We start from the raw sequence: 57,192 nt of genomic DNA on the forward strand, positions 1-57,192 counted from the left end.
ACCAGCAGATTGCCGGGGTCGACGGGCATGCCGACCTGATCCACCTCACCGCCCGCGCGGCGGATGGCGGCCGGAATGACGTCGTCGGGATCGGCCACAGCCGAGGCGCCGAAGACGATAATCATAGCCGGCTCATTAATTTCCTCCAGCCGAAGCCGCTGAAGAACCTCGGTAAGGCGTTCGGCGGAATGGGGAATGCGGATCTCTTTTATTAGCCGACTACCGGATGGCGCGAGCCTCTGCTCCAGCAGCTTCGCGGTCCGATCCATGACCGACACTTTCAGCGAAGGAAGCTCGGTCGCGACCAGGGTCACCGCGCGGGGACTGAAGGCTTTTACCTCGAAGGCGACCGACTCTGCCAGCAGCGCCACGGCTTCCGTGACTTTCGCACCGCCGACGGCAAGCGGAATGATCTTCACCGTCGCCACCATGTCGCCGGCGCGCACCGCCACATGGTCGGCAAGACAGGCAAGCGTGATCGCCGGATCGATGCGGTTCAGCGCATCGACTATCCTCTTGTCGGCGACAAAAAGCCCATCCACCCTGGCATAGATGTTGACGCGGCCGGTCGTCGCCTCCGAGAAACGCAGATTGTCCGGCGCGATCGCATCGGCGACCGCCTGGGCCGCGTCGTCCTCCAGCATGTCACCGGGATCGAGCCGGACCGCTACGACGGATGCGACGCCTTCTTCCGAAAGTCTGGCGATATCCTCTCGCGAGAGAAGTTGTCCCTTCGACATGCGGCCGGCGGCCAGTCTGATACTGTGCGCCAGCACCACGCCTTCAGCTTCGCCGAGTTCGAACGTCCCGTATCTCATGACGTCACCCCGCGGTGACGAGATCGCGCCGGCGGAACGCCTGGACGATCTGGGCCAGCGTGGCGAGCGCGATCTCGGCAGGGCTCGCGGCCCCGATGTCGAGGCCGATCGGAGCGGCTATACGGCCGATCTCGTTGTCGGTGCGGCCCATTTCCTTCAGCCGCTCCACACGCTTCGCATGGGTTTTCCGGCTGCCGAGCGCGCCGACGTAAAAGCACCCGACCCGCAGCGCTTCCGACAGCGGGAAATCGTCGATCTTCGGATCATGGGTAACGGCCGCCAGTGCCGTATAGGCGTCGAGCGGGCGAGCCTTCAACACGTCTTCCGGCCAGTCGGCGATCAGCTCGACACCCTCGAAACGCTCCTCGGTCGCAAAAGCCGTGCGCGGATCGATGATCGTCAGGTCATATCCGGCGACCGGGGCCAGTCGTGCCAACGCCTGGCTGATATGCACTGCGCCGATCACCACGATGCGCGGCGGCGGCAGATGCACGTTAAGGAACAGCGACCGGCCTTCGACCTCGACAGTCCCCGCCTTGCCGCTGCGAAACGTCTTGGCGATCTCCTCGTCGAGCGGACCGGAGGCGGCCTCGCCCTCAAGGACGACCCGCGTGTCATCGCTGGCAAGATCGGTGACGACCACGGCAGCCCTGCGGGAGCGCCTTGCGGCGTTGAGTTTCGTTAGTACCTCGAGCTGCATCAGCCGAGCCTTTCCACATAGACGCGGATCCGGCCGCCGCAGGACAGGCCGACCCGCCACGCGGTCTCGTCGGCAACGCCGAATTCCAGCATTTTTGGCGCGCCGCTCTCGATGACGTCGATCGCCTCCGTGATGACAGCGCCTTCGACGCAGCCGCCAGACACGGAGCCTTCGAAATTGCCCTCGCCGTCGATGACGAGATGGCTGCCTGTCGGGCGTGGCGCCGAGCCCCAGGTCTCGATCACCGTTGCAATCGCCACGTTGCGGCCGGCCTGCTTCCAGCTCTCGGCGGTCAGCAAGGGGTCCAGAATTTCGGAAACAGTCATGCGACCCTCCTCATGTCCAAATAGCGCCGCGGGTCCGCGGCCTTTGTATGATCATCCGACAATGCAATCGCCAAATCGGCAAGCGAGCGCAGGTTATGGACGGCGCGAAACTCGTCCACATGCGGCAGCATGGCGCGTACGCCGCGCGCCCGGGCCTCGAAACCATCGAAGCGCAACAGCGGGTTCAACCAGATCAGACGGCGGCAGGAACGGTGCAGCCGGTCCATTTCCCGTGCCAGTTCCTCGACGCCTTCCCGCTCCAGGCCGTCGGTGATCAACAGCACGACGGCGCCCTGCCCCAGCACGCGGCGGGACCAGAGCCGGTTGAATTCGGCAAACGTGGCGCCGATCCGCGTTCCGCCGGACCAGTCGCGCACCGCATCCGTGCAGCCCGACAACGCTTCGTCCGGATCTCGGCGGCGCATCTGGCGGGTGACGTTGGTCAGCCGAGTGCCGAACAGGAAGGTATGTACGCGGGTGCGCTTTTCCGTCAGCGCATGCAGGAAATGCAGGAAGATGCGGGTGTACTGGCTCATCGAGCCGGAAATATCGGCGAGCACGACCAGCGGCGGCGGGGCAGTCTTTCGCTCGCGGAACCGCGGCAAAATGAGATCGCCGCCGCTCTTCATTGCCTGGCGCATGGTGGCGCGCGGGTCGATCCTCGGCGGGCGGCTGGACGGCCGGAACCGACGCGTCGCCACCTTGTCCAGGGGCAGAGCGAGCTTGACCATCTGGCGCCGGGCTTCGGCCAGTTCGGCCGCGCTCATCTGGGCGAAATCCATACGCTTGAGGATTTCGCCGGCAGAGGTCGTGAAGCGGGAGTCGACCTCGATCTCCGGCGGTTTCTTGCGGTTAGGGGTCTCCGGCTGGTCGGCGGTCAGCGCCTCGCTGACGCGGGTGGCGCCGGCCTTCTGCTTTTCCCTCTCGCGATTGTCGGCAGCCTTGGGCGACATCATCGCGATCATCTTGCCGACCAGATCGCGCGAACGCCAGAACAGGCGAAAGGCCTCGTCGAAGACCGGCTGGTCCTCGTGGCGCTTGACGAAAACGGCCGACAGCGCCGCGTGGAATTCCTCGCGCGAACCGATGCCGATCGCATCGACTGCGGCAATCGCGTCGCCAGCAGCGGCAGGCCCGGTCTTCAGCCCGGCACGGCGCAATACGCGTGAAAAATAGACGAGATTGTCGGCGAGCCGGCCATCGTCGGCAGACCTCGCCAGACCGAACCCTCCAGCGCCGGCCGGAACCGGGGGCGCAATCATTCCGTCGTCGTTCAAGCCTGCCATGGCCCTACCCTGCTGCCAGAAGTTCGGCCTTCACTTCGGAAAGCACCCGCTCGCCCTCGCCGCCTTTGATGCGGGCGATGTCGTCCTGATATTTCAAGAGCGTTCCGAGCGTATCGGCGATCGTTTCCGGATCGAGCGCGATCCGGTCGAGCTCGGTCAGCGCCGTCGCCCAGTCGATGGTTTCGGCAACGCCGGGGTTCTTGAAGAGATCGACTGTCCGCAGCCTCTGCACATAGGCAACCACCTGCCGCGACAGGGTTTCGGAGCATTGCGGCACCTTACGGCGGATGATCTCCAGTTCCTGTGCCGCATCCGGATAATCGACCCAGTGATACAGGCAGCGCCGCTTCAGCGCGTCGTGGATTTCGCGGGTGCGGTTGGTGGTGATGATGACGATCGGCGGCTCCTCGGCCTTGATCGTCCCAAGTTCCGGGATCGTCACCTGGAAGTCCGAAAGCACTTCCAGCAGGAACGCTTCGAAGGCCTCGTCCGTGCGGTCGAGCTCGTCGATCAGGAAGACCGGCGCCGGACCACCCGGCTGGCCGAGCGCCTGCAGCACCGGCCGGCGGATCAGGTGACGTTCGGAAAACAGATCCGCCTCGATGCGGGTGCGATCCTTGACGCCGGATGCTTCCGAAAGCCGGATGTCCAGCATCTGGGCCGGATAATTCCATTCGTAGACCGCCGAGGAGATATCGAGGCCCTCGTAACACTGCAGCCGGATCAGCGGCCGGTTCAAGGCCTTGGCCAGCGTCTTGGCAATCTCGGTCTTGCCGACGCCCGCTTCGCCCTCGAGGAAGAGCGGGCGCTTCATCTTCAGCGCCAGGAAGATCACCGTGCCGAGCGAACGTCCGGCAAGATAATCCTCGGCGCCCAAAAGCGCGATCGTCTCGTCGATCGAGGTCGGCAGAGCGCTCGTTTTCCCTTCAGGCATAATCACACCCTTTCAAACGGCATCCTATAAGCTACGAAAGCCGCGATCCAGATAGATGAGCGAGGGGTTCGCCTCGCCGAAATGCATGGCCTTCACTTCGCCGAACATGACGAAATGGGTCGAAACCCGTTTCATGTCGGTCAGCCTGCAATCGAAGCTGACGACGGCATCGGCCAGCACCGGAGCACCGGTCACCAGCGTCTTCCAATCTCCGAGTGCGAACCGCTCGTCGGCGGGAACGCCGCTCAGGCCCGCAAACCCCGTCGCCAGCGCCTGATGATGCGCCGCCAGCGAATTCAAAGCAAAGATGCCGCTCCTCTCGAAGATGGCATTGCTCGCGTTGCTGCCGTTCAGGCAGACGAGCACGGTCGGCGGATTGTCCGAGACTGAGCAGGCTGCTGTCACCGTCACGCCGCGCCGCACGCCTTCGAATTCCGTCGTCACAACCTGGACGTGGCCAGCGTATCGTGCCATGCCGTTCCGGTAGTGGACAGGATCGAGGAAAGGCTGGTCCGTCAAAGGCATCTCGTGAAAGGCATCGGGGACTGCTGTCAGTCCCGCATTACTCTTCGAGATATGGTGGCAAAAACCCTTGATGTCCACCGGAGTTACGGCTTTTTACTTCGACAAGCCGATTCTCTTTGACGGCTGCGATCAGAAAGCTAAATGTCGCTTCAAGAAAGAATCCCAGGAAAAACATGACAGCACGACGTTTCATCATCGCCGGACTGCTGGCTTCGTTTCTCGGATGCGGATCGGCACCGGCGGCAGTGATCGGGGTGGTCGCGCCGCGCTCCGGCCCATACGCACCGCTCGGCACTCAGGTCTTTCAGGGCGCACGCGCCGCAGCGGAGGCGGGCGGCGACACCGTCGTCGAGATCGATGAGAGCTGCGATGAAAACGGCGGTGCTGCCGCCGCCAAGGGCCTCGCCAGCGCGAAAGTTTCCGCCGCTGTCGGTTTCCTCTGCGTCGAGACGCTCTCCACCGCATTGCCGCTGCTGAAGGCCGCGCAGATCCCGGCCATTACCGTCTCAGTCCGCTCGAAGATCCTGATGGAAGACACGCTGCGCAATGGCTGGCCGTTCTTCCGCATGGCGCCAGCCGAAGGCGACGAGGCGGAGAAACTGTCCGAAACCATTCTCAGCATCTGGAAGGCGGAGCCGATCGCGCTGGTCGAGGACGGCACGATCTACGGCCGCGAGCTCGCCAGCGCCATCCGTCAGCGCCTCGAACCGATGGGCATCACGCCGATCTTCACCGACACGTTCCGGCCTGGTCAGGAGCAGCAGGTGGCGCTGGTGCGCCGTCTCGCCAAGGCGGGGGCAAGCCATGTGTTCGTCGGCGGCGACCGAAACGACATGGCGATCATCGCCCGCGACGGCGCTTCGGAAAACTTTCCCCTCACCTTGCTCGGCGGCGATAACTTGCGTGCGGCAAACCGTCCGGTGCCCCTGCGCGAGGGCGTCGTGGCCGTCGCCCTCCCGGACTATGCCACCCTGCCCTCCGCGGCAGCGGCCGTCGCAGCCCTGCGCGCGAAAAATATCGACGCGGACGGTTATCTGCTGCCGACCTATGCCGCGACCGAACTTGTTCACCAGGCGGTGACCGCGGCGGCAGGCCAGCCCCTGGCACAGACGATCGGCAGCCGCTCCTTCAACACCGTGATCGGCCCGATCGCCTTCGATCGCGGGCATGAACTGAGGGACAATCCGTTCCGCCTGCTCGAATGGCGTGGATCCACGTTCATCCTCTCGCGTCCGGCGACAGACTGACGATTGTTCCGCCCGCGCCGCAATGTTAGAGGGACCGTCGACAACCGGAGACTTTCGACCCATGACGCTCGCCACCGCCCTGCCGATCCGCATCGCCCCCTCCATTCTCGCGGCCGATTTTTCAAAGCTCGGCCAGGAAGTGCGCGATGCCGTCGAGGCGGGAGCCGAATGGGTCCATCTCGACGTGATGGACGGGCATTTCGTGCCGAACATCTCGTTCGGTCCTGACGTCATCAAGTCGCTGCGACCTTACACTACCGCGTTTTTCGATTGCCACCTGATGATCTCACCCGCCGATCCCTACCTCGAAGCCTTTGCCAAGGCCGGATGCGACGGCATCACTGTCCATGCTGAAGCCGGGCCGCACCTGCACCGCTCGCTTCAGACGATCCGCTCGCTCGGCAAGAAGGTCGGCGTCACGCTCAACCCGGCGACCCCCCTCTCGGCGATCGAGAACGTTCTGGACGACATCGACCTGATCCTGGTCATGAGCGTCAACCCGGGCTTCGGGGGCCAGAAGTTCATTCCCGCGATGACCGACAAGATCCGCGCTGCCAAGGCGATGATCGGCAGCCGGCCGATCGAGCTGGAAGTCGATGGCGGCATTACCGCCGATACGATCGGCGCGGCAACCGCTGCGGGCGCCAATGTCTTCGTTGCCGGATCTGCGGTTTACAAAGGCGAAGGAATCGCGGCCTATCGTGAGAACATCGCGCGGCTGAAAGCTGCGGCGGAGGACGGACGCAGATGATATCAGCCTTGCGATCTTCGGTTCCGGCACTTGCGGCGATGTTGTTCGCCGGTTCCACATCCGCGGCCGATATCGCAAGCGTCCGCCCGATCGGCTTTTCCTCCGACGGCGCCGTTTTCGCCTTCGAGGAATACGGCATCCAGGACGGATCCGGCTTTCCCTATGCCAATATCTACGCGCTCGACCTCGCCAAGGATACCTACCTGCCGGGAACGCCGTACCGGGTCCGGCTGGAACAGGATGGAGCGACGATCGCCAAGGCCCGCTGGCAGGTGCACAATGACGCGGATGTGATGATCGAAACCCACGAGCTTGCCAATCATCCAGGTGAACTCGTCGCTTTCAACCCGATCACCGAGATCGGCAACGACCCCCATCAGCTGCGCTATCGCAGCGTTCCGGCCGTACCGCCGGTCGGAGAAGCCAATACGCTTGTCCTCGACGAAGTCCCGCAACCGCTCGGGCCGCAATGTGAAGGCATAGTCGAAAAGACGGTCTCCTTGCGCCTTCGCTTTACGGAGCGGAACGGGAAGCCCGTCAACGACGTGGTTCACGAAGACCAGCGCATTCCGGCTTCGCGCGGCTGCGTCACCGGTTACCGGCTGGCTGGCGTCGTCAGCGGCTCGTCGCTCGAAGGCGCTCCGGTGGAAGTCGCGTTGATCATGGTCCTCAGCGCCGGTTTCGAGGGCCAGAACGGCCGCTGGATCGCCGTTCCGGTCAAGACAGCGCCCTAATCCCTGTTTGATTGCCTCAAAAACTTGAGCTTCGCCGCGCTTCTTGCTACAGCGCAGCCGACACTCGTGAAGGAAACGACAAGCCCATGATCCCCCGTTACTCGCGGCCCGAAATGGTCGCCATCTGGTCGCCCGAAACAAAGTTCCGCATCTGGTTCGAGATCGAGGCTCATGCCTGCGATGCGCTTGCGGCAATCGGCGTGATCCCGAAGTCGGCAGCGGAGACGATCTGGGCAAAGGGTGGCTCGGCCACGTTCGACGTTGCCCGCATTGACGAGATCGAAGCCGTCACCAAGCATGACGTCATCGCCTTCCTCACCCACCTCGCCGAATTTGTCGGTCCCGACAGCCGCTTCATCCATCAGGGCATGACGTCCTCCGACGTGCTCGACACCTGCTTCAGCGTGCAGCTGGTGCGCGCTACGGATCTGCTGCTTGCCGGTATCGACAAGCTGCTCGAAGCGCTGAAGCGCCGCGCCTTCGAGCACAAGGACACGGTCACGATCGGTCGCAGCCACGGCATCCATGCCGAGCCGACAACGTTCGGCGTCAAGCTCGCCCAGGCCTATGCGGAATTCGACCGCAACAAGACGCGCCTGCTCGAAGCCCGCGACGAAATCGCCACCTGCGCGATTTCCGGCGCCGTCGGCACCTTCGCCAACATCGACCCCCGTGTCGAGGAACACGTCGCCGCCGCCCTTGGCCTGAAGCCGGAGCCGGTCTCGACCCAGGTCATTCCGCGCGACCGTCACGCCATGTATTTCGCGATATTGGGCGTCATCGCCTCGTCGATCGAACGCCTGTCGATCGAAGTCCGCCACCTGCAGCGCACCGAGGTCCTAGAAGCCGAAGAGTTTTTCTCGCCGGGCCAGAAGGGCTCGTCGGCCATGCCGCACAAGCGCAATCCGGTGCTGACCGAAAACCTGACGGGCCTTGCCCGCATGGTGCGTTCCTACGCATTGCCGGCCATGGAGAATGTCGCCCTCTGGCACGAGCGGGACATTTCGCACTCTTCCGTCGAGCGCATGATCGGCCCGGACGCGACCGTGACGCTCGATTTCGCATTGGCGCGCATGACCAGCGTGATCGACAAGCTGCTCGTCTACCCTGAGAACATGATGAAGAATATGAACAAGTTCCGTGGTCTTGTTCACTCGCAGCGGGTGCTGCTTGCCCTTACGCAAGCCGGGATCTCCCGCGAGGACGCCTATCGCCTCGTGCAGCGCAACGCGATGCGGGTCTGGGAAGAAGGCAAGGACTTTCTCGAGGAGCTGCTGGCGGACCAGGAAGTGCGTGCCGCACTGTCCGAAGAGGACCTGCGCGAAAAATTCGATCTCGGCTATCACACCAAACACGTGGACACGATCTTCCGCCGGGTCTTCGGCGAGGCTTGATCTTGACCCTCCGCGAACACAGATAGGCGCCATGAAGGCATCCGAAGCAGATATATTGATCGTCCCCGGCTACACCAATTCCGGACCGCATCACTGGCAGACCCGTTGGGAGCAGAAGCTGACGACGGCCCGCCGGGTCGAGCAGGACGAATGGTCAAAGCCGGTGCGCGAGGACTGGATTGCACGGGTCGCCGAAGAGGTGAACTGCGCGACGCGGCCCGTCGTCATCGTCGCCCATTCGCTCGGCATCCCGACCGTCATTCACGCCATTCCGCTGTTCACGAAACCGGTGGCCGGCGCCTTTTTCGTGGCCCCGCCGGAGGTGGACAATCCGTCCATCCGGCCCAGGCACCTGCAGACCTTCGGCCCCTACCCGCGTGACCCGCTTCCCTTCCCGTCTCTGACGGTCGCAAGCCGCAACGATCCCTTCGGCTCTTACGAACATGCGGATGACATCGCTTCCGCCTGGGGTTCGATGCTGGTCGACGCCGGGGAAGCCGGGCACATCAACCAGGATTCCGGCCATGGGCCGTGGCCGGAAGGAACAATGGTTTTTGCCCAGTTCCTCGGTCGCCTCAAGCCTTGAGAATACGACGGAATAGGCGTTGGCCCCTAATTTTCGGGTGCGTCAATTCGAACAGCATTTTTAAGCTGGACTTAATTGACACTTGCTAAGGTACGCGCTCGTTTTCTAGCGCGCCAGGCTGTGCCGATGCCGTCAAATGTTCTCTCACGCCTATTGGACTCCGACCCGGGGGACGAGATCGGCGTTCTTGAGACGGTATTTCAGGCGGCTCCCTTCCCGATTGCCATCATCGATCATGCCGCTGTGCTGCTGTTCGCAAACAGCACATTCAAACGCGAATGGATCGGCGAAGGCGAGCCGCCGACTGCCCTGTCGGCCCTCCTGCATCCCGACGACCAAACCAAAGTCCTCCTGGCGATCCAGGGGCTGCACATCGATTCCCCAGCGGAACGTATGGAACTGCGCATCGTGAGCCCGGCCGGTTCTCAGCGATGGGTGGTGGCAACCGTCACGCCGCTCGGGAAAAATTTCAAAGGGCAGTGCATGTTTGCGGCCCACCTGACTGACATCACCGACCAAAGGCGGCAGTTCGAAGAACTTGCCGAACGCGAAAGCCGCTGGGACAACGCGCTGGTCAGCTCCGTCTCAGGCGTATGGGACCATAATTACGCGACCGGCCAGAAATATTACTCGCCGGTGTGGCGGCAGATCCGGGGAATGTCGGCGGAGGACCCGCTGGCCGCCAGTACGGAGGAATGGCTCAAGCTTGTCCATCCGGACGACCATGCGCGAGTCATCCATGCCATGGAGCGGCAGATCGCCGGGGATCCCGCCTACGCCGTCTTCGACTATCGCGAACGCCACAAGCAGGGGCACTGGGTCTGGATCGAATGCCGGGGCGCCTGTGTCGAATGGGACGCCAACGGCAAGGCGATCCGCGTGGTCGGCACGGACACGGACATCACCGCCCGGAGGGCCGCGGAGGAGACAACGGCGCAGATGTCGCGGCGGCTCGACATGGCGCTCGAAATATCCGGCATCGGCGTCTACGAATCCGACTTCTCCACCGGCGAGGTTGAATGGGACGAACGGATGTTCCGGATCTACGGGCTGGAAAAGAGCGAGGAAGTGAAGATCGGCGGTCTCTGGGAGAGCTTCCTGCACCCGGAGGATGCCGCACGCGTCCAGGCAAACGTCTCAGCCCATATCGATGAGGGCAAACGTTTCTCGGACCAATACCGCGTGATATTGCGGGACGGCTCCGAACGCGTCGTGCGCACCCGCACCATGTCTTTCATCGACGGTAACGGTCACCAGAAGATGGTCGGCGCCAACTGGGACGTCACGGCCGACGTGACGCTTCACCGAGAGCTCGAACGGGCAAAGACCCTGGCCGAGGCGCGCAACCGCGAACTCGAAGCCGCCCGCAGCAGCATCGAGCACAATGCGATGCACGACTACCTCACCGATCTCCCCAATCGGCGTTATCTCGACGAGATGCTAGATCGCATGGCGGCGGAATGCGCCCGCGACCGACACGGCATCGCCATCCTCCATATCGACCTCGATCGCTTCAAGCAGATCAACGACACGCTCGGCCACAGTGCCGGCGACATGATGCTGAAGCATACGGCGAAAGTTCTCAAAGGCACAATCCGCAGGGAGGATTTCGTCGCCCGTATCGGCGGCGACGAGTTCGTCATCCTGTCGAAATTCGAAGGATCGCCGCGCAAGCTCTCGCAATTGGCCGACCGCATCATCAAGGAGCTGCGCAAGCCGGTATCCTACGAGGGCCACGACTGCCGTTTCGGCGCCAGCATCGGCATCGCCTGCCATACGGGAGCGGATGTGGATGCGAGACAGCTTCTCCTGAACGCCGATATCGCGCTCTACCGGGCCAAGAACCGGGGCCGCAACCGGCATGAATTCTTCTCTGCCGAGACCCAGAACGAGATCATCAGCACCAAGCGCATTTCGGACGAGATCCTTCTCGCTCTCGAGCGCGACGAGTTCATTCCGTATTATCAGCTGCAGTTCGATGCGAAGACGCTGGAGATCGCCGGCGTGGAAACGCTGGCGCGGTGGATGCACCCGGAACGCGGCATGCTATCTCCGGACAAGTTCCTCGATATGGCCGAGGAACTCGACGTTGTCTCGGTGATCGACGGGACCATCCTCGACAAGGCGCTTGCCGATTTCCGGGACTGGCGCGCGCAAGGCCTTGCGATCCCAAAACTTTCGGTCAACGTTTCCTACCGGCGGCTGCGCGATGCCTCGCTGTCGCGCAAGCTCAGGAAACTCAGGATAGAGCCTGGCACGGTATCCTTCGAGCTGCTCGAATCGATCTTCCTCGACGACTGCGACGAGGATGTCCTGAAGAACCTGGCGCGCATCAGGAAGCTCGGCATCGAGATCGAGATCGACGACTTCGGCACCGGCCACGCCTCGATCATCGGCCTCCTGCGGCTCAATCCACGTGCGCTGAAGATCGACCGTGAGCTCGTCCGTCTCGTCTCGCAGTCGCAAAAGCAACGGAAGATGGTCGGATCGATCATCGAGATCGGCAAATCGCTGAATATCGAGGTTGTCGCGGAAGGCGTCGAGACCACCGAACAGATCCGCATCCTGCGCGATCTCGGCTGCGACATCCTGCAGGGTTATGCGCTCGCAAGGCCGATGCCGCGCAGCAGCATTCCGGATTTCATACTTTCCGGCCGCTGGCGCCCCGGCGAAAGCCGGCAGCCCGACAGCCGCAAGCGGCACCCCACCCGCGACTGAGAGCTCGACTTTGACGGGCATAAAGAAAAGCCGCGCCCGACAGGACGCAGCCTTCATATCAGGCTTTGAAGAAGCTGGTTACTGGTTCTCGATCTGATCAATCGCCTGAGCCAGAAGCTCCACCATCTTGGTGCGGATGTCCTGGTCGGAAATGGAGACGCCGCCGGCATCGAGATCGCCGCGTAGTTTGCGGAACACGTCCTCGTCGCCCGCCTCCTCGAAGTCGGCAACGACGACTTCCTTTGCGTAAGCATCGGCATCCGCCTTGCCGAGCAGGCCGGCTGCCCAGAGGCCGACGAGCTTGTTGCGGCGGGCGAGCGCCTTGAACTTCAATTCCTGGTCCAGGGCAAACTTGTTTTCAAAGGCTTTTTCGCGATCGCTGAGGCCACTCATCTCGGGTCTCCCAAAGTGAACTTTATAGAACCCCCATAATCACAAAGAGGAGCCAAGCGCAATTGGCGGGATGTCGATTCCGGCAGAGACGGAAGCGGAATCGTGGCAGGCAGTTGACGAATGCGAATTCCGCGCAGGGAACCTGCGCCGGGTGATCTTTCTCCGCGTCCTTCCTCAGCCGTGTGCGCCAGCAGGTCAGACCGGAATTGCTATACCGTCTGCGTCGAATTCATGACGCAATTTGATGGCTAAGTCCTGCGGAGCCTCCCTGCTTTTCCTGTTTATTACCGCCCTTTCAGCCCGGGCGCCCCCAGTTGTTAGAGCAAAACCTTCGAGAAGCCGTGTAATCTGAAGCTCACTGATTCCTGGTTGCGCGTCGCAACCCCTCGCCCACAAAGGTTTGGAGGCCCGCATTGTGAAACCCGTTCTTTTCCGATAAGGGACCGCTCAACATCATCCATTGCGTCCGCCAGGGGCGCCAACAATGAGACAAGAATCATGAACCGTCGCCGCCGTATCTACGAAGGCAAGGCCAAAATCCTTTATGAAGGCCCCGAGCCCGGCACGCTGATCCAGTTTTTCAAGGACGACGCCACTGCCTTCAACAAGAAGAAACATGACGTCATCGACGGCAAGGGCGTGCTCAACAACCGCATCTCGGAATACCTCTTCACCCATCTGAACAAGATCGGCATCCCGACGCATTTCATCCGCCGGCTGAACATGCGCGAGCAGCTGATCAAGGAAGTGGAGATGATTCCGCTCGAGATCGTCGTACGCAACGTCGCCGCCGGCTCGCTCTCGACCCGCCTCGGCATTGAGGAAGGCATGGTCCTGCCGCGCTCGATCATCGAGTTCTACTACAAGTCCGATGCGCTCGCCGACCCGATGGTTTCCGAGGAGCACATCACGGCTTTCGGCTGGGCGAACCCTGCCGAACTTGATGACATCATGGCGCTCGCCATCCGCGTCAACGACTTCCTGTCGGGGCTCTTCCTCGGCGTCGGAATCCAGCTCGTCGACTTCAAGATCGAATGCGGCCGCCTGTTCGAAGGCGACATGATGCGCATCATTCTCGCCGACGAGATTTCGCCGGACAGCTGCCGCCTCTGGGATATCGAAACCAGGGAAAAGATGGACAAGGACCGTTTCCGACAGGATCTGGGCGGGCTTGTCGAAGCTTATTCGGAAGTCGCGCGGCGTCTCGGCATCATCAATGAGAACGAACCTGTCCGCGGCACCGGGCCGGTTCTCGTCAAGTAATCTGGGGGTTGGATCAGTGATCAAGGCACGCGTGACGGTCACGCTCAAGAACGGCGTTCTCGATCCGCAGGGCAAGGCCATCGAAGGCGCGCTCGGCAGTCTCGGTTTTTCCGGCGTCGGACATGTGCGCCAAGGCAAGGTCTTCGACCTTGAACTCGAGGGCACCGACAAGGCGAAGGCCGAGGCGGACCTCAAGGCCATGTGCGAGAAGCTGCTGGCAAACACTGTGATTGAGAACTATACTATCGCCCTCGACTGACGGTTGCGGAGCGTGTGATGGCCGAGATCACAAGTGAATTGATGTATGAGCTTCTTAAGAAGATTCATCAGCGATTTGATAAAGTCGAGCTATCAATTGGTGAATTGCGAGCCGACCACATGACCTTGAGAGGACAGCTTCACGTTCTCCAAGGGGATGTGAATAATCTTCGCGTCACGGTTGGGCATATTGAAAACCGACTTGACCGTATCGACAACCGCCTCGAACTGCGCGAGCTCGCCGAGGCCCAGGCAAGGTTTGAACTGCACCCATGAAATCCGCCGTCGTTCAGCTTCCCGGTCTCAATCGCGATCGCGACATGATCGCCGCCCTCACCAAGATTTCCGGCAAGGCGCCGATCACCATCTGGCAGACCGAGACCGATATTCCGGATGATGTCGATCTCATCGTCATTCCGGGCGGTTTTTCCTATGGCGACTATCTGCGCTGCGGAGCGATTGCAGCCCGTATGCCGGTCATGCAGGCAATCAGGGACAAGGCAGACAAGGGTGTCAAGGTGCTCGGCGTCTGTAACGGTTTCCAGATCCTCGTCGAAGCCGGCATGCTGCCCGGCGCCCTGATGCGCAATTCCTCGCTGAAATTCGTCTGCAAGGAAGTGAAGCTCGAAGTGGTCAATGCCGAAACGGATTTCACCCGGGCCTATGAAAAAGGCCAGGTGCTTCGCTGCCCGGTCGCCCATCACGACGGCAACTATTTCGTCGATGGGGAGACGTTGTCCGGCATGGAAGATCGCGGCGAAATCGTCTTCCGTTATGCGGAAGGCACCAACCCGAACGGCTCCCTGAACGACATCGCCGGCGTCATGAACACGCGCGGCAACGTGCTCGGCATGATGCCGCATCCGGAAAACCTGATCGAAGCCGCCCATGGCGGCAATGACGGGCGCGGGATTTTCGCCTCGGCGCTCGATGTGATCGCCGCGACCGCCTGAACCTTCATCTTATCCGGATCGATCCCAGAATGATCGAAACCACGTCAGGACGTTTGATGCCGTTCACTTATCGTCTGCTCGCTGCATTTCCTCTCGCCGCCCTTGGTATAGCGCTTTCCGCCTGCCAAACGGAACGTCCGGCAGAGGTGACGGAGAACCGTGCGGCGCTGCCGACGATGGAGCGTGTGGCGATCGCCGCCAATAGCTGCTGGTTCAGGTCGGGCGACGCGGCCTTCAAGCCCTATCGGCTCGCACCGGAACTCAACTCCTTCTCCGGCCGGCCGCGCATTCTCGCCGTGCCGCGCAACAGTCCCGAATCGCGCCCGATGCTGGTGGTGCAGGCGGAGGGCAACCCCGCCCGTCTCGACGCTTTCGGTCCGATGATGGGCGGCCCGGAAGGCGAAAGAATCAAGCGCGATGTGCTCCGCTGGGCCCGCGGCGCGAGCGGCTGCTGATATTAACCATTTGAATTTACATCTCTGTAAACAATCTGTTGCAGCTCTGCACCGGCGCGCCCGAATCTTTGCGTTTTTTCGCCACAAGTCATAACGGTCGGTGAACCGGCGCTGGACGGGCGCTACCCGTCATTGTACCACTTTCGTCATCGAGAAGCGGGCGGCCCGTATCGGGATCGCGCCAGCCGCAGAAAATCGCGGCGCGTATGAGGGCGATGGAATGAACAAGGCAATTTTCGGATCCGTGGTCGGTGCAATCCTGGCGGTGTCGGCGCTGTCTTCCGCCGCCGTTGCGCAGGAGCGGCTGTTCGACGAAGTGCGAATCGGCGTTTCCGGTTCGATCCAGAGCAAGAGCACCTTCGAGAAGGGCGCATTCCCGTCCGCCACCGTCTTCTTCGACCCCTTCGACCAGCGCCATGCCCAGAGCTTCATGGACCACATGCTGCGTCCGCGCGTCCATGTCGGGGCGATCGTGTCGACGGCAGGCGAAGCGAGCCAGGTCTTTGCCGGCTTCACCTGGACGGCACCGATCACCGACAAGATCTTCGTCGATCTCGGCTTCGGCGGCGCCTTCAACAACGGCAACCTCGACAAACCGAACGACGGTCCGAAGCTCGGCTGCCATGTGCTCTTCCATGAGTCGCTCGGTCTCGGTTACAACATCACCAACAACTGGCGCGTCCTTGCGACCGTCGAGCACTCTTCGAACGCCGATCTATGCGATCACAACGACGGCCTCTCCTACGCAGGCATCGCGGTCGGCTACAAGTTCTGATCCCAATAGAGTATTTTCCAACTGAGGCGCCGGTTTTCCGGCGCTTTTTGTTTTCCGGCCGCCACGCCGTACCGCAGCATGGCAGTATTTTCCTGTCGCGCCGCATTGCGACATAGGTTAAAGAGCGCCAAGAGCTTGGCCCTTCAATCCAGAGAAGATCATGACCATCCCGAACAGTATCGCGATCACCCCTGAACTCGTCGCCTCGCATGGCTTGAAGCCCGACGAATATCAGCGGATTCTCGATCTGATCGGCCGCGAGCCGACATTCACGGAACTCGGTATCTTCTCGGCCATGTGGAACGAGCACTGCTCCTACAAATCCTCGAAGAAATGGCTGCGAACACTACCGACCAAGGGGCCGCGCGTCATCCAGGGGCCGGGCGAGAATGCCGGCGTCGTCGACATCGATGATGGCGATTGCGTCGTCTTCAAGATGGAGAGCCACAACCACCCGTCCTATATCGAGCCCTACCAGGGCGCGGCGACGGGTGTCGGCGGCATCCTGCGCGACGTCTTCACCATGGGCGCCCGCCCGATCGCGGCCATGAACGCGCTGCGCTTCGGCGCGCCCGATCATCCGAAAACCAAGCATCTTGTGTCCGGCGTCGTTGCCGGCGTTGGCGGTTACGGCAACTCCTTCGGCGTCCCGACGGTCGGCGGCGAAGTGGAGTTCGATCCGCGCTACAACGGCAATATCCTGGTCAACGCGTTTGCGGCCGGGCTTGCCAAGTCGAATGCAATCTTCCTGTCGGAAGCCAAGGGCGTCGGGCTGCCGGTCGTTTATCTCGGCGCCAAGACCGGCCGCGACGGTGTCGGCGGAGCCACGATGGCATCGGCCGAATTCGACGAGTCCATCGAGGAGAAACGCCCGACCGTTCAGGTCGGCGACCCCTTCACCGAAAAATGCCTGCTGGAAGCCTGCCTCGAACTGATGGCGACCGGCGCGGTGATCGCCATCCAGGACATGGGTGCGGCCGGCCTCACCTGCTCGGCTGTCGAAATGGGCGCCAAGGGCGATCTCGGCATCGAACTCGACCTCGACAAGGTGCCGGTGCGCGAGGACCGGATGACGGCCTACGAAATGATGCTTTCGGAAAGCCAGGAGCGAATGCTCATGGTGCTGCAGCCGGAAAAGGAAGAGCAGGCGAAAGCGATCTTCGTCAAGTGGGGTCTCGATTTTGCGATCGTCGGCAAAACCACCGACGACCTGCGCTTCCGTGTGCTGCATCAGGGCGAAGAAGTCGCCAACCTGCCGATCAAGGATCTCGGCGACCAGGCCCCGGAATACGATCGGCCGTGGGTCCAGTCGGATGCTCGCGCACCCCTGCCCGCCTCGCAGGTCGCGGCACCCGCTGACTATAACCAGGCCCTGTTGAAGCTCATCGGTTCCGCCAACCAGTCCAGCCGCCGCTGGGTCTGGGAGCAGTATGACACGCTGATCCAGGGCAATTCACTGCAGCGTCCGGGCGGCGATGCCGGCGTCGTGCGCATCGAAAGCCATCCGACCAAGGCGCTGGCCTTCTCGTCCGACGTCACGCCGCGTTATGTCGAGGCCGATCCGTTCGAAGGCGGCAAGCAGGCGGTCGCCGAATGCTGGCGCAATATCGTCGCCACCGGCGCGGAACCGCTCGCCGCCACCGACAACCTCAATTTCGGCAATCCGGAAAAACCGGAAATCATGGGCCAGCTGGTCGGCGCCATCAAAGGCATCGGCGAAGCCTGCAAGGCGCTCGATTTCCCGATCGTTTCCGGCAACGTGTCGCTCTACAACGAGACCAACGGCGTCGCGATCCTGCCGACCCCGACGATTGCCGGTGTAGGCCTCCTGCCCGACTGGCAGAAGATGGCGAAGATCGGCTCTGCCAACGACGGCGACAAGCTGATCATGATCGGCACGGACGGCAGCCATCTCGGTTCTTCGGTCTATCTGCGCGACATTCTCGACACGATCGACGGCCCGCCGCCGGAAGTCGATTTGAAGGCCGAGCGCCGCAACGGCGATTTCGTCCTCTCGCTTATCCGCAACGGCCAGGTGACGGCCTGCCATGACATTTCCTCGGGCGGTCTTGCGATCACGCTTGCCGAAATGGCGATGGCGTCGGCCAAGGGTATGAAGGTCAGCCTCAAGGAACAGCGCGGCCCGGCCCATGGGCTGCTGTTTGGCGAAGACCAGGCCCGTTATGTGATTGCCGTGCCAGCTGATCTCGCCAATTTCGTGCAGGCAAATGCTGAAGGCGCAGGCGTGCCCTTCCGCACGCTCGGCACGGTCGCGGGCGACAGCCTGGTGGTGGACGACCTCATCAGCATTGCGGTGCCGCAGCTTACCGAGGCTCATGAAAGCTGGTTCCCTACCTTCATGGCTTAACCCATCCGGATCAGCCTGCAGCCATAACCGCGGTTTCCAGATCGCGGTTTGTTTGCACAGGTGAACAAAATTTGAAGCCTGAGGGATTGATGGACTCGGGCTGTCCCGATAAGCATTGCGGCTTTCTGAATTAGGAAAGTAAGCGCAAAAAATGCTTATGCCGATTTTGACCTGGTTGAGGTCATCGGGCCCGACCTGGCACTACAAGCGCATCTGGCTCGATGCACTGATCATCACCCTTTGCCTGAACGTTCTGGCTTGGATGGTTTTTTCGAAGATGGGTATGACTACCCACGATATCTTCAATGAAGACGGCCCCATCGAAGACATTCAGTCTGCTTCACTTGCCATCACCGCCCTTTTTGCCGTTATGGCGGCATTGGGGACGCGGATATTGGCCCGTTTCGTCGCAATCACGACGGCCTGCATCTCCATCGTCTTCTTCATGCGCGAGATGCCAATATGCCGCGACAATGTGACAGTTTATTGCGTGTCGAAGACCTGGCTGCCGATTATTATCGGCGCGGCCGCTCTTATCCTGCTGATCGCGACGATCGTGTTCGAATATCGCCATAGAGGAGGCCTTCTGCGAGCCATTCATCCGCGCCTTTCCTGGCCGCTGGCCATGGTTGCCGGCGTTCTCGCCTGCAGCCAACTTGCCGAGCATTTCGATATCGTCGTGATGGAGGAGAGCATCGAATCCTACGGTTTCATGATCCTGACCCTGAGTTCCGTCTGGCTTTTCCGCTTCTCCCGCACGCAGCATCTTCCACCGCTCAGAACCCGAGCCAAAGCCAGCCTCCATAAGGTGAAACACGTATTCTTGCACCATTGAGGCGGAGCTGTTCGATCCAGCTTTGACCGGAGAGCAGCTTTGAGGCAGTGTATCTTGACAAAAGGTTCCGCGGTCTTGAGTCCCGCGGAGAGAAAAGGGATGACATCATGGCTATGAGACCCGGTGAAATCGAAGACCTGATCAAGGCCGGCATTCCCGGTGCCAAGGTCACCATCCGGGATCTTGCCGGCGACGGCGACCATTATGCCGCGGAAGTGGTGGCGGAAGCGTTCCGGGGAAAAAGCCGGGTGCAGCAGCACCAGATGGTCTACGAGGCTCTGAAGGGCAATATGGGCGGCGTGCTCCACGCGCTGGCACTGCAGACTTCGGCTCCGGCGGAGTGAGCGATGCCTGACCTGATCAAGGAGATCGTTACCGGCCTGGTCGAGACTGCCCTGAAGGAACTTCTCGGCAAGTCGCATGGCCGTACGCCCGCCAAACGCAAGAAGCGGCAGATCCGCTCGGCCACTACCGGACGTTTCGCCAGGAAGACTGCACGCACCAAGACCGCAGCCACACGCGCAGCGAAGCCGGCGACGAAACAGGTAAGCCGTCGGCGCACGACGGCAAGCCGCAGCAAGCAGCGCAGCCGCTGACCTCAATGTACCCGGTCCATGGGGTTAAACGGCAGTCATGCGAGGCAATAAGCGCCTTCCGACGGACTATTCCGCTGGAATTCCCGATGCCACGTTGCTATTTAAGGCAGATGACGCAGCGCAGCGGCCCTTGAAACCGCATGTGAAAGGATAGGACATGAGCGGAATTACCGATTTTATCGCCAACGAAGTGAAGACCAATGACGTGGTTCTCTTCATGAAGGGCACCCCGCAGTTCCCGCAGTGTGGCTTCTCGGGCCAGGTCGTGCAGATCCTCGACTATCTCGGCCTGGACTACAAGGGTGTGAACGTGCTCGCCGATGCGGAAATCCGCCAGGGCATCAAGGACTATTCCAACTGGCCGACCATTCCGCAGCTTTACGTCAAGGGCGAATTCATCGGCGGTTGCGATATCGTCCGCGAGATGTTCCAGTCCGGCGAACTGCAGACTCACCTGCAGGAACAGGGCATCAGCGTCCGCGGCGCGGCCTGAGATCTTCCGGGCTCCAGTCCGGGATTTTTATAAGATATTTTCAAGGCGCCGCCCCCAACGGCGCCTTTCACGTTGTTTTTAGGAAGCTGCTGTGACCAATCCTTCACAAACGGCCCCGGACCGCCTGCGCGGCATGGGCCGGGTCGAATTCATCGCGATGATGGCGATGCTGATGGCCATCAATTCGCTCGCCATCGACATCATGCTCCCTGGCCTGCAGGAGATCGGAGCCTCGCTCGGCGTCGTCAACGAGAACCATCGGCAATATGTCGTCTCAGCCTATCTCTTCGGCCTCGGCGCTGCGCAGATCATCTACGGATCGATCTCCGACCGTTTCGGTCGCAGGAACCCGATGCTCTTCGGCCTCGGCCTCTATTTCGTCTGTGCGGTCGGCGCCGTCGTCGCGCCATCGTTCGGAGCGCTGCTGGCCCTTCGCTTCATCCAGGGTGCCGGAGCGGCCGCAACACGGGTGATCTCTATTTCGATCGTGCGCGACGTATACGGTGGTCGCGCCATGGCGGAGGTCATGTCGCTGATCATGATGGTCTTCATGGTCGTGCCGGTCATCGCACCAGCAACAGGCCAGGTGATCATGCTGTTCGGCAACTGGCACCTGATTTTCGTGTTCATGGCAGTCGCCTCGCTCTGCATCGGCTTCTGGATGTATTCGCGCCTTCCGGAAACGCTCGATCCGGCGGATGTGCGTCCCTTCACCATTTCCTCGATCCTGCACGCCTTCCAGATGGTTCTGACCAATCGCCTCGCCCTCTGCTACACGATTGCCAGCACATTCATCTTCGGGGCCCTGTTCGGCTTCATCAATTCGGCCCAACAGATTTATGTCGGAATCTACGACGTCGGCGTCTGGTTTCCGGTGGTCTTCGCCTGCGTGGCGGTGTTCATGTCTGCCGCATCCTTCCTGAACGCCAAGTTTGTTGGGCGTTTCGGCATGCGGCGCCTTTCGCACGGCTCGCTGTTTGGCTTTATCGGCATCACGTTCGTTTGGATGCTCGTGCAGATCTTCGGGCCTCAACCCATGCCGCTCGTGATCTTCATCGTGTTTTTCGGGCTCGCCATGTTCCAGTTCGGCTGGATCGGCTCGAACTTCAATTCGCTCGCCATGGAGCCGCTTGGCCATGTCGCCGGAACGGCGTCCGCCGTACTCGGCTTCATGAGCACGGTCGGCGGCGCGCTGATCGGCGTCGCGATCGGCCAGGCCTTCGACGGTACGGCACTGCCCCTGGTCGCAGGCTTCTTCACCGTCTCGATCATCGGACTGATCTTCGTGCTGATCGGCGAAAAGGGAAAACTCTTCCAGCCGCATAATCCGAAGATCTGACCTACATTCCCCAACGAAAAAGGCCGGAGCAATCCGGCCTTTTCTTTTGATGGCCGCTATTTCAGTGGCCGATGATCTCGTTGCGCAGCATCTGCCAGCTTTCCTTGTCGGTGGCGAGCAGCAGCCCGCCATCGACATGGTGCGGCATGTAAGGAGAGCCGTCGAAGCGCGCCACGTAACCGCCAGCCTCCGTGCCGATCAGCGTGCCGGCCAGATGGTCCCAGGGCATCAGCTTGTTGTAGAGCACGAACTGCACATGCCCGCCGGCAAACGTGCGGTATTCATGGGCCGAGCAGCGATAGTTGGCGAAGAACCGGACCTTGGCGAGATTGCCGAGGATCCGCTCCCGCTCGCCGCCGAAGAAATACCCGGGCGATGCCATGCCGATCATGGCTTCGATCGGCCGGGCGTCGGCGACCGAAAGCCGGATCGCCTCGCCGTCCGGCCGCCTCATGAACGCGCCGGCGCCCCTTTCTGCCATCACCCAGTCGTCGCCCATCGGATCGTAGATGATCCCGGCGACGGTCTCGCCCTTCCAGACGACCGAGGCCATGACGCCGAAGGCCGGGATGCCCGAGGCGAAGTTGAAGGTGCCGTCGACCGGATCGACGACGACGGCGAAATCCGCATCGGCAAGCTTGGCGAGCAGCGACGGATCGGCCGCCACCGATTCCTCGCCGACGAAGAGCGCGCCGGGCGCAAAGGCTTCGAGTTCGCGGCGGATCATCCGCTCAGCGGCCTCGTCAGCCTCGGTCACTAGGTCGGACGGCTCGCTCTTTGAACGTACATCGGCGCTGCCGAGTCGCCGGAAACGCGGCAGGATTTCGGCCTTGGCGGCAAGGCGCAGAAGATCGGCAAGCTTCGTGATGTCGAGCGGAAGGGTCATGACGTGGTCTCTTGGGGATTGGTGCGGGAAGACTGGGTTCGGGAGGAATTCAGAGGTTTTGAGCGGCTTGCAGGCCGGAAAAATCGAAGAGCTTCGGATCGAGCAGGTGCGACGGGTTCACGTGGGCGAGCGCCCGCAGCATCGTATCCTTGCGGCCCGGCATGCGGGCCTCGATATCGGCAAGCATCGCCTTCATGGAATTGCGCTGCAGGCCATCCTGCGAGCCGCAGAGATCGCAAGGGATGATCGGGAACTGCATGGCGGCGGCGAATTTGGTCAGATCGTCCTCGGCGCAATAGGCAAGCGGCCTCAGCACCATCACGTCGCCCTCGTCGTTCAAGAGCTTTGCCGGCATCCCCGCGAGCCTGCCTCCATGGAAAAAATTCATGAAAAAGGTTTCGAGTATGTCTTCCCGGTGATGGCCGAGCACCAGAGCATCGCAGCCCTCTTCGCGGGCGATCCTGTAGAGGTTGCCGCGCCGCAGCCTGGAACAGAGCGAACAATAGGTGGCGCCTTCCGGGACCTTTTCCTTCACGATCGAATAGGTATCGCGATATTCGATGCGGTGCTTCACGCCGATCGAGGCGAGGTATTCCGGCAATATATGCTTCGGGAAGTTCGGCTGGCCCTGGTCGAGATTGCAGGCCAGGAGTTCCACGGGCAGAAGGCCGCGCCATTGCAGATCGAGCAGCACGGCGAGCAGCGAATAGGAATCCTTGCCGCCGGAGAGACCGACCAGCCAGCGTTTCTGGCCGTTCAGCATGCCAAAATCGTCGAAGGCCTGCCGCACCTGCCGGAGCAGGCGCTTGCGCAGCTTGTTGAACGAGACCGAGCTCGGCGCATCCCTAAAGAGCGTCGGCACGAGGCCGTTTTCGACCTCGTCCAACTCGTTGTCGATCTTGGCCGTCACGCCCATTGGTCTTCCTTTGAAACCGAAAAGCGGGCCATGCCCGCTTCCGGTGTTTGTCGTCAGGCGCCGAGAGCGGCTGCCACCGCGTCGAGCGCCTCATTGGCCTTGGCGCCATCGGGCCCGCCGGCCTGGGCCATGTCCGGACGGCCGCCGCCGCCCTTGCCGCCGAGTGCCACGGATGCGATGCGGACCAGATCCACGGCGCTGAAGCGGTCGACCAGATCTGGCGTGACCGCAACCACGGCGCTTGCCTTGCCGTCTTCCGAAACGCCGATCAGCGTGACGACGCCGGAGCCGAGGCTCGCCTTGCCTTCATCCGCCAGGCCCTTGAGGTCTTTGGCATCGATGCCGTTGAGCGCCTTGCCCATGAACTTGATGCCGCCGATCTCCTTGAAATCGCCGGCCGAACCACCCTGCCCGCCGCCCATCGCAAGCCGGCGCTTGGCATCCGCCAGTTCCTTCTCGAGCTTGCGGCGCTCGTCGATCAGCGCTTCGACGCGCGACACCAACTCCGCCGGCTGCACCTTCAAGGCGCTGGCGAGCGTCTTCACGCGCTCATCCTGCTCGCCAAGATAGGCCCGTGCTGCCTCGCCCGTCACCGCCTCGACGCGGCGAACGCCGGCGCCAACCGCACTTTCGCCGAGAACGCGGACAAGGCCGATATCGCCGGTCGCGTTGACATGCGTGCCGCCGCAGAGCTCGACCGAATAGGGCTTGCCGGCCTTCGGACCTTCGATCGCCTTGCCCATCGCCACCACGCGAACTTCGTCGCCATATTTTTCACCGAACAGCGCCATGGCACCCTCGGCGATCGCGTCGTCGACGCTCATCAGCCGGGTCGTGACCGGTGCATTCTGCAGGATGATGGCATTTGCCATGTCTTCGACCTTCTGCAACTCCTCGGCCGACATCGGCTTCGGATGCGAGACGTCGAACCGCAGCCGCTCCGGCGCCACCAGCGAACCCTTCTGGGCCACATGGGTGCCGAGCACTTCACGAAGCGCCTCATGCAGCAGATGGGTGGCCGAATGGTTGGAACGCAGGCGCGAACGGCGGACATGATCGACCGTCAGCGCCACCGCATCACCGACCTTCAACGTGCCCTCAGTGACGGTCGCGATGTGGACGAACAGGCCCTCGCCCTTCTTCTGGGTATCCGAGACATTCAGCTTGCCATTGTCGGTCGAGATTACGCCGGTATCGCCTATCTGACCGCCGGATTCGCCATAGAACGGCGTCTGGTTGACGACGACCTGCACCTGTTCGCCGGCGGAGGCGCTGTCGACAGCCTTGCCGTCGCGGACGATCGCCTGCACCACGCCCTCGGCCGTTTCAGTATCGTAGCCGAGGAACTCGGTCGCGCCGTGCTTTTCCCTGAGCTCGAACCAGATCGTTTCCGTCGCCTTGTCGCCAGAACCGGTCCAGTGCGACCGGGCTTCCGCCTTCTGGCGCTGCATGGCGTCGGTGAAACCGGAAATATCGACGCCGATTTCGCGGGCGCGCAAAGCGTCCTGCGTCAGATCAAGCGGGAAACCGTAGGTGTCGTAGAGCTTGAAGGCGGTCTCGCCATCGAGCATGTCGCCCTTGTGAAGCGTGTTCGTCGCATCCGACAGCAGCGAAAGGCCGCGCTCCAGCGTCTTGCGAAAACGGTTTTCCTCGAGCTTCAGCGTTTCCGAAATCAGCGATTCCGCACGCACCAGTTCCGGATAGGCGCGTCCCATCTGTTGAATGAGCGCCGACAGCAGTTTCCAGAGCAGCGGATCGCGGGCGCCGAGAAGCTGCGCATGGCGCATGGCGCGGCGCATGATGCGGCGAAGTACATAACCGCGGCCTTCGTTCGAGGGCAGGACGCCGTCGGCGATCAGGAAGGCGGAAGAGCGCAGGTGGTCGGCGATGACGCGGTGGCTGCCGCGATGTTCCCCTTCCGCCTTGATGCCGGTCGCCTCTTCCGAGGCAGAGATCAGCGCCCGAAACAGGTCGATATCGTAATTGTCGTGCTGCCCCTGGAGGACGGCCGCAACACGCTCCAGGCCCATGCCGGTATCGATCGACGGGCGCGGCAGGTCGATCCGCTCTTCCTTCGTCACCTGCTCATACTGCATGAAGACGAGGTTCCAGATCTCGATGAACCGGTCGCCGTCCTCTTCCGGCGAACCGGGAGGGCCACCCCAGATATGGTCGCCATGATCATAGAAGATTTCCGAGCACGGGCCGCAGGGACCGGTATCGCCCATCGCCCAGAAATTGTCGCTGGTCGGAATGCGGATGATCCTGTCGTCCGAAAGACCGGCGATCTTCTTCCAGAGGTCGAAAGCCTCGTCATCGGTGTGGTAGACGGTGACCAGGAGACGCTTGGCGTCGAGGCCGAACTCCTTGGTGATCAGGTTCCAGGCAAGCTGGATGGCATTCGCCTTGAAATAGTCGCCGAACGAGAAATTGCCGAGCATCTCGAAGAAGGTGTGGTGACGAGCGGTATAACCGACATTGTCGAGGTCGTTATGCTTGCCACCGGCGCGAACACATTTCTGCGCCGTCGTCGCGGTCGTATAGGGGCGTTTTTCAAGACCGGTGAACACGTTCTTGAATTGAACCATGCCGGCATTGGTGAACATCAGCGTCGGATCGTTGCGCGGCACCAGCGGGCTTGAGGACACGACCTCGTGCCCGTTCTTTCGGAAATAGTCGAGGAAGGTCGACCGGATTTCATTCACGCCGCTCATGCTACGCCCTTTTTACCGCCGGATGCGGTCCTATTGTTCGAAAACCAAAGGCTTGTATCGCCCACGCCCCCAACTGTCCAGCCGCCCCACCGCCTAACCGAACGAGAAACCGGCCGCACATCTTTCCATGCGCGACCGGTTCAAAAGCAATCAACCGAAGAAAACTCCGAGTGCGGCGGGAGGGCTTACATATCTGCAGCCGCGTCGCCGTCGTCAGCGTCCGGGCCGCCATTCTGCAGGAAACGGTCGGCGATGAGGCCGGCATTCTGGCGGAGCGACGTCTCGATCTCGCGGGCAAGTTCCGGATTATCGCGCAGGAAGGTCTTGGCGTTCTCGCGGCCCTGGCCGAGGCGCTGGCTGTTATAGGAGAACCAGGCACCTGACTTCTCGACGATGCCGGCCTTGACGCCGAGATCGACCAGTTCGCCGGTCTTGGAAACGCCCTCGCCATACATGATGTCGAATTCGACCTGCTTGAAGGGAGGCGCCATCTTGTTCTTGACGACCTTGACGCGCGTCTGGTTGCCTACCACTTCCTCGCGTTCCTTGACCTGGCCGATGCGGCGGATGTCGAGACGAACAGAGGCGTAGAATTTCAAGGCGTTGCCACCGGTGGTGGTTTCGGGGGAACCGAACATCACACCGATCTTCATGCGGATCTGGTTGATGAAGATCACCATCGTATTCGACTTGGAGATCGAAGCGGTGAGCTTGCGCAGCGCCTGGCTCATCAGGCGTGCCTGGAGGCCCGGCAGGCTGTCGCCCATTTCGCCCTCGATTTCGGCGCGCGGCGTCAGTGCCGCAACCGAATCGATAACGAGGACATCGACGGCACCGGAACGGACCAGCGTGTCGGTGATTTCAAGCGCCTGCTCGCCGGTATCCGGCTGCGAGATCAGAAGGTTCTGGAGATCGACGCCAAGCTTGCGGGCATAGACAGGGTCGAGCGCATGTTCGGCGTCGACGAAGGCGCAGATGCCGCCCTTCTTCTGGGCTTCGGCGATCGTCTGCAATGCAAGCGTCGTCTTGCCCGAGCTTTCCGGACCGTAGATTTCAACGATGCGGCCCTTCGGCAGGCCGCCAATGCCGAGCGCGATATCGAGGCTGAGAGAGCCGGTGGAAACCGTCTCGATCTCGACAATGCTCTCGTTCGCACCGAGCTTCATGATCGATCCCTTACCGAAGGATCGTTCGATCTGCGACAATGCTGCTTCCAGCGCCTTGCTCTTGTCCACGCCTTTATCCTCTACGAGCCGCAAACTATTCTGTGCCATCTGGTCCCACCTTTAGGTTATTGCCGCCGCGCACGCAATGAAGCAGCCGATAAAGGTGATGTACCTATTTTGTTCTCATTTGGCAAGGGTCTCCCAAGCGATTGAGTCAAAATAGATATTTCGATTTCGTTCTCAGGATGTTCACGCCCGCCGGGGTGTGGAAAATTCCCGTTTGAAATCAAAGCTGCGCCGCAATTTGACGAGGAAATCGCGGCGTTTGAAATTTATGAGGGACAATCCGATTCTCACTCCGAATCGAGCATTTCCCGGACCGCCACGGCAAGCTGCTTCAGCGAGAAGGGCTTCGGCAGGAAGCCGAACTTGGCGTCGGCCGGCAGGTTGCGGGCAAACGCATCCTCGGCATAGCCCGAAACGAAGATGAACTTCATGTCCGGATAGATCTTGCGCAGCTCGGTCAAAAGCGTCGGGCCGTCCATTTCCGGCATGACGACGTCGGAGACGACGATATCCACCTTGCCCTGCAGCTCTTCCATGATGTCGAGCGCTTCGGTGCCGGAGCCCGCCTCGTGCACGGTATAGCCACGGGTTTCCAGCATGCGCTTGCCGCCGCGGCGGACGGCCTCCTCGTCCTCGACGAGCAGGACCACCGCCGACTTCCCCGTAAGGTCGAGGTCGTCGGAAGCGGGCGTCGACACGACAGGCGCGATAACGGCCGGCTGCGCCTGCGTACCGGTTGCGGTAGCGTCCTGGACGACGACAGGCGTTTCGGGAATGTGGCGTGGCAGGAACATGCGGAAACTCGTGCCGCGTCCGACTTCCGATTCGGGATAGATATAGCCGCCGGACTGTTTGACGATGCCGTAGACCATCGAGAGGCCGAGGCCGGTGCCCTTGCCCACTTCCTTGGTGGTGAAGAACGGTTCGAAGATCTTGTCCATGATTTCGGGCGAAATGCCCGTGCCGGTGTCGGAAACCTCGACCATCACGAAATCTTCGGCCGGCAGATCCGCCTGGTTGAAACCACCGGCATCCTCGGCGGATACATTGCGGGTCTTGATCAGGATCGTGCCGCCCTGGGGCATGGCATCGCGCGCGTTGACGCAGAGGTTGATCAGCACCTGCTCGAATTGCGACAGGTCGGTGCGCACCGGCCAGAGATCGCGGCCGTAGTCCACTTCGAGCTTCACATTGGTGCCGGAGATCAGCCGGTCGACCAGCATGCGCAGGTCGCCGACGACGTCGGTGAGGTTCAGCACCGCCGGCCGCATGGTCTGCTTGCGCGAGAAGGCGAGCAGCTGGCGCACCAGCACGGCGGCGCGGTTGGCGTTGCGCTTGATCTCCATCAAGTCGGCAAAGCTCGCATCGGAGGGGCGCGCCTGCAGCAGAAGGTGATCGGAGGACAGAAGGATCGCGGTCAGGACGTTGTTGAAGTCGTGGGCGATGCCGCCCGCCAGCGTGCCGACCGCATTGAGCTTCTGGGTCTGGGCCATCTGGGTTTCGAGCGCCTTCTGCTCGGTCGTCTCGACGGCGTAGACGATCGCGGCTTCTTCCGGCGCCTCGTCGCTCTCGTCGATCACGGCGTTCACATAGAAGCGCACATAGCGGTTCTCGTCGCCGGGGTGGCGCGAATCGATCGGGGCGATATCGCCCTGCCCATCCTTGGCAGCGGCAATCGCCTGCATCAGATGCTGGCGGGAATTGTCGTGAACGATGCGGTCGAGTTCGATACCGGCATCCACGTCGTCGCGGGAAACGACGCCGGCAAACAGTTTGAGGAACGGCGCATTGATGCGCAGGATCCTGCCCTCGCCATCCACGGAGGCGATCGCCATCGGCGTGTTGTTGAAGAAGCGCGTGAAGCGCATCGCGGACGCCGACTGGTCGCCCTCGCCGCCCTTCGGCCGTGCCAGCACGATGGTCCGGCTCTCGCCCGGCGCACCATCGCGGGTGGCGCTGACATTGTGCACCAGGCGCACGGGCAGGCTCTGGCCGTTGGCGCGGCGCAGGTCGAGGTCGAGCGTCTCGGTGCGCTTCAGCCCGGGTGCTGCCTGTACCGACTGGATCAGCGCCATGCCCTCGCCCGCCACCAGGTCGGCGATCGTCACCGAGCGCGGCACGAATTTGGTCAGGTCTATGCCGAGCCATTCGGCAAGCGTGGCGTTCAGGTAGAAGATTTCGCCCTTCTTGCCGGCGGAGAAGAACCCGGCGGGCGCGTGGTCTAGATAGTCGATGGCGTTCTGCAGCTCGCGGAAGAACCGTTCCTGGTCGTCGCGTTCCGACGTAATGTCGGTGATCTGCCAGATATCGAGCTGGCCCTTGCGGCTGTCGGCGGGCGTCAGCAGCCGTGCCTTGAGACGGTACCAGTGGGCACCGGAACCGTTGCCGGTCGTCCGTCCGATCGGCTGGAGAAGCCGGAACTCCTCATGGCCTTCCCGGCCTTCGCGCAGAGCTGTCGTCAGCCGGTAAAGCGCCTCGGTCGATTCGCGGGTCTTGGACAGAAGCGCTTCGAGCGACTGCACGTTGCTCGCCTTGGTCGCGCCGGTCATCCGGCCATAGGCGGCATTGGCGTAGAGAATACGACCCTTGGCGTCGGTGATCAGAATGCCGTCGGGATGGTTGGCAAGGAAACCGCGGGCCAGCTCGTCGGAACGCGACTGCGGCATGACCTCGACGAGGCCGATGATCGACGACACCAGGAAGAAGATGCCGACCATGGCGAGGATACCGAGCAGGCCGAGCACCAGTTCATTGTCGAGCGCATGCTGAAACAGCACGAAGCCGGCGGCCACGCCACAGAGAACGAGCGCCAGGAGAACGATACGGATGATGGTGCCGCCACGCGTCCCTTTTTCCACCAGGGGCGCCTCGTAGTTGCCGCTCTGCTGCAACTTCGTCATCAATTCCTCGCATTTCGACCGACGCTGCGGCCATGAACATTCAGGGATCGGGAATCCCGCGATTCCTTATTAGCAAGTTGCAGGTTAAGCAAAAAGCTCTGCTTCGCCACAAAACCCGGGACAGTTTGGCGGAGTGACCTATCTTTGCTTTTCTACGCTGTTTTTCAGCGCTGGACAGTGACAGTTAGCAGCTTGCCTCGGTAGGAAAAAAGTCGTTTTTTACCGCGGCGTTCATATGAGGAGTGGCAAGAGATGTTCGAAGAGCTGATGGGCGCCTATGGAGGCCGCCTGGTGATCGCAGTCGTCGGCGTCGGCATTGGGCTTCTCGTCCTTATCGGCGTGCTCTGGCTCATCCGCAGCCGTTCAGGCCCCTCGCCCTTCGTGCGCGGCGGCAAGAACCGGCAGCCGCGGCTTCAGGTCCTGGATGCGGCGGCCGTCGATGCAAGGCGTCGCCTGGTTCTCATCCGCCGCGACGGGGTCGAACACCTGATCATGATCGGCGGACCGACCGATATCGTCATCGAAAGCGGAATATCGACGGCGGCACATGCCATGCCGGCGACAGCGGCCAGCCGGTTCCAGCCGATGGACATGACGGTTCCCGCTCAAGCCGCAGCCGCCATGGAAGCCCGACCGGCTGCCGTTGCCGAACCGCGCCCTGCCCCGATCCCACGTCCCGCGGCTCCGGAACCGCGCGTCGAGCCGGCCCGGGAAAGCGTTGTGCCGCCGCGAGAGACGCCGCGCGCCGCTCCGCCGGCGACTCCCGCCACCGGACCGATACCGATGAGCGGTACACTGGCGCCGCGGCCTGCATCGCCTGCCCCGGCAAACAACGCAGCAGCTCCCGAGCCGGCTGCCGCCCCCAGGATCGAACCGCCGGCCCGTCAGTCCCCGGAGGTGAAATCAGAACAGTTGCGGCCGATCGCGGCACTGGCAGCCGCTGCTGCACCTCCGCCGCCTCCCGCCCCAGCTCCTGCCCAGGTTCCGGCTTTCGACGATGCGGCCGACGTGCTCGACGCCGCCCGTGGGCGGGTCTTTCAGGAAGCACCCGAGCCGCGCGCCGTGCCCGTCAGCGCCGCGATCGTGCCGCCTGCCCTGCAATCGGCCGCCGACAAGCCGAAACAGCTCGGCAGCGACTTTGAACGGATTCTCGAAGAGGAAATGGCCAACAACCTTGCGGCCCGAGAAACTGCCGTCATCCCCCAGCCGAACCGCCAGATACAGCCGAGGAACCCCGGCGTCCCGCCGGTCACCGGCGCCACGCCGGAACCGAGCCTGCAGTCGGAAGTCGCCCGCATCTTCGGCGAGATGTCCGTCACTCGCGACAAGTGAGCCGGCACCCGCGACAAGTGAGCCGGCGCGAGGATTGAATTTTCCGCCAAGAAAAAAGGCACGGAAAACCGTGCCTTGAATTCGTTTTCGACTGATCGGGCGGATTATTCGTCCCGATAGACCTTTTCGCGGCGCTCGTGGCGTTCCTGTGCCTCGATCGACAGCGTGGCGATCGGACGAGCGTCGAGACGCTTGAGACCGATCGGTTCGCCCGTTTCCTCGCAGTAACCGTAGGTGCCATCTTCGATGCGCTGCAAGGCGGCATCGATTTTGGAAATCAGCTTGCGCTGGCGGTCACGGGCTCGAAGCTCGATAGCTCTGTCGGTTTCGGAGGAAGCCCGGTCGGCGAGATCCGGGTGGTTGGCGCTCTCTTCTGCCAGGTGACCCAGCGTTTCGCGCGCTTCTCTCAGGATATCGTTTTTCCAGGCGATAAGCTTTGCCCGGAAATACGCCTTCTGATTTGCATTCATGAACTCATCGTTTTCAGAGAGCACATAATTGCTAAGATCGATCTTCTCACTCAACGCGATTCTCCTGAAGAACATCTCATGCGGCGCTCTATATCCTATCCTCCCATCCCGATTCAAGCCTCGCGCTCAGTATTAAGGCATTTTTAAAACTGTCATGAAAATCCGCTAAACGGCTATTTTTTAAGCTTTTATTCTGAACGTCCGAAACTCTTCTCCACAGGAGGCTGCGCCGGGCCAGGCTATTTCAGAACATCTGCGGCAGTTGACGAGTCTCGTGCCGAAAGGCTACCCATCGCTTCCATCCTCTCACTAGCGGTGCCGGGCATGACGACGATCACTCCTCCTCCTTCCCGCATCTACCTGCTGCGCCATGCCAAATCCGGCTGGGCGGAGCCGGGACAGCACGATTTCGATCGCCCTCTCGACAATCAGGGTTTTGCGCAGGCCGAGATCGTTGCCGACAAGGCTGCCGATCGCAACTACAGGCCTGATATCCTTCTCAGTTCCACCGCCACGCGATGCCGCCAGACCGCCGAAGCGATCCGTCGTGCGATCAGCGAGGAGATCGAGCCTGTCTTCATCGACGAACTCTATAACGGCCCGCTCGGCACCTACCTTGCGATTCTTGGCGGCCAGCGGGACAGCAACTCGGTCATGCTCGTCGGCCACAACCCGACCATGGAAGAAGTGCTGGAAGGGCTGATCGGCGCCGACCAGATGGTGGCGGCCATCCCCGGCGGCTATCCTCCTGCCGGCCTCGCGGTGCTCGATTATCGCGGCTTTGTCGCCGGCTCGGATGCAGCCTGGACACTGACCGACTTCCTGACGGCCTGAACTGGACCCAAGCGACGGCTTTGCGGCCTCGCACGGGCTTCCTATATAGGCGTAAACTCTGGACCCGGAACGACGCCTTGCCGCCTTCGCTTACCAGCTTCTCGGATGACGCGCGCATCGCGCTCGACAATCTCGCCGACCGTGCCTCGGGCCTCGTGCATCCGACGATCAGGCTCGGCGTGACCGGCCTGTCGCGGGCCGGCAAGACCGTGTTCATCTCGTCCCTCGTCCACAATCTCCTGAACGGGGGCCGGTTGCCGCTCTTCGAGGCGTTCCGATCCGGCCGGATCTCCGCCGTGCGGCTCGAGCCGCAGCCGGACGATGCCATCCCGCGCTTCCAGTACGAAGATCACATCCAGGCACTGGTGCGCGACCGCATCTGGCCGGATTCGACCCGCGCGATCTCGGAACTGCGCATCACCCTCGACTACCAGAGCGCCAGCGGCTGGGGCCGGATGTTTTCGCGCGGCCGGCTGTCTATCGACATCGTCGACTATCCCGGCGAATGGCTGCTCGACCTGCCGCTGTTGGCGCAGGATTTTCGCACCTTCAGCGACAATACCGTAAACCTTGCCGGAACCGGCATCCGCGAGGAATTGTCGCGGGAATGGCTCGCCCTCGCAAACGGCATAGATGCGGACGCCCCGGCTGACGAAATGACCGCGAAGCGGTTGTCGGAAGCCTTTGCGGGCTACCTCAAGGCCTGCAAGGCGGACGAACGGTCACTTTCGACCCTGCCGCCCGGCCGTTTCCTGATGCCCGGCGATCTCGAAGGCTCGCCGGCGCTGACTTTTGCGCCGCTGCCGAACATGCCCGGGACCAAAGCGCCGAAGGGCTCGCTGCGGGCGATGATGGAGCGCCGCTACGAGGCTTACAAGAACGTCGTGGTCAAGCCGTTCTTCCGTGAGCATTTCGCGCGGCTCGACCGCCAGATCGTGCTGATCGACGCGCTGCAGGCGATCAATCGCGGCCCCGAAGCGGTGCAGGATCTCGAACGGGCGCTGACCGACGTGCTCGCCTGTTTCCGTCCCGGCCACAACAGCTTCTTCTCCTCCGTGATCGGCCGCCGGATCGACAAGGTCCTGGTCGCAGCCACCAAGGCGGATCACCTACACCACGAAAGCCATGACCGCCTGGAACGGCTCACCGGTCGGCTGGTCGATCGCGCCGTGCAGCGGATCGGCATGGCCGGCGCCGGTATCGAGGTCATGGCGATCGCATCGGTGCGCGCCACCCGCGAGGCGACCGTCAAAGAGGACAATCATCTCCTGCCGGTCATCGTCGGCACGCCTATCTCGGGCGAGATGATCAATGGCGAACGTTTTGACGGAAACAAGAAAACTGCGATATTTCCCGGTGACTTGCCGGAGAACCCTGAAGCATTCTTTCAACAGCTGGATTCCATCCACGCGGAGCTTCCGGAGATCAATGTGGTGCGCTTTCGCCCGCCGGCGCTGGAAGAGGCGAATGGCGGCATGAAGCTCTCCGTGCCGCATATCCGGCTCGACCGCGCCATGCAGTTCCTGTTCGGAGACCGCCTCGCATGAGACCGCCCGAATCACCTCAGAACGGCAAGCGCCGACCCGCATCCTTCTCGGTCGAAGAGGAAAGTGCTGCCCGAAACGAAACCTTGCCTGTCCCTCGCCGCAGCCCGCGCAGCTTCGAGGACGGCGTCGTGGTGACGCCCGACGAACAGGATCCGTTCGTGACGCCACCCGAACTCGCCGCAGAGGCCATCCCGGTCGCCGAGCCACGGGCGCGCAAGAGGTTCTCGTTCGTCAACCTGGCGGCGGCGGCTTTCGGCACCTTCCTGTCGCTCGCCTTCGGCCTGTGGGCCGACAGCGTCATCCGCGACCTGTTCACCCGTGCCGACTGGCTGGGATATGCAGCGCTCACCGCGCTTGCCGTCGGACTTGTCGCCGTTACCGTGATCGTCGGCCGTGAAATCTTCGGCATGATGCGGCTCTCCGCCGTCCAGACCCTGAAGGCCGAGGCGGAAGAGGCAGCCCTTTCCCCTCGCCCTGCAGCTGCGCGCACCGTCGTCGCCGCGCTCACCAAGATCCTCAGTCACCGGGCCGAGACCGCCAAGGGTCGCGCCAACCTCGACGCGACGAAAGACGAGATCATCGACGGCCCGCAACTCATCGAACTGGCCGAACGGGAACTCCTGGCGCCGCTCGACCGCAAGGCCCGCGCGCTCATCCTCGGATCGTCCAAACGTGTCTCGATCGTCACCGCCGTCAGCCCGCGCGCCATCGTCGATCTCGCCTATGTGCTCTTCGAAGTGACGCGGCTGATTCGCGCCATGGCCGAGCTTTACGGCGGCAGGCCGGGCACGCTCGGGCTGTTGAGGCTGATGCGGGACGTCATCGCCCATCTCGCCGTGACCGGCTCGATCGCCGTCGGCGACGGTGTCGCGCAACAGCTTTTGGGACACGGCCTCGCCTCCAAACTATCCAAGCGTTTGGGCGAAGGCGTGATCAACGGCCTGCTGACCGCGCGAATCGGCATCGCCGCCATGGATCTCTGCCGGCCGCTGCCTTTCCGGGCGGTCAAAAGACCGGGAATCGGCGATTTCATCTCGGATATCGCGACTGTCGGCGGGCGAAAAGATGAACAATAGAGTGTCCGACCCTGGCTCAGGGTCGGTCATCGTCACCACTCGTTAACCATTCCCACCTAAATTACGGGACACTTAAAGTTGCTGCTCGTCAGGGGAAAGTCATGTATTCGCGCTTCTTTTCGCTTCTTGGCGGGTTCGCCATTCTGACTGTCGCGGCCACCTCCGCCGTGGCGCCGCAGGCTGAGGCCGCTCCGCGTGACAAGGCTTTCTTCCAGTCGGTCGCCGGCGTCTGGAAAGGCCCCGGCGAAATCGTCGCCGGCAAGTACAAGGGCACGAAATTCAGCTGCAATTTGACCGGTGCAGCTATCCCGGACAGCGATGTCGGCATCAAGCTCGACGGGACCTGCCGCGTCGGCGTGTTCCAGCAACCGATGTCGGCCACCATCGCCCAGAGTGGCCGCGGTTACACCGGCAAGTTCCTGGACGGCGCCGAGGGCAAGGGGCTCGACATCATTTCCGGCTCGGTCAGCGGCGACAAGGTCGTCATGGGCATCAACCGCAATCAGCTCAACGGCGCGATGGTCGCGAGCCTGCGTGGCGAGAACAAGATGAACATCACCATCTCCATCAAGGTCGAAGACCAGATGGTTCCGGTGATCGGACTCAGCCTCGACCGCGACATGGATTCCATCGCCGTCGGTTCGATCCAACAATAAAATACCCAGGGCGCCTCAGGCGCCCTGCCACCAGTCCTGGCTGTCGCGCGCGACCTTGATGCCGGCAATATCGGCTCCACCAAGCCAGTCGCGCACTTTCCTTCCCTTCACCAGAAGATCCGGGGCGATATCGGCAAGCGGCATCATCACGAAGCCGCGGTCGGTCATGCGCGGATGCGGCACTTGCAGTTTTTCGCTTCTCTGCTCCCGCGTCCCGTAGGTCAGGATATCGATATCGATGGTGCGTGGTCCCCAGCGCTCCAGGCGAACGCGCTTCATGCCACGCTCGATCGACAGACAGACGTCCAGCAGGTCCTCCGGCTCCAATGAAGTTTCCACCAGAACGCAGCAGTTGAAGAAATCGGCCTGGTCGGTCTTGCCCCAGGGCGGGGTCGAATAGAGTTTCGAGACGGCGAGAACGCGGCAGTCCTCGCGCCCATCGAGCTGCCTGAGCGCCTCGGCCATGGACGACGGCGGATCGCCGATATTGCCGCCGAGCCCGAGAGCCGCGACCTCGAACGTCTTTTCAGACGAAATGCTCAACACGCACCTCCGCATAATCGAGGATGCCGGGGATCGGCACGCTCGGCTTGCGCACGACGATCTCTGCCCGGCGGATCTGCGGCGACCAGGCGCAGAGCGCCTTGGCGATGTCCTTGGCGAGCGTCTCAATGAGGTTGCGGCGGTGGCCGGTCACCACCTTCTCGACGATTTCGTAGGCGATGCCGTAATGCACCGTGCTCGCAACATTGTCGTTTTCGAGTGCCTCGTCCGCCTCGACGTCCATGATGACGTCGATGAAGAAACGCTGGCCGAGCGTGGCCTCCTGCTCGAAAGCGCCATGCTTGGCGTAGAACGCACAGTTCTTCAGCGTGATCGTGTAGGTCGCCATCAAAGGCCCTCTCTTTCTTCATGCGCGGAGGCCGCTTCTTCATGCGCGGAGGCCGCGGCGAGAACCGCGTCGGCCATTGCCAGCGCATCGCGGTTGGCGGCAACGTTGTGGACGCGGAAGATCGACGCCCCCGCAAGGCGAAGGATCGCCGTGGTCGCGGCGGTGCCGAGGTCGCGTTCGCTCGCTTTTTCCCGTCCCGTCAGCGCGCCGATGAACCGCTTGCGCGAGGTGCCGGCGAGCAGCGGAAAACCGAGCCTATGCAGTTCGGCAAAACGCGCCATCAATTCCATGTCGTCGTCACGGTCCTTGGCAAAGCCGAAGCCGGGATCAAGCACGATCGCCTCGTCGGAAATGCCGGCGCTGCGGGCGATCTCGAGAGACTGCTGCAGGAAAAATTCCTGGTCCTCGATACGATCGGGCCGCTTTTCCTGTTCGCGCCCGCGGCCGGTATGCATGATGCAGACCCCGGCAGATGTTTGCGCCGCAACGGTCGCGATCTCCGGCTCACGCTGCAGGCCGTGGACGTCGTTGATGATATGGGCACCCGCCGCCATCGCCAGGCGGGCGGTTTCGGCGCGGTAGGTATCGATCGAGATCAGCGCATCGGTCTCCGCGGCGAGTTTTTCGATCACCGGGAGGACGCGGTCCTGCTCTTCCGCTGCGGTCACCTCGGCGGCGCCAGGCCGCGTCGACTCACCGCCGATATCAAGGATGGCGGCGCCGTCGCGGACGCAGGAAACGGCGTGAGCCACCGCGGCATCGATGTTTGCGTAGTTTCCGCCGTCGGAAAAGGAATCGGGCGTGATGTTGATGATCGCCATAATCTGGCCTTGGCGACCGAGTTCAAGGACACGTCCCCGCCCGACACGCCAGGTGCTGTTGCGCTGCGATATCACCGGCCGGCCGTCTTTCGAAGGGTAACGCAAAATTTGATGCCTTTGTGTTGCGCTCAGGCTGGCTATGCCCCAAGGTCCCCATAAGTTCAACGTCGCAGGCCATAGAATGTTCTCCATGCGCAGAGTCCGCCGGTTTTTCGGTGTCTTTCTTCTCCTCTGCACGATCCCTGCGACGGCCATGGCAGAACCGATCATCAACAAGACCTATTCCTATTTCCGGATCGGCGGCCGCACGGCCGAGGACCTCGACAAGGAACTGGAAAACCGCGGCCCTCTCACCCGCAGCACCGGCCATCGCCATCCCGGCGCCACCGAAATCAAGTTCGGCGGCGACGTCACCTATGTGGAAAAGGGCGGGCGCTGCTCGGTCGGCGGGTCGCGTGTGACACTCCGAACCCACATTATCCTGCCGCGCTGGGGCAATCGCGGCCGTGCCACCGCCGATCTCGGCTTCATCTGGGATACTTTGTCGAAGGACATCAAGCGCCACGAGGAGCGGCATGCGGAAATCGCCCGCAACCACGCGCGCCAGCTCGAACGGGAACTGCTTGGCCTCCCCGCCAACAGAACCTGCGATGCACTGGAAAGACAGGTGGCGGAGACGACCCGCCGTGTTCTTGAGGCGCATGACCGGGAGCAGCTGCGGTTCGACCAGATCGAGGCGGCCAATTTCGATTCGCGGATGATTCGGCTGCTGCAGTATCGCCTGAAGCGATCCGGCAATTGATCCGCTTTTTGGCGTGAATCAGCCCGACCAACCGCATCCAGGCTTTTGCGGAGCTTGCGCCATCCCTCGTCAATAACGGGTGATTTATGGTGATAGTCTAAAATAGGAATCTCGGATACAACCTAAGACATAGCTTACCTACCAACGCTTCGAAAAACGAGGCACATGAGGTAGATAGCCGCAGGATCAGCGTACCTTTCCGGTTTTCGAACCGATGTGTCGGACGCGGTTGTTTCAGGTGTTCCTGAGTTTGGTTTCCGGTGTTTCAGTTCTCCTGGCGCGTCTTCAAGCCGCAGGTGGTTCCTCCCTCCCCTGCTGGTGATGCGCCCGCCTGGCCTCGCTTGCCGCTTTTGCGGAGCGAGGCTTTTTTTTGCCCGGAAACATCTTTTGCCCGGAACCAGGCATGTCGGCAAAGCGGCGATCAGGCCAAGATCAGGCTTGACGCTCTGGTACGTTGACCACGAGCCCGTCGAAATCCGCCTTGATCTTGATCTGACAGGAGAGGCGCGAGGTCGGCTTCACCTCGAAGGCGAAGTCCAGCATGTCTTCCTCCATGGGAGCCGGCGGACCGACCTTTTCGGTCCAGGCCTCGTCGACATAGACATGACAGGTGGCGCAGGCGCAAGCGCCGCCGCATTCAGCCTCGATGCCGGGGACGGAATTGCGAACCGCATTCTCCATAACCGTGGAGCCCGGCTCGGCTTCGATATCGAAGCGTGTTCCGTCAAAGGCTACGATGGTCAGTTTCGTCATGATAGGGAAATCCGGGATGTTGAAGGGTCAGGGCACACTATTTAAGGGCGCTGTCTTCCGATAAAACCCCCGCGCAGTCAACATTTTCGGGCGCCGCCGGCTGTTCAATCGGCGCCCTTGCGTACCGATTCGGCGAATCGCTCAGCGGCAGAGCTTGTTGATGAAGTTTTCGGCCTCCACGACGGCGGCAGCGACCGCGGCCCGCAACGAGGCGTCGGAGGCGTTGTCTTCAAGGCGCTCGGCAGCGGTCGAAACCTTGAAGGCACCGACGGCGCCGGCGGCACCCTTCAGGCGATGCGCGGCTGCGACGACATAGGCGCTGTCGGCGCTTGCGATGTCGTGCAGTGCGCGGCGTGCCTGGCGTGCGAACATCTGGAGCACTTCGATTTCGAGGTTCTTGTCGCCCATGGTTTGTGTCGCGAGATGAACGAGATCGATCGGACGGGACTGGGAAGGGCAACCGCCCCTCAGCGTTTCTGGAGCTTCGAACGCGATACTGACCGCTGCCATTGCCATGAACCTGTTTTCCCTGTTGCTCTTCTGATAATGTCCCGAATTGTGCGGGCCAATCGGAGCTATCCCGTTAAATTCCGGCACAATCTGGGCCGGTTTCTTCCCATATGGTTAATTTCTGCTAAGCTCCCGGGATTTTAGGAGTTTTGCATCTTCGTATGGTTTAAATTCTGTTAACAACATTCCACGGCATCGTTCGAAGGCAGGCGTCTTAATTGTGCAGGGTGGCCGAATGTGCCACTACAATACGCCTAAGGTGGCGAGGAATATCGTCCTTTTGCCCCGGATGGTAGGTTGGTAAGCTTTCATTATCATCCGTTTGAAAGAACGGCCATCCGACTTGAAAATGAATAGGAAACTGGAAATCCGCTTTGTGGGTGGAGAGTTTCCGGCAGGCAGCGTTCCATCTGTCGGTCTGCGGGCGGCAGCGCGTCAGATGGGATTTGCCGGGCGAGTATGTAACGAGGCGTAACCGCATGGCAAAGAACCCTAGCAGCGAGTCGATCGATGAGACGGCGTTCCAGGCGTTGGAAGATGCCCTAAAAATCAATTTCAACGATGATCAGTCGCGCCCTAGATCAGTGCCCCATGCCTCGGAGGCAAGAGTGTCAGACACCAACAAACCGCGTCAGACCCAGTACCAGGACGATGCCGCCGAATCATACAGATCGGCAGCCACCGAGACCGCTGCCAAATCTCCCACGTTCCAGCCCGCCAACGATGCGGGCAAACGCAGTTCGACTGCGATCCTGCGGACGCTGGAAGGCGGCGCGATGCGCTCGTCGATCCGCAATGCGGTGATCGTCTCGATCCTCTGGGCAATTGGCGGCATCGCGCTCGGGCAGATGATCTACGGCAACCAGCTCTGGCAGATCACCTCGGTCGAAGGCGTTCTCGCCGCTCCGGGCATCGTCGCGCTGGCGGTCTGTATCCTCATTCCCATCATGCTGTTCTTCGCCTTCGCGATCATGATGGCCCGCGCTCAGGATCTGAGAACCGCTGCCCGTTCGATGGCCGAGGTTGCGCTTCGCCTGTCCGACCCGGAAACCGTCGCCTCCGAGCGGATCATGAGTGTCGGCCAGGCCGTGCGCCGCGAAGTCTCGGCAATGAACGAAGGCATCGAGCGCACCATCGCCCGCGCCGCCGAGCTTGAGACGCTTGTCCATTCGGAAGTGAATGCGCTGGAGCGGAGCTTCACCGACAACGAATTGCGCGTTCGCGGCCTCGTCCACGAACTCGGCGCCGAACGCGACGCGATCGTCAACCATGCCGAGCGCATCCGCTCGTCGATCGTTGGAGCCCATGATCAGCTCAAGGAAGAGCTGTCGCTTGCGACCGAAGAAATCTCCATTCGCCTGGCGACATCAGGCGAAGCTTTTGCCTCGATGATCGAGACGCGCGGCGCGGCGCTGATGGAAAAATCCAACGCGGCCGGCGAAGCACTCGGCAGCCTGCTGACGACAAAGACCGAAAACCTGCTGCAGACGCTCAATTCCTCCGGATTCGCACTCGCCCACGAGTTCGACGAGCGCATGGATGCGATCAATACCGTGCTGTCGCAGCGCGGCCAGGCGCTTCTCAACGAATTCCAGACGCGCGCCTCCTCGCTCGACGCCAATACCGAAAAGCTCAACGCAGCACTTGCGGACCGCACCCGGCAGCTGAACGAGACGCTGCTTGCCCGGACGCGCGAGATCACTGACGGGCTTGCCGAAAGCGAACAGACGCTCACCGGTTCGCTCGGCGGTATCCTTGCGGCGCTCAACAGCTCGCTCGAAGAAAAGACCTCGTCCTTCCGTCAGAGCCTGCAAAGCACCGTCGAAGATGTGGTCCTCGACCTCGACATGCGCTCCGGCTTCTTCGAAGAACGCCTGCAGACGACCGTCGGCCTGCTCAGCACGACCTTCGACGACAGCATCTCGCAGTTCACATCCGCCTTCGACCAGCGTGCCGGCACGCTCGACAGCAAGCTGATGGACAGCCTCGCCCGCATCAACGAGACGGTCGCGAGCGGTTCGGATGCGATCGAAAACATCCTCTCGTCCAGCGTCGAGCGCATCAGTTCCTCGCTGACCGACCAGTCGCTCGCACTCGAGACGACGCTCGGCACCGGCCAGGAAATGCTGGATGCCATGCTCGGTAGCCGCTCGCGCGAACTGTCCGACGCATTGTCGGCCCGCAGCACCGAAATTCAGGATACGCTGGCCTCCCGCGCCACCGAAATCCAGGATGCGCTCGTGACGCACACGGGCGAACTCCAGGACGTCCTCGGATCAAGAACCAGCCAGCTTCGGGATGTACTTGGAACACGCACCAGCGAACTCCAGTCCGTGCTCGTTTCGCGCACCCAGGAACTTCAGGGAGCCCTTGAAGCACGCACCAGCGAGTTCCAGGAGGTCATCACCACCCGCACCGGCGCACTCCATGAAGCGCTGGAAACACGCACCACCGAACTCCAGGACGTGCTGACGACGCGTACCAGCGAACTCCAGGGCGTGCTCGCCTCGGGCACCGGAGAACTGCACGGAGTGCTCGGAACGGGCACCACCGAGCTTCAGGACGCGCTTGCATTGCGCACCGGCGAACTCAAGGACGTGTTTGCATCCGGCACCGGCGAACTTCACGCCGGCTTTGCCAGCGCGCGCCAGGACATCGAAACAACGATCACTGAGCGCAGCAGCAGCCTTCTCAGCACGCTTTCGGAAAACCAGGCGAAGTTCGAACAGAGTCTGGCCATCCGTTCGGGCGCCATTGTCGCCGCCCTTTCCGGCAGCCACGATCACCTGACTGAAGTGCTGAGCCAGAAATCCAGTGCGATCGAAACGCTGATGTCCGGCGCGCCGGAACGGCTTGCCGGCATGTTCGACGAAAAGTCGGAGCACATCTCCCGCACGCTCATTGCCAGCGAACAGCGGCTCGGTGACGAACTGGGGCGGCGCGCTTCCGAAATGCAGACGTCGCTCGATACCAACCGCGAGCGGATTTCCGAGATCCTCGAAGACAAGTCGATGGAAATCGCGACGTCCTTCGCGCTCGGTGAGGACCGCCTCGCCGGCATGCTGGAGGAGAAGTCGGACTCCATCACCCGCGCACTTTCGGAAACCGAACAGCGCATGAGCGGAGACCTTGCCCGCCGCACCTCGGAAATCAACGAGGCGCTTGGCGTCAACCGGGACAGGCTCGCGGAAATCCTCGACGACAAGTCGATGGAAATTGCCACGTCCTTCGCGCTTGGCGAAGACCGTCTCGCCAGCATGCTGGACGAAAAGTCGACGGCAATCGCCAACACGTTCATCGATGCCGACGTCCGCATCGAGCAGTCCTTCGCGGCCCGCGCCGAAGCGATCCGCAACGCCTATGCCGATAACCAGCTCAATCTCGACCAGTCGCTCGAAAATCGCACGGCCGAGATTGCCCGCGTTCTCGAAAGCGGCGGCGACCGCCTGGAACAGACCGTCGGCAGCGCAAGCGGCCGCATCGAGACCGCGCTCACAACCGGCGCACAGCGTTTCGAAACGGGCATGGCGGACGGACTGGAGCGGGTCGAAGCCGTTCTCGGCTCGACGCAGGAGCGTATCGCCGCAACCATCGGCCTTGGGCACCAGCAGCTGGAAACGACGCTCGGTTCCGGTTACGAGCAGATCCGCGACACCCTGGACGAACGCACGAAGTCGCTCGCGACAACGCTCAGCGACGCCCAGAGCCAGATCGGCGACCTGATGCAGGATCAGGTCACCTCCTTCGGAACCTCGATCGCGGCCAGCGCCGGAATGCTGGAAATGTCGCTCGAGACGCAGCAGAATGCGCTGCGCGGCGCTATCGACACTGCGGGGCAGTCTCTCGAAGAACGCCTGCGCGACAATGTCGGCACGCTCGCCGTCCGGCTTTCCGATGCCGCGAGCGAAATCGGCCACTCGGCCGACGCCTTCTCCAACCGCATCCGTCAGACGGTCGGCGGGGTTCAGGGCGCACTCGAAGAAACCGGCAGCCGCATCGAATCGACGTTCGGCGGGCTCGAAGGCCGGATCCGGGGCGAAATCCTCGAGGCAGCCCAGCTCGTCGACGAGGCTGGCGTCAATCTTTCCGCCACGCTCACCAACCGCACGGCCGACCTGGAACGTGTCGCCGTGGAGGCTTCGGACCGCATCACCGAGACCATGGACGGCCGCACCGCCCGGATCGAGGAACGCCTCGGCACGATCGACCGCGCGCTGACCATCGGTCTCGACAACGTCACCAAGACTATCGAAAGCAAGGCCGTCGGCCTTGCCTCGACACTGCGCGAAGCAGTCGGTGCCGCGGCCCAGAGCATGGACAGCGAAGCCACCCGCTCCGCCGAAGTGCTGGCGCGTGCCGGTGCCGAGTTCACCGAGGAACTCACCAACCGCAACGCCGAATTCACCAAGGCGATCGAGGAACGGTCGACCCAGATCGTCGGCCGGATTTCGGAAACCCAGAACCGGCTCGCCGGCCAGGCGGCAACCGTAGCACTTGCCTTCTCGGAAGCCGGCAATGCGATCGTCCACAAGGTCGCGGAGGCCGACAGCCTGGTGAAGCGCCAGGTCACGGCAATCTCCGAGGCGCTGGACGAAGCGCAGAAGGCGCTCGACTCGCGCGGCGACGGTATCCGCACCACGCTCGCCGATACGGCAAACCAGCTCGACACCGCCATGGACGCCGTCGACCGGGCACTCGCCGCCCGCGGCGACGCCATTCACTCGGCTCTCGACGCCCGCGCCCGCGATCTGAACTCCATGCTCGCCGGCCGCTCGGCTGAACTGGCACGCCTTCTCGATGAAAAGGCAAAGCCCATGGTCGAGGAATATGCCGCGACAGGCCGCACCGCCATCGAGCAGATGACGACCGCTGCCCAGCAGGGTGCGGAACGGCTCTCCTCCGTGGCGCAGGAAGCGACTACCCGGCTTGCCTCTGCCGCAGATGAGACGACCGCGCGGCTTTCTTCCGCGGCGGAAGAGACGACCACACGGCTTGCATCCGCGACGGACGAATCGACGGCGCGCATTCGCAACGAGAACTCGGCGCTTGTCGACGCGATCGCCGCGCGGACCAACGAGACGCTCGCCGCCATCACGCAGCGGACCGAGAGCGCCGCCGGCACCATGCGTCACGTCGAACAAGGCCTATCAGCCAGCGTCAACAGCCTCATCGACAAACTGGCGGAAAGCAATTCGAGCATTTCGGCGATGGTCCAGGAGTCGGCAAAGGAACTCGGCAGCACCGCCGATGCCGTCGCCCACCATCTTTCGGAAGCCGACCGCAAGCTCAGCGTCACGGCCAACCGGTTCGTTCAGTCGGCAACCAACTCCGCCGATATCGTTTCCGGCTCGACCCGCATGCTCGAAGACAATATCGGCCGTATGTCGGACGTCTTCGGCAATACGCTCGAGCAGGTCAGCAGCCTCGTCGGCCGCTTCGACGACCATTCGAGGGTGCTTGTCGAAGCATCCGAACTCCTCGGTGCAGCACAGTCCAATCTCGTCAGCACGCTGGACGAACGCCAGAATGCGCTGCGCAACCTGTCTACCGGCCTGGTCAAGCGTTCCGAGGAAATCGAGACGACGATGCGCAGCTTGACGACCTTGGTCGACGGCGCTTTCGAGCGGGCGGAAGAACGTTCGCTGCAGGTCGGCTCGCGGCTTCGCGAAAGCCTGCATGCCTCGTTTGCCGATATCGGCCGGACGCTCGGGGAAACCCAGCATCGCGCCGAAGTTACCGCCGATGCGATGCGCGAAGCGCTGATCAGCGCCGGCAGCGATGCCAACCACGCCATCGAGACGACGCTGTCTGACGCCGAGAAGCGCACCCGCGACCTTTCCGAGCGGATGCGCGGCAGCATTTCGCAGTCGCTCAGCGACGTCGAGCAGCTGCTGTCGGATGCCACCACCCGCTCCGGCAGCGCCGCCGAACAGCTGCGCGACACGCTCCGGGAATCGGTTGAGGAAGCCATCAGCCGCTTCGCCGGCGCGACCGACGAAATCCGCCGCTCGGCGCAGGATATCCGCCGCGAGCTGGATACGACCCGCACCGAACTCAAGCGCGGCGCCTTCGACCTGCCGGAAGAAGCCAAGGAAAGCGCCGCCGCCATGCGGCGTGCCGTCGCCGAGCAGATCAAGGCGCTGCAGGATATCTCGGCGCTGGTCGGTCGCTCGACGCAGAACTTCGAGATCTCCGAGCCTTCGGCACCACGCCAGGCGCCTGCTCCCGCTCCGCAGCCGGCTCCGGCCCGTCCGCAGCCTCAGCCTGCCGCCGCAGCCATCCCGCAGCCGGCTCCGCCTGCGCCACGCAATGATCCCTATGCTGGAAACGCCCTGCGCGGCACGCTGCCGCTCGATCGCCAGCCACAGGCGCCCGTCGCCCGCGCGCCGGAGCCACGCGGCACCGACGGCGGCTGGATCAGCGACCTGCTGCGCGGCGCATCGCGCGACGAGGTGGCAGAAACGCCTCCGGCACCCCGTCAGCAGCCGCAGCCGGCACCACGTGCCGCCGAACCGGCCCCAGCTCCGCGCGGCAACGGCGACAACCGCAACCCGCGCCACATGGTGGAATCGCTGAATTCGCTGTCGGTCGATATCGCCCGCGCCATCGACCATGACGCCTCGGTCGACCTGTGGCGGCGTTACCAGCGCGGCGAGCGCGACGTCTTTACCCGTCGCCTCTACACGCTGAAGGGTCAGCAGACCTTCGACGAGATCAAGCGCAAGTACGACCGCGAGCCGGAATTCCGCACCGCCGTCGACCGCTATATCGCCGATTTCGAAAAGCTGCTCGCCGACGTCGCCCGCACCGACCGCGACAAGACGGTCACCCAGAGCTACCTCACCTCGGATACGGGCAAGGTCTACACGATGCTGGCCCACGCCGCCGGCCGGTTCAACTAAAGAGCCGGATCGGAACCGCGCGAAATTTAAAGCCGCCTTTCGGGGCGGCTTTTTTGTTTGGAGATAACGAAGTCCGGATCAGAGATTGATGTCAAGAAGCGGCAAAGGCAGATCGGATTTCCGGTCGCTGGAAAAGAGGACATGCAAGGCTCTCGGCGGCCTATCCCATGACTCGCCTTCGGTCACCGGCTTGGCCCACTCAGCACCGATAGCGTCGAGAGAACTCACGAACCTTTGGAAAAGATTGGGATTGTGGCGATATAAGAAGACGCCGTTCAGTATAACAATATTGATACTACCGGTTTCGATCCAAGACAGATCGCACATGGCCTCATCGAAACCGTCCCAATTAAGCTGGCTATAGGGCATGGACAAGCCGCGGATGACGGCAGCGAAGAGGTCTTCTTCTTTCGTACATCCATGAAAATCGATTTCGCGGGGTTGGACGCAGTCACTCGTCGCGCTGATCCGACGAGACAGGGCATCCCGTCGACAGTGGACTGGATCACATAGGGTCGGCCCGCGGAATTTAGAACATCCCTGAGCCGGACTTTGGCCATTGATGCATCACATCGACTTCAGCGACCAGTCGACGATCTCGGCGCCGACCTTGGCGAAGGCGCGATCCAGCGCCTCGATGAAATCGCGGTTCTCGGCGCCCGATACCGGAGACGTCGCCTTGAACACGCTCTGGGCGCGCACCGTGCCGTTGCGGTCGTTGAGGATTTTTGCCGAGATCTCGACATTGGCGAGGCGGGGGCTGCCGGCGGTGACCTCGAAGGCGCGGATATCGGTGACGACCTGGTAATCGATCGCAAGGCCCTGCCCCGGCTTGCCGACGCCGCCGAGGCGGCCGGAATTCTCGAAGGCCTCGACGAGCTTCGACTGGACGAGCGCCGGCAAGCGGTCGCCCCAGCGGGAATCGGCGAGATACTGGATTTCGGAAGCGGAAACGCGCACCACGACCTGTTCGCTGTTCAGCAATTTCAATGCCGTCGGTTCGGGTACGAGGATCTGCCGGTTGCGGGCCGAGACACCCTGGCCGGACGGGGTGATCGACAGGTCGAACGTGTCGTTGTTGGCCTTGCTGCCGCAGCCGCCCAACAGCGCCGCGACAAGCGGCAGCGCAAGCAGAACCGGGGCACGGGCCGCGCGTCGCATCAGAACCTCAGAACCGGTCATCAAAATCCCACTCTTTCCAACACTGAAAATGCCCCGCCTAGCGCCGCGTTCTGCCGTCATATTCCTTCACCGTCTCGCCGCCGAAGATCAGCCGCTGCGGGTTCTGGTCGAAATTGGTGATCGTCTGGTCGAGCGACTGCACCGTGCGGCGCGCATCGTTGACCAGCGTCTGGATGTCTCTCAGGCCGCTTGCCGAAAAGCGCGACAGGTTGTCGGCGATCGGGCCGACCCGCGCGTTGATGTTGTCGGCCACGGTGCGGAAGGATTCGAGCGTCTTGCGCGCCTCGGCGAACAGGCCCTGCGAGTCGTCGCTCGACACAAGTCCGTCCACTTTGGCAAGAATGCCGTCGACGCGGCTGGAAGCGTCATTGAGCTTCTTTGCCAGATCGGTGAAATCGCCGATCGCGCGGTCGATATCGTCCTTGCGGTGAGCGAAATTGTCGACCACGCTGCGGGCAGAGCCGATGGTCTGGCGGGCGTCCTCGGAGGCGGCGGTGATATTGCGGATCGTCGTCGCGACCTGGTCGGTATTGACGGCACCCAGCACGGTATCGGCGCGCTTCAGAAGAACCTGGGCATCCGCTCCCGCCTTCTCGAAATTGGCCGCAGCGTTGCGGACATTGGTCACTAGGTCGTCGAACTTATCCGAGGCCGTGGCGATATTGCGCGTGGCGCGCTCCGTGTTGGAGACCACGGCGTTGATCTTTTCCGCATCGATCGCGCTCACCAGCCGTTCAGCGGCTGCAAGCGTGGAGTTCAGCGTTCCGGAGACCCGGTCGATCGTTGTCGAAAGCGTCGAGAGGCTGTTCAGGAACTTGTCGATGCTGTCGGAATTCTGGGCAAGCGCCGAGGTAAAGGTTTCCACATTGCGGATTGTCTGGGTCAGCGGACCTCTGGCATCGGCGACGAAGCCTTGGATATCGCTGATCGCCGCGTCCGCTCGGTCGAGGATCTTGTCGGCGGTGGCGAGCAGGTTGGTGACGCTCGACTGCTCGGCGATCAGCACGGCCGGACGGCCGTTCTCGATCGATTTCTGGAGGATGTTCTCCTCCCCCTTAGCGCCGCCGGAAAGCTCGATATAGGCAGCCCCCGTCAGGCCCTGCACTTCGAGTGCGGCCTGGGTGGACTGGTAGACGGGCGCATCGGCCCGCACTTCGGTGAATGCGATCGAATAACGGGGATCGTCCGGGTCGATCGTGAGGCTACGCACCGAACCGACCGGAATGCCGTTGAAGCGAACCGGAGAACCGACCGACAAGCCGTTCGCCGAGCCCGGGATGCGGATCGCCAGTTCGGCCGTCGGTCCGCCGCGGCCGGATTGCGCCATCCAGTAGACGAAGCCGAAAGCGGCAGCGATCACCAGCAAGGTGAAGAAACCGACAAGGGCGTAGTTGGCTCTGGTTTCCATAGGTTACGTCACTCTTCTACTTCTGCCGCAGGCTGCTTTTCTTGGACCACGACTGACCGCGCCCGCTTGCCGCGGAAATAGGACTGTACCCATGGATCGTCACAGGCAAACATATCCTCTAGCGTACCCTCGACCAAGACCCGTTTCTCTCCAAGCACAGCAATTCTGTCGCAGACCGAGAAGAGACTGTCGAGGTCGTGGGTGACCATGTAGACGGTCAGGCCCAGCGTATCGCGCAGCCTGGCGATCAGCGCGTCGAAATCGGCAGCGCCGATCGGATCGAGGCCGGAGGTCGGCTCATCGAGGAAAACGAGGTCCGGATCGAGCGCCAGGGCACGGGCAAGTGCAGCGCGCTTGATCATGCCGCCCGACAGTTCGGATGGATATTTGTCGGCGGCGTCAGGCGGCAGGCCGACCATCTCGATCTTCAGATAGGCGAGCTCGTCCATCAGCGACTGCGGCAGATCGAGATATTCGCGCATCGGCAGCTGAATGTTCTCCTTGACCGTCAGGGCCGAGAACAGCGCTCCGTGCTGGAAAAGCACGCCGAGCCGAGTGTCGAGCGCCATGCGCTCTTCTTCGGCAACGGTGTCGTAGTCGGCGCCGAGAATGTGGATCGTGCCGGAACGGTGCGGCAGCAGGCCCAGCACGGTGCGCATCAGCACCGACTTGCCGGTGCCGGACGCGCCGACGAAGCCCAGGATCTCGCCGCGATAGATGTCGAGATTCAGATGGTCGAGCACCAGCTTGTCGCCGAAGCCGACGGTCAGGTCGCGGACCGACAGCACCACTTGCCGGCCTTTCGACTTGTCCTTGATCGCGGTCTGCGGCACCTCTTCCAAACCGTTCTCCATCAGAAATCGATCGCGGAATAGAAAAGGGCGAACATCGCGTCTATGAAGATAACGGCGAAGATCGATTTCACCACCGAGGTGGTGACGTGCTGGCCGAGCGATTCGGCGCTGCCGCCGACCTTCATGCCCTCGACGGCGGCAACGATGCCGATCGCCAGCGCCATGAACGGCGCCTTGATCATGCCTGAGGCGACGGAGGTATGGTCGATCGCCTCATGAAGGCGCGACAGATAGGTATCGAAGGTGATGCCGGAATAGGCAAGAGCAACGACGGCCGCTCCGAACAGGGCCGAAAAGTTGGCGATGATCGTCAACAGCGGCAGCGCCACGGTCAGGGCCACGAGGCGCGGGAAGATCAGCACGCCGACGGGATTGAGACCGATCACCGTCAAGGCGTCGATCTCCTCGCGCATCTTCATCGACCCGATCTCGGCGGTGATGGCGCTGCCCGAACGGCCGGCGATCATGATCGCCGTCAGCAGCACGCCGATCTCGCGAAGCTGCAGGATGCCGACCAGATCGACGACAAAAATCTCGGCCCCGAAATATCGGAGCTGGAAGGCGCCCTGCTGGGCGATGATCGCGCCGATCAGGAAGGACATCAGCACGATGATCGGCACCGCACGCACGCCCATGCGGTCGATATGGGAGACCACCGACGCCGGAGACACGCCGGCACCGCGTCCGAATTTCATCTGCGCGCCGCGAACCGCCGAGCCGAGAATATGCATGGCTGCGTAGAAATCGCCGCCGAGCGAAACCATCACTGCGCCGATCGGCGCAAACAGGCGTTCGAACAGGGTTCCCTTAGCTCCGGCGTCCGCAGGCGGCGCAGGAACGTGTTCCGGCAAGACGCCGATCAACTCCCGGATCGGGCCTTCGCCGCCCACCAGGGCCGCTTCTCCGCCCTGCCCGCCCTTGGCGGTCATCAGTCGGCGGATGAGCCAGGCGCCGGCCGTATCGACGCCGGTGATACCGGAAAGATCGATCTCCACCTTGCCCCGGTTTGCGGCATTTTCGAACCGCTCGAACTCCTTGAGCACAGGTGCTATCGTCGGGCCGCGCCATTCGCCGGCCAGTACGTATCGTTCGCCGCCGTCGCCGGGCATATTTTCGGCCTTGATTTCGGCTGGCTGGAACGTCACGTGTTTCTTTCGCGCTTAAGCGTCAGGCGTTTCAATACGATGCGGTTGATCGCACTTTCGAGACCGGCAATATAGCTGCGTCATAGGGATTTGCCACAACGGGACGCGTAAAACCATGAGCCGTCACCTCGAAGCCACAATAGAGACGTTTCCGATCGCCGGTTCGTTCACGATTTCCCGCGGCTCCAAGACCGAGGCGGAGGTCATCACCTGCGTCGTCCGTGAGAACGGCGTTTCCGGCCGTGGCGAATGTGTGCCTTACAAGCGTTATGGCGAGAGCCTGGACGGCGTGATGGCGGAGCTCGAAGCGGTCTCCGATGCTATCCGCGCCGGTCTGAGCCGTGCAGAACTGCAGAGGCGGATGAAGCCCGGCGCCGCCCGAAATGCCGTCGACTGCGCTCTCTGGGACCTCGAGGCAAAGCTCGGCGGGCAGCGCGTCGCCGACATGATCGGCGCCACCAGCCGCAAACCCTTCGTCACCGCTTTCACATTGTCGCTGGGGGAACCGGAGGACATGGCGGCCGAAGCTGCAAGGAACGCGCAACGTCCGCTCCTCAAGGTCAAGCTCGGAACCGACGATGACGAGGCGCGGCTGAGGGCCGTTCGCGACGCCGCGCCGGCCGCGCGGATCATCGTCGATGCCAACGAAGGATGGACCGAGGAAAACCTCGCCCACCACATGGCGATTGCCGCGGAAACCAATGTGTCGCTGATCGAACAGCCATTGCCCGCCGGCCGGGATGCGGCGCTTGGCCGTATCCGCCGCCTCGTTTCCGTCTGCGCCGATGAAAGCGTGCACGCCACGGAGGACCTGGAAAGCCTTCGCGACCGGTACGACGCGGTCAACATCAAGCTCGACAAGACCGGCGGACTGACCGAGGCGCTGGCGATGAAGGCGGAAGCACAGCGGCTCGGATTTGCCGTGATGATCGGCTGCATGGTCGGCTCCTCGCTTGCCATGGCGCCGGCCGTGTTGCTGGCCCAGGATGCCGACTATGCGGATCTCGACGGGCCTCTGCTGCTTTCCCGCGACCGGCCGGACGGGCTGCGCTACGAAGGTTCCCTCGTCTATCCGCCGGAAGCGACCCTCTGGGGCTGAATTCTTGCCGCAAGCGCGATGATCGACAGGCCGACCAGCGCCAGGACCGACATCGCCACATAGCTCGTCGGGCCGAACTGGCGGTAGAGTACGCCGGAAAGCACCGTCGCAAGCGCCAGAAAGACGCCGTTGTAGAAGACATAGGCGCCCTGCATCGAGGCTTCCTGGTCTTCGCGCACTGCCTCGACCAGCCGGTGCTGGATGCCGATATGGACAAAGGCGAACGTGAAGGCGTGGGTGGCCTGCAGCGCCAGATATCCCCAGAAGTCGAGCGGCATCGGAAAGAGCGTCCAGCGGACCACCGCGACCGCGCACCCGATCCGCATCAGCGTCCAGGGAGAAATCCGCCTGGCGATCCAGCCCCCCGCGAAAAAGACGAAGATCTCCGACACGACGGCCGCGCTCCACAGGACGCCGATCGAGCCGCTCGAAAACCCGATCTGCTGCCAATGAATGGTGCCGAACGTATAGAACATGCCGTGCCCTGCCTGCGCCACCGATGCGCCGATCATCAGCACGTGCAGGTCGAGCCTTCTGAGCGAGCTTGGCTGAGGCATCCTGTCTGGGTCCGGCCTTGCAACCGCCCGGCCGAGCTTCGGAGCCGCGAAGGCAACGGCGACGGTCAGGAGAAAACCGAAAGCTATCGCCCACGGAATAGCCTGGAAACCCCAGAAGCCGCGGAGTTCTCCGACGAGGAGGGCCACGGCCACGAAGCCGACGGATCCCCAGACGCGCATCGAACCATACTGAAAACCCCAGCGCCGGACCCCGCTGACGGCAATCGATTCGACGATCGGCGCATAGGGTGCGAAGACCGCCGCCTGAACGGCGATGAGGGTGAGAACCGGCCAGAAATCGCGGGTGAAGAACATGGCGAATGCCGTCAACAACGACAACGCGCCGGACCAGGCGAGCATCAGGGTCCGTTCCGTCATCCGGTCGGCAAGCAGGCCGGCAACCGGGGCGGCAGCCACGCGCAGGAAAAGCTGGGCTGCGAGCACGAGGCCGATTTCGAATTCGGTAAAGGCAAGCCCGTCGAGCCAGACGGGCAGATAGGGCAGAATCACTCCGTTCACCCCGAGCGGCGCCCCATAGGCGATCGCACAGCGCAACTGGAAGAACCGGGGCGCTGTCTGCGCCGTATTTGAGGGAATCACGATTTCACGGGTGGGTTGCTGAAGTTTCAGCTTACCTAACACACACCCTTGTGCCTGCCTATGGCAAGATATAGCCCTCTGGCAGGCCCGTCCATCTGTTGCAGGCCGCTCAGGCGGCCCGCATGTCCTCGATGGATTGCGGCGCCGGCAAGGACTTGATTTCCGCCGTGGCGGCCATGTTCTGCCAGGAAATCAATTCCAGCGTGCCGTCGAAATTCTCGGCGATCGCCGTGCAGCTCTCCACCCAGTCGCCGGTATTGACGTAGTGGATGCCGTCGATGTCCTCCATGACGGCGTGATGGATATGGCCGCAGATGACGCCATCGACATTGTTGCGGCGGGCTTCGTCGGCGACGACCCGCTGGAACTCGCCGATGAAATTGACCGCGTGCTTGACCTGCAGCTTGGCCCAGGCGGAGAAGGACCAGTATGGCATGCCGAGGCGGCGGCGGATGGCGGCGAGCCCGATATTGATGACGATCGCCGCGTCATAGGCCCAGTCGCCGAGATAGGCGAGCAGGCGGGCGTTGCGGACCACGACGTCGAACTCGTCGCCATGCAGGACCAGGTATTTCTTGCCGTCGGCCATTTCGTAGATTTCGCGCTCGGCGACTTCGATGCCGCCGAAATGCGTGCCCGGGAAGGAACGCAGGAATTCGTCGTGGTTGCCGGGGATGTAGACGATGCGGGTGCCCTTGCGCGCCTTGCGCAACAGCTTCTGGACCACGTCGTTGCAGCCCTGCGGCCAATACCAGTTGCGCTTCAGCCGCCAGCCGTCGACGATGTCGCCGACCAGGAAAATGGTATCCGCTTCATGATAACGCAGGAAATCCAGGAGGAAGTCCGTTCGGGCTGCCTTGGAGCCCAGATGAACGTCCGAAATGAAGAGCGTTCTGAAATGTCTTGTATCCATCTCACCGGTCACGAAGTCGTCCTTTCGCTGCCGCTTCTGTTGGCTTCAAAACCAGACTCGTGTTTCAGGATGATGACAGGGGCTGGGAAAGGTCCGTTTCGACGCCTGATCGACGCTGTTCCAATTTCCGCCATGACCGCAAATTAGCTGCTGTTGCTTTGGGTCGTTTGATGTAATGAGGGGTTTCTCCTTTCGACCCCTCAAAGACAGAACAAGCAAGCCAGGAGGAAACATGAACGCGCAGGATAAACCGAAGTCGCCGGCCATGCCGGTCAGCGGCGATCTCGACGAGCAGGCGCTGTTCTTCCACCGCTATCCGCGGCCCGGCAAGCTGGAGATCCAGGCGACCAAGCCGCTCGGCAACCAGCGCGATCTGGCCCTTGCCTATTCTCCGGGCGTTGCAGCCCCATGTCTGGCGATCCGCGACAACCCGGACTTGGCCGCGGACTATACCGCCCGCGCCAACCTCGTCGCTGTCGTCTCCAACGGTTCGGCCGTGCTTGGGCTCGGCAATATCGGTCCGCTGGCCTCCAAGCCGGTCATGGAAGGCAAGGCCGTCCTCTTCAAGAAGTTCGCCGGCATCGATGTGTTCGACATCGAGATCGACGCGCCCGGCATCGAGGCGATGGTCTCAACCGTTTCGGCGCTCGAGCCGACCTTCGGCGGCATCAACCTCGAAGACATCAAGTCTCCGGAATGTTTCGAAGTCGAACGCCGGCTGCGCGAAAAGATGAACATCCCGGTCTTCCACGACGACCAGCACGGCACGGCGATCATCGTCGCCGCCGCAGTCCTGAACGGGCTGGAACTCGCCGGCAAGAACATCGCCGACGTAAAAATCGTGACCTCGGGCGCAGGTGCCGCAGCACTCGCCTGCCTGCATCTCCTCGTTTCGCTCGGCGCGAAGAAAGAAAATATCTGGGTCCACGACATCGAAGGCCTCGTCTATGACGGGCGCAATACGCTGATGGACGAGTGGAAGGAAATCTACACCCAGAAGTCAGACAAGCGTGTGCTTGCCGACAGCATCGGCGGTGCCGACGTGTTTCTCGGTCTGTCCGCCGCGGGTGTACTGAAGCCCGAACTCCTGGCACAGATGGCCGAAAAGCCCCTGATCATGGCGCTTGCCAATCCGACGCCGGAAATCATGCCCGAGCTTGCCCGCGCCGCCCGTCCCGACGCGATGATCTGCACCGGCCGTTCGGACTTCCCGAACCAGGTCAACAACGTGCTGTGCTTCCCCTACATCTTCCGCGGCGCGCTCGATTGTGGCGCCCGGACGATCAACGAGGAAATGAAGATGGCGGCGGTCAAGGCGATCGCGGCGCTTGCCCGCGAGGAAGTCTCCGACGTCGCGGCACGCGCTTATTCCGGCGAGTCGCCGATTTTTGGCGCAGACTATCTGATCCCCTCGCCCTTCGATCCACGCCTCATCCTGCGCATTGCGCCTGCGGTCGCAAAGGCAGCGGCCGAGACCGGCGTCGCCGCGCGGCCGATCCAGGATTTCGAGGCCTATCTCGACCAGCTGAACCGCTTCGTCTGGCGCTCTGGTTTCGTCATGAAGCCGATCTTCAGCGCCGCCAAGGTTTCCGAAAAGAACCGCGTGATCTTCGCCGAGGGCGAGGACGAACGCGTATTGCGCGCCGCGCAGGTTCTGCTGGAGGAAAAGACGGCAACCCCGATCCTGATCGGCCGTCCTTCGGTCATCGAGGCGCGACTGGCGCGTTTCGGCATCCGTATCCGGCCGAATGTGGATTTCGCGGTGGTCAACCCGGAAGACGATCCGCGCTATCGGGACTATGTCGATGAATATTTCACCCTGGTCGGTCGCGAAGGTATCAATCCGGAAGCGGCACGCACCATCGTGCGCACCAACAATACGGTAATCGGTGCACTGGCGGTCAAGCGCGGTGATGCGGACGCGCTGATCTGCGGCGTCGAGGGCCGTTACGACAAGCATCTCAGCGACGTAAACCAGATCATCGGCAAGCGGCCGGGTGTCTGCGCCTTCTCGGGCCTCAGCCTGGTCATCTCCCAGCGCGGCGCGATGTTCTTCACCGACACGTTCGTCAACTACAACCCATCCGCGCAGGAGATCGCCGAGATCACCATTCTGGCGGCAGAGGAAATCCGCCGGTTCGGCATAGCCCCGAAGGCTGCGCTGATCTGCCACTCGAACTTCGGCTCGCGCGATTCCGAAAGCGCCCAGAAGATGCGGGCTGCCCTGAAGCTGGTCCGCCAGCGGGCGCCGGAGCTGGAAGTGGACGGCGAAATGCAGGGTGGCTCGGCATTGTCGGAAACGCTGCGCAAGCGGGCCATGCCGGACAGTTCGCTGACCGGCGAAGCCAACCTGCTGGTTTTCCCGAATCTCGATGCGGCAAACATCTCGCTCGGTCTGGTCCGCAACCTCACGGACGCACTGCATGTCGGCCCGATTCTTCTCG

Annotated in this window: 52 protein-coding genes (2 of these 52 cut by a window edge); 27 read left to right on the forward strand and 25 right to left on the reverse strand. The window is 62.3% G+C overall.

Annotated elements, in window-relative coordinates:
• The 6 genes in view from C5L10_RS24230 to C5L10_RS24255 are tightly spaced (at most 28 nt apart) and all read right to left on the reverse strand, a layout consistent with a single transcriptional unit that may run on beyond the window.
• Nucleotides 1-818 carry the 5' portion of an NTP transferase domain-containing protein gene (locus C5L10_RS24230; protein ID WP_105431741.1) on the reverse strand. 817 nt of this gene lie to the left of the window's left edge, so the window shows 818 of its 1,635 coding nt (coding positions 1-818); the start codon lies at nt 816-818; the stop codon falls past the left edge of the window.
• A gap of 4 nt (nt 819-822) precedes the next feature.
• The gene (locus tag C5L10_RS24235; protein WP_105431742.1) at nt 823-1,518 is read right to left on the reverse strand and encodes an XdhC family protein; all 696 of its coding nucleotides are present in this window, start codon (nt 1,516-1,518) and stop codon (nt 823-825) included.
• Nucleotides 1,518-1,844 (reverse strand): XdhC family protein, encoded by a 327-nt coding sequence (locus tag C5L10_RS24240; RefSeq protein ID WP_105416125.1) that lies wholly within the window; start codon nt 1,842-1,844, stop codon nt 1,518-1,520. Before C5L10_RS24240 ends, C5L10_RS24235 begins: the two co-directional genes overlap by 1 nt.
• On the reverse strand, nt 1,841-3,106 hold the full coding sequence (locus tag C5L10_RS24245; RefSeq protein WP_105431782.1) for a VWA domain-containing protein: 1,266 nt from the start codon (nt 3,104-3,106) through the stop codon (nt 1,841-1,843). The genes C5L10_RS24240 and C5L10_RS24245 overlap by 4 nt, the downstream gene beginning before the upstream one ends.
• Before the next feature lie 28 nt (nt 3,107-3,134).
• Nucleotides 3,135-4,064 carry a MoxR family ATPase gene (locus C5L10_RS24250; RefSeq protein ID WP_105416129.1) on the reverse strand — a complete coding sequence of 310 codons (930 nt, stop codon included), beginning with the start codon at nt 4,062-4,064 and terminating at the stop codon, nt 3,135-3,137.
• Between the two features lie 24 nt (nt 4,065-4,088).
• Nucleotides 4,089-4,589: a flavin reductase gene (locus tag C5L10_RS24255; RefSeq protein WP_105431783.1), complete on the reverse strand. Its 501-nt coding sequence runs from the start codon at nt 4,587-4,589 to the stop codon at nt 4,089-4,091.
• A 173-nt stretch (nt 4,590-4,762) separates the two neighbouring features.
• On the opposite strand from C5L10_RS24255, the gene C5L10_RS24260 reads away from it, so the two are divergent.
• The 6 genes from C5L10_RS24260 (at nt 4,763) to C5L10_RS24285 (ending at nt 12,019) form a co-directional block, all read left to right on the forward strand.
• Nucleotides 4,763-5,836, forward strand: a complete 1,074-nt coding sequence (locus C5L10_RS24260) for an ABC transporter substrate-binding protein (protein WP_105431743.1) — start codon at nt 4,763-4,765, stop codon at nt 5,834-5,836.
• 61 nt (nt 5,837-5,897) lie between these two features.
• Nucleotides 5,898-6,587 (forward strand): ribulose-phosphate 3-epimerase, encoded by a 690-nt coding sequence (gene rpe, locus C5L10_RS24265; RefSeq protein WP_105431744.1) that lies wholly within the window; start codon nt 5,898-5,900, stop codon nt 6,585-6,587.
• Entirely contained in the window at nt 6,584-7,321 is a 738-nt protein-coding gene (locus C5L10_RS24270; RefSeq protein ID WP_105431745.1) for a DUF2259 domain-containing protein, read from the forward strand. Before rpe ends, C5L10_RS24270 begins: the two co-directional genes overlap by 4 nt.
• Before the next feature lie 86 nt (nt 7,322-7,407).
• Nucleotides 7,408-8,715: an adenylosuccinate lyase gene (gene purB, locus C5L10_RS24275; protein ID WP_105431746.1), complete on the forward strand. Its 1,308-nt coding sequence runs from the start codon at nt 7,408-7,410 to the stop codon at nt 8,713-8,715.
• 31 nt (nt 8,716-8,746) lie between these two features.
• Nucleotides 8,747-9,301, forward strand: a complete 555-nt coding sequence (locus tag C5L10_RS24280; protein ID WP_046667124.1) for an alpha/beta hydrolase — start codon at nt 8,747-8,749, stop codon at nt 9,299-9,301.
• A 483-nt stretch (nt 9,302-9,784) separates the two neighbouring features.
• Complete coding sequence (locus tag C5L10_RS24285) at nt 9,785-12,019, forward strand: bifunctional diguanylate cyclase/phosphodiesterase (RefSeq protein WP_245448149.1); 2,235 nt, start codon at nt 9,785-9,787, stop codon at nt 12,017-12,019.
• 78 nt (nt 12,020-12,097) lie between these two features.
• On the opposite strand, the gene C5L10_RS24290 is transcribed toward C5L10_RS24285, so the two are convergent.
• The gene (locus C5L10_RS24290) at nt 12,098-12,412 is read right to left on the reverse strand and encodes a DUF1476 domain-containing protein (RefSeq protein ID WP_105431748.1); all 315 of its coding nucleotides are present in this window, start codon (nt 12,410-12,412) and stop codon (nt 12,098-12,100) included.
• A gap of 498 nt (nt 12,413-12,910) precedes the next feature.
• Here C5L10_RS24290 and purC point away from each other — a divergent pair, with 498 nt between their 5' ends.
• From purC to C5L10_RS24355, 12 genes are all read left to right on the forward strand, one after another.
• Nucleotides 12,911-13,675 (forward strand): phosphoribosylaminoimidazolesuccinocarboxamide synthase, encoded by a 765-nt coding sequence (gene purC, locus C5L10_RS24300; RefSeq protein ID WP_046606788.1) that lies wholly within the window; start codon nt 12,911-12,913, stop codon nt 13,673-13,675.
• A 16-nt stretch (nt 13,676-13,691) separates the two neighbouring features.
• Complete coding sequence (gene purS / locus C5L10_RS24305) at nt 13,692-13,934, forward strand: phosphoribosylformylglycinamidine synthase subunit PurS (protein WP_007770062.1); 243 nt, start codon at nt 13,692-13,694, stop codon at nt 13,932-13,934.
• Nucleotides 13,935-13,951: 17 nt separating this feature from the next.
• Complete coding sequence (locus C5L10_RS24310; protein ID WP_105431750.1) at nt 13,952-14,209, forward strand: hypothetical protein; 258 nt, start codon at nt 13,952-13,954, stop codon at nt 14,207-14,209.
• On the forward strand, nt 14,206-14,886 hold the full coding sequence (purQ, locus tag C5L10_RS24315; protein WP_105431751.1) for a phosphoribosylformylglycinamidine synthase subunit PurQ: 681 nt from the start codon (nt 14,206-14,208) through the stop codon (nt 14,884-14,886). Before C5L10_RS24310 ends, purQ begins: the two co-directional genes overlap by 4 nt.
• Before the next feature lie 56 nt (nt 14,887-14,942).
• Nucleotides 14,943-15,341, forward strand: coding sequence for a hypothetical protein (locus C5L10_RS24320; protein ID WP_105431784.1), 399 nt, complete (start codon nt 14,943-14,945; stop codon nt 15,339-15,341).
• Nucleotides 15,342-15,561: 220 nt separating this feature from the next.
• Nucleotides 15,562-16,116, forward strand: coding sequence for an acyloxyacyl hydrolase (locus C5L10_RS24325; protein ID WP_046667128.1), 555 nt, complete (start codon nt 15,562-15,564; stop codon nt 16,114-16,116).
• Between the two features lie 160 nt (nt 16,117-16,276).
• Nucleotides 16,277-18,484, forward strand: a complete 2,208-nt coding sequence (purL, locus tag C5L10_RS24330; protein ID WP_105431752.1) for a phosphoribosylformylglycinamidine synthase subunit PurL — start codon at nt 16,277-16,279, stop codon at nt 18,482-18,484.
• 157 nt (nt 18,485-18,641) lie between these two features.
• Nucleotides 18,642-19,319: a hypothetical protein gene (locus C5L10_RS24335; protein ID WP_105431753.1), complete on the forward strand. Its 678-nt coding sequence runs from the start codon at nt 18,642-18,644 to the stop codon at nt 19,317-19,319.
• A 107-nt stretch (nt 19,320-19,426) separates the two neighbouring features.
• Nucleotides 19,427-19,663 (forward strand): BolA family protein, encoded by a 237-nt coding sequence (locus tag C5L10_RS24340; protein ID WP_007770085.1) that lies wholly within the window; start codon nt 19,427-19,429, stop codon nt 19,661-19,663.
• 3 nt (nt 19,664-19,666) lie between these two features.
• Nucleotides 19,667-19,915 carry a hypothetical protein gene (locus C5L10_RS24345; protein WP_105431754.1) on the forward strand — a complete coding sequence of 83 codons (249 nt, stop codon included), beginning with the start codon at nt 19,667-19,669 and terminating at the stop codon, nt 19,913-19,915.
• A gap of 157 nt (nt 19,916-20,072) precedes the next feature.
• A complete protein-coding gene (gene grxD / locus C5L10_RS24350) occupies nt 20,073-20,408 on the forward strand; it encodes a Grx4 family monothiol glutaredoxin (protein WP_007770088.1) in 336 nt (111 codons plus the stop codon).
• Between the two features lie 91 nt (nt 20,409-20,499).
• Nucleotides 20,500-21,747, forward strand: coding sequence for a multidrug effflux MFS transporter (locus C5L10_RS24355; protein WP_371411980.1), 1,248 nt, complete (start codon nt 20,500-20,502; stop codon nt 21,745-21,747).
• 61 nt (nt 21,748-21,808) lie between these two features.
• Here the strand turns inward: C5L10_RS24355 and C5L10_RS24360 are convergent, their stop codons facing one another.
• The 5 genes from C5L10_RS24360 to cckA form a co-directional block, all read right to left on the reverse strand.
• The gene (locus C5L10_RS24360) at nt 21,809-22,633 is read right to left on the reverse strand and encodes an inositol monophosphatase family protein (RefSeq protein WP_105431755.1); all 825 of its coding nucleotides are present in this window, start codon (nt 22,631-22,633) and stop codon (nt 21,809-21,811) included.
• 49 nt (nt 22,634-22,682) lie between these two features.
• Complete coding sequence (gene ttcA, locus C5L10_RS24365) at nt 22,683-23,549, reverse strand: tRNA 2-thiocytidine(32) synthetase TtcA (RefSeq protein WP_105431756.1); 867 nt, start codon at nt 23,547-23,549, stop codon at nt 22,683-22,685.
• A 53-nt stretch (nt 23,550-23,602) separates the two neighbouring features.
• Entirely contained in the window at nt 23,603-26,263 is a 2,661-nt protein-coding gene (gene alaS, locus C5L10_RS24370; protein ID WP_105431757.1) for an alanine--tRNA ligase, read from the reverse strand.
• Nucleotides 26,264-26,448: 185 nt separating this feature from the next.
• Nucleotides 26,449-27,537: a recombinase RecA gene (gene recA / locus C5L10_RS24375; RefSeq protein ID WP_038542844.1), complete on the reverse strand. Its 1,089-nt coding sequence runs from the start codon at nt 27,535-27,537 to the stop codon at nt 26,449-26,451.
• Nucleotides 27,538-27,782: 245 nt separating this feature from the next.
• Complete coding sequence (cckA, locus tag C5L10_RS24380; protein ID WP_105425925.1) at nt 27,783-30,395, reverse strand: cell cycle histidine kinase CckA; 2,613 nt, start codon at nt 30,393-30,395, stop codon at nt 27,783-27,785.
• Between the two features lie 252 nt (nt 30,396-30,647).
• On the opposite strand from cckA, the gene C5L10_RS24385 reads away from it, so the two are divergent.
• On the forward strand, nt 30,648-31,727 hold the full coding sequence (locus C5L10_RS24385) for a flagellar biosynthetic protein FliO (protein WP_105431758.1): 1,080 nt from the start codon (nt 30,648-30,650) through the stop codon (nt 31,725-31,727).
• A gap of 104 nt (nt 31,728-31,831) precedes the next feature.
• Here the strand turns inward: C5L10_RS24385 and dksA are convergent, their stop codons facing one another.
• Nucleotides 31,832-32,251 (reverse strand): RNA polymerase-binding protein DksA, encoded by a 420-nt coding sequence (gene dksA, locus C5L10_RS24390; RefSeq protein WP_007771163.1) that lies wholly within the window; start codon nt 32,249-32,251, stop codon nt 31,832-31,834.
• Between the two features lie 270 nt (nt 32,252-32,521).
• Here dksA and C5L10_RS24395 point away from each other — a divergent pair, with 270 nt between their 5' ends.
• The 4 genes from C5L10_RS24395 (at nt 32,522) to C5L10_RS24410 (ending at nt 36,310) form a co-directional block, all read left to right on the forward strand.
• Nucleotides 32,522-33,031: a histidine phosphatase family protein gene (locus C5L10_RS24395; protein WP_105431786.1), complete on the forward strand. Its 510-nt coding sequence runs from the start codon at nt 32,522-32,524 to the stop codon at nt 33,029-33,031.
• Between the two features lie 77 nt (nt 33,032-33,108).
• The gene (locus C5L10_RS24400) at nt 33,109-34,578 is read left to right on the forward strand and encodes a YcjX family protein (protein WP_105431759.1); all 1,470 of its coding nucleotides are present in this window, start codon (nt 33,109-33,111) and stop codon (nt 34,576-34,578) included.
• Nucleotides 34,575-35,654, forward strand: coding sequence for a YcjF family protein (locus tag C5L10_RS24405; RefSeq protein ID WP_105431760.1), 1,080 nt, complete (start codon nt 34,575-34,577; stop codon nt 35,652-35,654). Before C5L10_RS24400 ends, C5L10_RS24405 begins: the two co-directional genes overlap by 4 nt.
• A gap of 101 nt (nt 35,655-35,755) precedes the next feature.
• Complete coding sequence (locus C5L10_RS24410) at nt 35,756-36,310, forward strand: hypothetical protein (RefSeq protein WP_105431761.1); 555 nt, start codon at nt 35,756-35,758, stop codon at nt 36,308-36,310.
• 15 nt (nt 36,311-36,325) lie between these two features.
• On the opposite strand, the gene folK is transcribed toward C5L10_RS24410, so the two are convergent.
• The 3 genes from folK to folP are packed head-to-tail and all read right to left on the reverse strand — an operon-like array spanning nt 36,326 to nt 38,098.
• A complete protein-coding gene (gene folK, locus C5L10_RS24415; protein WP_256384726.1) occupies nt 36,326-36,853 on the reverse strand; it encodes a 2-amino-4-hydroxy-6-hydroxymethyldihydropteridine diphosphokinase in 528 nt (175 codons plus the stop codon).
• Entirely contained in the window at nt 36,837-37,202 is a 366-nt protein-coding gene (folB, locus tag C5L10_RS24420; protein WP_105431763.1) for a dihydroneopterin aldolase, read from the reverse strand. Before folB ends, folK begins: the two co-directional genes overlap by 17 nt.
• Nucleotides 37,202-38,098: a dihydropteroate synthase gene (gene folP / locus C5L10_RS24425; RefSeq protein WP_172717145.1), complete on the reverse strand. Its 897-nt coding sequence runs from the start codon at nt 38,096-38,098 to the stop codon at nt 37,202-37,204. Before folP ends, folB begins: the two co-directional genes overlap by 1 nt.
• Nucleotides 38,099-38,276: 178 nt before the next feature.
• On the opposite strand from folP, the gene C5L10_RS24430 reads away from it, so the two are divergent.
• Complete coding sequence (locus C5L10_RS24430) at nt 38,277-38,825, forward strand: DUF922 domain-containing Zn-dependent protease (protein ID WP_371411981.1); 549 nt, start codon at nt 38,277-38,279, stop codon at nt 38,823-38,825.
• A 432-nt stretch (nt 38,826-39,257) separates the two neighbouring features.
• On the opposite strand, the gene C5L10_RS24435 is transcribed toward C5L10_RS24430, so the two are convergent.
• Both C5L10_RS24435 and C5L10_RS24440 read right to left on the reverse strand, forming a co-directional pair.
• Entirely contained in the window at nt 39,258-39,578 is a 321-nt protein-coding gene (locus C5L10_RS24435) for a 2Fe-2S iron-sulfur cluster-binding protein (RefSeq protein WP_105431765.1), read from the reverse strand.
• Nucleotides 39,579-39,719: 141 nt separating this feature from the next.
• Nucleotides 39,720-40,088, reverse strand: coding sequence for an Hpt domain-containing protein (locus tag C5L10_RS24440; RefSeq protein WP_105431787.1), 369 nt, complete (start codon nt 40,086-40,088; stop codon nt 39,720-39,722).
• A 479-nt stretch (nt 40,089-40,567) separates the two neighbouring features.
• Between C5L10_RS24440 and C5L10_RS24445 the strand changes: the two genes are divergently transcribed.
• Entirely contained in the window at nt 40,568-46,990 is a 6,423-nt protein-coding gene (locus C5L10_RS24445) for a hypothetical protein (RefSeq protein ID WP_105431766.1), read from the forward strand.
• 78 nt (nt 46,991-47,068) lie between these two features.
• Here the strand turns inward: C5L10_RS24445 and C5L10_RS34440 are convergent, their stop codons facing one another.
• The 5 genes from C5L10_RS34440 to C5L10_RS24470 are packed head-to-tail and all read right to left on the reverse strand — an operon-like array spanning nt 47,069 to nt 51,543.
• Nucleotides 47,069-47,554: a barstar family protein gene (locus C5L10_RS34440; protein WP_105431767.1), complete on the reverse strand. Its 486-nt coding sequence runs from the start codon at nt 47,552-47,554 to the stop codon at nt 47,069-47,071.
• Between the two features lie 3 nt (nt 47,555-47,557).
• Nucleotides 47,558-48,172 carry an ABC-type transport auxiliary lipoprotein family protein gene (locus tag C5L10_RS24455; RefSeq protein ID WP_105425929.1) on the reverse strand — a complete coding sequence of 205 codons (615 nt, stop codon included), beginning with the start codon at nt 48,170-48,172 and terminating at the stop codon, nt 47,558-47,560.
• Between the two features lie 37 nt (nt 48,173-48,209).
• On the reverse strand, nt 48,210-49,580 hold the full coding sequence (locus tag C5L10_RS24460; protein ID WP_105431768.1) for an MlaD family protein: 1,371 nt from the start codon (nt 49,578-49,580) through the stop codon (nt 48,210-48,212).
• 8 nt (nt 49,581-49,588) lie between these two features.
• Nucleotides 49,589-50,434, reverse strand: a complete 846-nt coding sequence (locus C5L10_RS24465) for an ABC transporter ATP-binding protein (RefSeq protein ID WP_105431769.1) — start codon at nt 50,432-50,434, stop codon at nt 49,589-49,591.
• Nucleotides 50,434-51,543 carry an ABC transporter permease gene (locus tag C5L10_RS24470; protein ID WP_105431788.1) on the reverse strand — a complete coding sequence of 370 codons (1,110 nt, stop codon included), beginning with the start codon at nt 51,541-51,543 and terminating at the stop codon, nt 50,434-50,436. The genes C5L10_RS24465 and C5L10_RS24470 overlap by 1 nt, the downstream gene beginning before the upstream one ends.
• Nucleotides 51,544-51,694: 151 nt before the next feature.
• Here C5L10_RS24470 and dgcA point away from each other — a divergent pair, with 151 nt between their 5' ends.
• Nucleotides 51,695-52,678, forward strand: coding sequence for an N-acetyl-D-Glu racemase DgcA (gene dgcA, locus C5L10_RS24475; RefSeq protein WP_105431770.1), 984 nt, complete (start codon nt 51,695-51,697; stop codon nt 52,676-52,678).
• Here the strand turns inward: dgcA and C5L10_RS24480 are convergent.
• Entirely contained in the window at nt 52,648-53,835 is a 1,188-nt protein-coding gene (locus tag C5L10_RS24480; protein ID WP_172717144.1) for an MFS transporter, read from the reverse strand. The two genes, dgcA and C5L10_RS24480, sit on opposite strands and share 31 nt — an antisense overlap.
• A gap of 109 nt (nt 53,836-53,944) precedes the next feature.
• Nucleotides 53,945-54,748 (reverse strand): UDP-2,3-diacylglucosamine diphosphatase, encoded by an 804-nt coding sequence (locus C5L10_RS24485; RefSeq protein ID WP_172717146.1) that lies wholly within the window; start codon nt 54,746-54,748, stop codon nt 53,945-53,947.
• Nucleotides 54,749-54,980: 232 nt separating this feature from the next.
• On the opposite strand from C5L10_RS24485, the gene C5L10_RS24490 reads away from it, so the two are divergent.
• Nucleotides 54,981-57,192: the 5' portion of an NADP-dependent malic enzyme gene (locus tag C5L10_RS24490; RefSeq protein ID WP_105431772.1), read on the forward strand. 116 nt of this gene lie beyond the right edge of the window; the window shows 2,212 of its 2,328 coding nt (coding positions 1-2,212); its start codon is at nt 54,981-54,983; the stop codon falls past the right edge of the window.

The organism is Neorhizobium sp. T6_25 (assembly GCF_002968555.1).
Lineage (GTDB): Bacteria > Pseudomonadota > Alphaproteobacteria > Rhizobiales > Rhizobiaceae > Neorhizobium.

What these genes read in the sequence shown, in the direction of transcription:
- C5L10_RS24445 (WP_105431766.1), top strand. Translation starts at nt 40,568, where the DNA reads ATGGCAAAGAACCCTAGCAGCGAGTCGATCGATGAGACGGCGTTCCAG.
- C5L10_RS24410 (WP_105431761.1), top strand. Translation starts at nt 35,756, where the DNA reads ATGTATTCGCGCTTCTTTTCGCTTCTTGGCGGGTTCGCCATTCTGACT.
- C5L10_RS24485 (WP_172717146.1), bottom strand. Translation starts at nt 54,748, where the DNA reads ATGGATACAAGACATTTCAGAACGCTCTTCATTTCGGACGTTCATCTG.
- C5L10_RS24250 (WP_105416129.1), bottom strand. Translation starts at nt 4,064, where the DNA reads ATGCCTGAAGGGAAAACGAGCGCTCTGCCGACCTCGATCGACGAGACG.
- C5L10_RS24235 (WP_105431742.1), bottom strand. Translation starts at nt 1,518, where the DNA reads ATGCAGCTCGAGGTACTAACGAAACTCAACGCCGCAAGGCGCTCCCGC.
- C5L10_RS24285 (WP_245448149.1), top strand. Translation starts at nt 9,785, where the DNA reads ATGTTTGCGGCCCACCTGACTGACATCACCGACCAAAGGCGGCAGTTC.
- purL (WP_105431752.1), top strand. Translation starts at nt 16,277, where the DNA reads ATGACCATCCCGAACAGTATCGCGATCACCCCTGAACTCGTCGCCTCG.
- C5L10_RS24240 (WP_105416125.1), bottom strand. Translation starts at nt 1,844, where the DNA reads ATGACTGTTTCCGAAATTCTGGACCCCTTGCTGACCGCCGAGAGCTGG.
- C5L10_RS24345 (WP_105431754.1), top strand. Translation starts at nt 19,667, where the DNA reads ATGCCTGACCTGATCAAGGAGATCGTTACCGGCCTGGTCGAGACTGCC.
- purB (WP_105431746.1), top strand. Translation starts at nt 7,408, where the DNA reads ATGATCCCCCGTTACTCGCGGCCCGAAATGGTCGCCATCTGGTCGCCC.
- C5L10_RS24430 (WP_371411981.1), top strand. Translation starts at nt 38,277, where the DNA reads ATGGCAGAACCGATCATCAACAAGACCTATTCCTATTTCCGGATCGGC.
- C5L10_RS24270 (WP_105431745.1), top strand. Translation starts at nt 6,584, where the DNA reads ATGATATCAGCCTTGCGATCTTCGGTTCCGGCACTTGCGGCGATGTTG.
- C5L10_RS24340 (WP_007770085.1), top strand. Translation starts at nt 19,427, where the DNA reads ATGGCTATGAGACCCGGTGAAATCGAAGACCTGATCAAGGCCGGCATT.
- ttcA (WP_105431756.1), bottom strand. Translation starts at nt 23,549, where the DNA reads ATGGGCGTGACGGCCAAGATCGACAACGAGTTGGACGAGGTCGAAAAC.
- C5L10_RS24435 (WP_105431765.1), bottom strand. Translation starts at nt 39,578, where the DNA reads ATGACGAAACTGACCATCGTAGCCTTTGACGGAACACGCTTCGATATC.
- C5L10_RS24260 (WP_105431743.1), top strand. Translation starts at nt 4,763, where the DNA reads ATGACAGCACGACGTTTCATCATCGCCGGACTGCTGGCTTCGTTTCTC.
- C5L10_RS24460 (WP_105431768.1), bottom strand. Translation starts at nt 49,580, where the DNA reads ATGGAAACCAGAGCCAACTACGCCCTTGTCGGTTTCTTCACCTTGCTG.
- C5L10_RS24360 (WP_105431755.1), bottom strand. Translation starts at nt 22,633, where the DNA reads ATGACCCTTCCGCTCGACATCACGAAGCTTGCCGATCTTCTGCGCCTT.
- rpe (WP_105431744.1), top strand. Translation starts at nt 5,898, where the DNA reads ATGACGCTCGCCACCGCCCTGCCGATCCGCATCGCCCCCTCCATTCTC.
- C5L10_RS24385 (WP_105431758.1), top strand. Translation starts at nt 30,648, where the DNA reads ATGTTCGAAGAGCTGATGGGCGCCTATGGAGGCCGCCTGGTGATCGCA.
- recA (WP_038542844.1), bottom strand. Translation starts at nt 27,537, where the DNA reads ATGGCACAGAATAGTTTGCGGCTCGTAGAGGATAAAGGCGTGGACAAG.
- C5L10_RS24310 (WP_105431750.1), top strand. Translation starts at nt 13,952, where the DNA reads ATGGCCGAGATCACAAGTGAATTGATGTATGAGCTTCTTAAGAAGATT.
- purC (WP_046606788.1), top strand. Translation starts at nt 12,911, where the DNA reads ATGAACCGTCGCCGCCGTATCTACGAAGGCAAGGCCAAAATCCTTTAT.
- C5L10_RS24255 (WP_105431783.1), bottom strand. Translation starts at nt 4,589, where the DNA reads ATGCCTTTGACGGACCAGCCTTTCCTCGATCCTGTCCACTACCGGAAC.
- C5L10_RS24395 (WP_105431786.1), top strand. Translation starts at nt 32,522, where the DNA reads ATGACGACGATCACTCCTCCTCCTTCCCGCATCTACCTGCTGCGCCAT.
- C5L10_RS24245 (WP_105431782.1), bottom strand. Translation starts at nt 3,106, where the DNA reads ATGATTGCGCCCCCGGTTCCGGCCGGCGCTGGAGGGTTCGGTCTGGCG.
- dgcA (WP_105431770.1), top strand. Translation starts at nt 51,695, where the DNA reads ATGAGCCGTCACCTCGAAGCCACAATAGAGACGTTTCCGATCGCCGGT.
- C5L10_RS24290 (WP_105431748.1), bottom strand. Translation starts at nt 12,412, where the DNA reads ATGAGTGGCCTCAGCGATCGCGAAAAAGCCTTTGAAAACAAGTTTGCC.
- C5L10_RS24405 (WP_105431760.1), top strand. Translation starts at nt 34,575, where the DNA reads ATGAGACCGCCCGAATCACCTCAGAACGGCAAGCGCCGACCCGCATCC.
- C5L10_RS24320 (WP_105431784.1), top strand. Translation starts at nt 14,943, where the DNA reads ATGCCGTTCACTTATCGTCTGCTCGCTGCATTTCCTCTCGCCGCCCTT.
- C5L10_RS24465 (WP_105431769.1), bottom strand. Translation starts at nt 50,434, where the DNA reads ATGGAGAACGGTTTGGAAGAGGTGCCGCAGACCGCGATCAAGGACAAG.
- C5L10_RS24455 (WP_105425929.1), bottom strand. Translation starts at nt 48,172, where the DNA reads ATGACCGGTTCTGAGGTTCTGATGCGACGCGCGGCCCGTGCCCCGGTT.
- purQ (WP_105431751.1), top strand. Translation starts at nt 14,206, where the DNA reads ATGAAATCCGCCGTCGTTCAGCTTCCCGGTCTCAATCGCGATCGCGAC.
- C5L10_RS24325 (WP_046667128.1), top strand. Translation starts at nt 15,562, where the DNA reads ATGAACAAGGCAATTTTCGGATCCGTGGTCGGTGCAATCCTGGCGGTG.
- folB (WP_105431763.1), bottom strand. Translation starts at nt 37,202, where the DNA reads ATGGCGACCTACACGATCACGCTGAAGAACTGTGCGTTCTACGCCAAG.
- alaS (WP_105431757.1), bottom strand. Translation starts at nt 26,263, where the DNA reads ATGAGCGGCGTGAATGAAATCCGGTCGACCTTCCTCGACTATTTCCGA.
- grxD (WP_007770088.1), top strand. Translation starts at nt 20,073, where the DNA reads ATGAGCGGAATTACCGATTTTATCGCCAACGAAGTGAAGACCAATGAC.
- C5L10_RS24470 (WP_105431788.1), bottom strand. Translation starts at nt 51,543, where the DNA reads ATGCCCGGCGACGGCGGCGAACGATACGTACTGGCCGGCGAATGGCGC.
- C5L10_RS24335 (WP_105431753.1), top strand. Translation starts at nt 18,642, where the DNA reads ATGCCGATTTTGACCTGGTTGAGGTCATCGGGCCCGACCTGGCACTAC.
- C5L10_RS24440 (WP_105431787.1), bottom strand. Translation starts at nt 40,088, where the DNA reads ATGGCAGCGGTCAGTATCGCGTTCGAAGCTCCAGAAACGCTGAGGGGC.
- C5L10_RS24280 (WP_046667124.1), top strand. Translation starts at nt 8,747, where the DNA reads ATGAAGGCATCCGAAGCAGATATATTGATCGTCCCCGGCTACACCAAT.
- cckA (WP_105425925.1), bottom strand. Translation starts at nt 30,395, where the DNA reads ATGACGAAGTTGCAGCAGAGCGGCAACTACGAGGCGCCCCTGGTGGAA.